Raw genomic sequence first — 56,745 nt, forward strand, 5'->3', positions numbered from 1 at the left:
CGCCCGCCCAGCCCACCGAACTGACACTGGCCGAATGGATGGCCCAGCTGCTGCCCCTGCGCGCCATGCCGCAGGGTGACGCCGATACCCGTCTGCGCACGCAATGGAACATGCTGGCGCCCGAGCAGCGCTTTGTGTACTTTAAGCTCATCACCGGCAACTTCCGCGTGGGGGTGTCGCGCCTGCAGGTGACGCAGGCGCTGGCCACGGTGAGCGCGCTGGACCCCAAGCGCATCGCACACCGGCTGATGGGCTACACGCAGATCGGCCGGCAGCCGCAGGCCAGCGACTACCAGGCGCTGATCGCGCCGGTGGACGACGATGCCAATACGCAGGATGCGGCCGATGCGGGCCAGCCCTACCCTTTCTTTTTGGCCCACCCGTTCAACCAGCCCGTGGCTGAGATGCCCGCACTGCTGGGCACGCCCGGCGACTGGCTGGTGGAGTGGAAGTGGGACGGCATCCGCGCGCAGATCGTGCGGCGTGCGGGCGCCGTGTGGATCTGGTCGCGCGGGGAGGAGCTGGTGACCGACCGCTTCCCCGAACTGGCCGAGGCTGCGATGGCGCAGCTGCCCAATGGCTCGGTGATCGATGGCGAGATCCTGGTGTGGCTGCCGGACGAGCCCCAGCCCCGCCCCTTTGCCGACCTGCAAAAGCGCCTGGGCCGCAAGACGCTGACCCCCAAGCTACTGCGCGAGCTGCCCGTGGTGCTGGTGGCCTACGACCTGCTCGAACACGCCGGGCAGGACCTGCGCCAAAAGGCGCAGCAGGCCCGCCGCGCGCTGCTGGATGCCACGCTGCAGCAACCCGATGACACCGCCATCGCTCCCCCGCCCCACAAGGCCCTGCGCCTGAGCGCACTGCAGCAAGGTACCGACTGGCAAGACCTGGCACGCCAGCGCGAGGCCGCGCGCAGCATGGGCACCGAGGGCTTCATGCTCAAGCACCGCAGCGCGCAGTACGGCGTGGGCCGCACCAAGGATGTGGGCGTGTGGTGGAAGTGGAAGACCGACCCCATGAGCGTGGACGCAGTGCTCATCTACGCCCAGCGCGGCCATGGCCGCCGTGCCAGCCTGTACACCGACTACACCTTTGCCGTGTGGACCGGGCCGCAGGACGACCCGGACCGGCAGCTGGTGCCCTTTGCCAAAGCCTATTCGGGCCTGACGGATGCCGAGATTGCGCAGGTGGACGCCATCATCCGCAAGACCACGCGCGAGAGCTTTGGGCCCGTGCGCAGCGTGGACGCAACGCTGGTGTTTGAGCTGGGCTTCGAAGGCATTGCGAAGAGCCCGCGCCACAAGAGCGGCATTGCCGTGCGCTTTCCGCGCATGCTGCGCTGGCGGCAGGACAAGCCCGTGGCCGAGGCCGATACCCTGCAAACGCTGATGGCACTGCTGCCGGGGCAGGACGCGGCCATATGAGCACGACACGCCGCCCGCGCAAGCCCCTGCCCCCGGTGGCACCGAGTGCCGCAACCGCCTGGATGGCGGCGCGCGGCTGGCAGCCCTTCGGCTTCCAGCAAGACGTGTGGCGCGCGATGGGCGAGGGCCGCTCGGGCCTGCTGCATGCCACCACGGGTGCGGGCAAGACCTATGCGGTGTGGCTGGGTGCGCTGCTGCATCTGGCGTGGGCCGATGCTGCACAAGCGCCCGAAGAAGCCCCCAAAGTCCCCAGCGCCCGCACCGCCCTGCGCACGCGCCGCGCTGCGGCACCACCCCTCACCGTGCTGTGGATCACGCCCATGCGCGCACTCGCTGCCGATTCGCTGCGCGCCCTGCAGACACCGCTGCCCGAACTGGCCCCCACCTGGACCAGCGGCCTGCGCACCGGCGACACCGCCAGCGGCGAACGCGCTGCGCAAGACCGCCGCCTGCCCACGCTGCTGGTGACCACGCCCGAAAGCGTCTCGCTGCTGCTGGCGCGCGCCGATGCGCGTGAGCGCCTGGCCAGCGTGCGCCTGGTGGTGGTGGACGAATGGCACGAACTGGTGGGCAACAAGCGCGGCGTGCAGGTGCAACTGGCGCTGGCGCGCCTGTCGGGCTGGAACCCGGCGCTGCAGGTGTGGGGTATGTCGGCCACGCTGGGCAACCTGGAGGAGGCCCTGCACACCTTGCTGCCGCAGCCCGTGCCGGACACGCCACAGCCACCGCCCGCCGTGCTGGTGCAGGGTCGCATCGACAAGCGGCTGGAGGTGCAGGTGATGCTGCCCGCGCGTGCCGACCGCTTTGCGTGGGCGGGCCACATGGGGCTGAGCCTGTTGCCGCAGGTGGTGCAGTCGATCGAAGCGGCGGCGTCCACCTTGGTGTTCACCAACACCCGGTCGCAAGCAGAGCGCTGGTACCAGGCGCTGCTGGAGGCGCGGCCCGACTGGGCGGGCGCCATTGCGCTGCACCATGGGTCGCTGGGGCATGAGGTGCGCGACTGGGTGGAGCGAGGCCTGAAGGCCGGGCAGCTCAAGGCCGTGGTGTGCACATCGAGCCTGGACCTGGGCGTGGACTTTTTGCCGGTGGAGCAGGTGCTGCAGATCGGCTCGGCCAAGGGCGTGGCGCGGCTGGTGCAGCGTGCAGGCCGCTCGGGCCATGCGCCGGGGCGCAGCTCCAGCATCACGCTGGTGCCCACGCACAGCCTGGAGCTGGTGGAAGCCGCCGCCGCACGCCACGCGCTGGCGCAGGGCCGCATTGAAGACCGGCACACGCCGCGTGCGCCGCTTGACGTACTGGTGCAGCACCTGGTCACCGTGGCGCTGGGCGGCGGCTTTGTGCCCGATGCTCTGCTGGCCGAGGTGCGCCGCGCACCGGCCTATGCCACGCTGACCGATGCCTACTGGCAATGGGCGCTGCAGTTTGTGCGCCAGGGCGGCGCGTCGCTGGCCACCTACCCGGACTTTCACCGTGTGGTGCCAGACGACGAGGGGGTGTGGCGCGTGCCCGATGCGCGCCTGGCGCGCCGCCACCGCAGCAACATCGGCACCATCGTGAGCGACGCCGCCATGCAGGTGCAGTTTGTGAGCGGCGGGCGCCTGGGGTCGGTCGAAGAGAGTTTCATCGCCCGGCTGCGCAAGGGCGATGTGTTCATGTTTGCAGGCCGCCTGCTGGAGCTGGTGCGCACCCAGCAGATGACGGCCTATGTGCGCATCGCCCCGAAGGGCAGCGCCGCCCTGCCGCGCTGGAGCGGCGGGCGCATGCCGCTGTCGAACACGCTGGCCGATGCGATGCTGGAACAGCTGGCGCAGGCCGAGCGCGGCGAATTCACCACGCCCGAGATGCGTTGCGCCCAGCCGCTGCTGGAGCTGCAGCAGGCCTGGTCGGCCCTGCCCACACCCAGCCGCCTGGTGGCCGAGACCCTGCACACGCGTGAGGGCTGGCACCTGTACCTGTACCCGCTGGCGGGGCGCCTGGTGCACCTGGGCCTGGCCGGGCTGCTGGGCTGGCGCGCGTCGCAGCAGGTGCCCAACACCTTCTCCATCGCGGTCAACGACTACGGACTGGAGTTACTGTCGGCCAAGCCCGTGGACTGGGCCACGCTGCTGCCGCGCCTGATTGGCGAAGGCACGCACACCACCATGGGCAGCGGGCTCGAAGACGAAGTGCTGGCCAGCCTGAATGCCACCGAGATGGCGCGCCGGCGCTTTCGCGAGATCGCGCGCATCGCGGGCCTGATCTTTCAGAGCCACCCGGGCGAGCAGCGCAGCAGCCGCCAGCTGCAGGCCTCGTCGTCGCTGTACTACGACGTGTTTGCGCAGTACGACCCCGACAACCTGTTGCTGGCCCAGGCACGCGCCGAGCTGCTGACGAACGAGCTGGACATGGACCGGCTGGCCCGCACGCTGCGCGGCATGCAGGCGCAGACCCTGTCCATCCACGCCCTGGAGCGCCCCACCCCGTTTGCCCTGCCGCTGATGGTGGAACGCTTTCGCGAGCGCCTGAGCACCGAGACCCTGGCCGACCGTCTGGCGCGCATGGTGCAGGCGCTGGAGCAGGCGGCCGACGCGACCACGGGCACCCACCTGGCGCAGCACGCGGTGCAGTCCACAGATATGGCGTGGGACCTGCCCGATAGCTCCGGCGCCCGCACACAACGCGCGCGCCGTGCAGCGGGCGGGGACACCCCCCGCCGCACCCGCAGACGCCACGGATTGTGAGCACCATGACCTCGCTCCCCCTTCACACCGCAGCCCTCGGCACGCCGGCAGTCCCTACGCTCCCCATCGGTGCGCACGCCATTGCCCTGCCCTGCGGCACCGCATTGCAACTGCTGCCCCAGCGCGCCCTGTGGTGGCCCGCCGCGCGCGTGGCGCTGGTGGCGGATGTGCATTTCGGCAAGGCCGCCACCTTCCGCCGCGCGGGCCAGCCGGTGCCCCATGGCACCACGGCGGACAACCTGGCGCGGCTGGATGCGGTGCTCGCTGCCACCGGTGCCGACCACTTGGTGTTCTTGGGGGACTTCCTGCACGCGCGCAGCGGCGCGGCCGATGCGCTGTGGCAGCAGCTGCTGCCCTGGCGCCAGCGCCATGCCCGTGTGGCGATGACCCTGGTGCGCGGCAACCATGACCTGCATGCGGGCGACCCGCCGGCCGCGCTGGCAGTGGCGCTGGTCAACGAGCCCTGGTGGCCCTGTCCCGATGCGCCGGTGCTGGCCTGCCACCACCCTCAGGCTGTGGCAGGCCACACGGTGCTCGCAGGGCATCTGCACCCCACGCTGCGGCTGCGCGGCCCTGCACGCGATGCGCTGCGGGCGCCCTGCTTCGGGTGGGGCGACGGGCAGTTGATCCTGCCCGCCTTCGGGGCTTTCACCGGCACGGCGCCCGACACCCTGCCCGCGCACTGGACGCAGTTTGCCGTCCTGCCTGGCCGCGTGGTGGCTGTTCCTGGGGGGGGTTCCTAGGGTCTGCGGGGGGTGGCGCGCGAGCGCCAACGGGATCAAACTGCAGAAGGCCGCAGGGTGATTACCACCTATTTGGTGAAAAAAAGTGCCCTGGGCTTATGATAATTTTGCATTGTGAGATTCGATTGCAAAAACAGCGGGCAGTGACAGCCCCGAGCAAGGAGAATCAGAGAGCATCCGCGTTTGGCCCCGCTGCGACGCAGCCGGGGGCATCTACCTACTCTGTTTCGTGAGACAAGCCATGACGACCCAGCAACCTTCCATCATCTACACCCTGACCGACGAAGCACCCCGTCTGGCCACGGCTTCCTTCCTGCCCATCATTCGCACGTTTGCGGCACCGGCAGGCATCAACGTGCTGGAGAGCGACATCTCGGTGGCAGCGCGCATCCTGGGTGAGTTCCCCGACTACCTGACCGAAGAACAGCGCGTGCCCAACAACCTGGCCGAGCTGGGCAAGAAGACGCTGCAGCCCGATGCCAACATCATCAAGCTGCCCAACATCTCCGCGTCCGTGTCGCAGCTCAAGGCCGCCATCGCCGAGCTGCAGGCCAAGGGCTACGCCCTGCCCGACTACCCGGACCAGCCCAAGGACGACAGAGAGAAAGAAATCAAGACCCGCTACAGCAAGTGCACCGGCTCCGCCGTGAACCCCGTGCTGCGCGAAGGCAACTCCGACCGCCGTGCGCCCAAGGCCGTGAAGGAATACGCTCGCAAGAACCCGCACAGCATGGCCGAGTGGAGCCAGGCCTCGCGTTCGCATGTGTCGCACATGCACGCCGGCGACTTCTACCACGGCGAAAAGTCCATGACGCTGGACCGCGCCCGTGACGTGAAGATGGAGCTGATCACCAAGAGCGGCAAGGCCATCGTCTTGAAGCCCAAGGTCAGCCTGCTCGACCGCGAAGTGATCGACAGCATGTTCATGAGCAAGAAGGCGCTGCTGGAGTTCTACGAGAAGGAAATCGAAGACGCACGCAAGACCGGCGTGATGTTCTCGCTGCACGTGAAGGCCACGATGATGAAGGTGTCCCACCCCATCGTGTTCGGCCACTGCGTGCGCATCTTCTACAAGGACGCATTCGCCAAGCACGCCAAGACCTTTGAAGAGCTGGGCGTGAACGTGAACAACGGCATGGTGGACCTGTACGCCAAGATCGAGACCCTGCCGCAAAGCCAGCGCGACGAGATCAAGCGCGACCTGCACGCCTGCCACGAGCACCGTCCCGAGCTGGCCATGGTCGACTCGGCCAAGGGCATCACCAACTTCCACTCCCCCAACGACATCATCGTGGACGCCTCCATGCCCGCCATGATCCGCAACGGCGGCAAGATGTGGGACGCCAACGGCCGCCTGAAGGACGTGAAGGCCGTGATGCCTGAATCGACCTTTGCCCGCATCTACCAGGAGATCATCAACTTCTGCAAATGGCACGGCGCGTTCGACCCCAAGACCATGGGCACGGTGCCCAACGTGGGCCTGATGGCCCAGCAGGCCGAGGAATACGGCAGCCACGACAAGACCTTCGAGATCCCCGAAGACGGCGTGGCCAACATCACCGACCTGGCCACCGGCGAAGTGCTGCTGAGCCAGAACGTGGAGCAAGGCGACATCTGGCGCATGTGCCAGGTGAAGGACGCCGCGATCCGCGATTGGGTGAAGCTGGCCGTGAACCGCGCCCGCAACTCCGGCATGCCCGTGGTGTTCTGGCTCGACTCGTACCGTCCGCACGAAGCGCAGCTGATCACCAAGGTCAAGATGTACCTGCACGAGCACAACACCACCGGCCTGGACATCCAGATCATGAGCCAGGTGCGTGCGATGCGCTACACGCTGGAACGCGTGATCCGGGGCCTGGACACCATCAGCGCCACCGGCAACATCCTGCGCGATTACCTGACCGACCTGTTCCCCATCATGGAACTGGGCACCTCGGCCAAGATGCTGTCCATCGTGCCTTTGATGGCCGGCGGCGGCATGTACGAAACCGGCGCGGGCGGCTCGGCCCCCAAGCACGTGCAGCAGCTGGTGGAAGAAAACCACCTGCGCTGGGATTCGCTGGGTGAGTTCCTGGCACTGGCCGTGTCGCTGGAAGACCTGGGCCTGAAGACCGGCAACGGCAAGGCCAAGATCCTGGCCCAGACGCTGGACGCCGCCACAGGCAAGCTGCTGGACAACAACAAGAACCCCTCGCCCAAGACCGGCCAGCTGGACAACCGTGGCAGCCAGTTCTACCTGGCCCTGTACTGGGCGCAAGAGCTGGCCACGCAAACGGCCGATGCCGAACTGGCCCAACTGTTCGCCCCACTGGCCAAGCAACTGGCCGACAACGAGCAGACCATCGTGGCCGAGCTGGCTGCCGTGCAGGGTGCACCCGCCGACATCGGAGGCTACTACCTGCCCGACGTGGCCAAGCTGGACGCCGTGATGCGCCCCAGCAAGACGCTGAACGAAGCCCTCAAGGCCGTGGCGGCCTGAGTCCGGCCCCACCGCTGCTGCGGCCCTGTGCTGCAGCGGCAAATGAAAAAGGCCCCGCATAGCGGGGCCTTTTTCATGGCGCGGCGGGAACCGCAAGAGAAAACAATCTACGGCCGCTCGCGATCGGCCACGCGGGTATTCAGAGCCGCCGGCACATAGCCAGACAGGAAGGCGCAGCCCTTGCCGAACGTGGCCTCCATGCCTGCGCACTGCTGCGCAATGCCCTCGGGCGTGGGCTTGTCGCCCGCTTCCACCCAACGCAGCAGCGCGGTCATGAGCGTGGGGTAGGTGGGGTCGCTCAGGTAGCTGTGGGTGTTGTGCTGGGTGAAGGTCTGCACCAGGCGCGCCGCGCTGCCGCCTTGCGCCATGGTGGCCCGGAAGGCTGCGTCCAGCTCGACAAAGGCCGTGGGGTCGTCCACGCCTTTCACGGTGAGCACGGGCACGGGGATGCGGCCGGTCAGGTCGGTGTCCTGCGCAAAGCGGGCCACGGCGGCAGGGTCTGCACGGTAGCGCAGCACGGCGGCGTTCAGCGCGGCATCGTCGGGCGAACCCCGGTACGACACCCCCCGGTTGCCAAACGGACTGGCGCCGCCCGTGCGGTGCTGCACCACGTCGCGGAAATGGAAGGTGGCCCAGTTCATGTGGCCCTGGATGGAGCTGGCCGGGATGCGGACCACATCCACGATGGTTTTGACTTTGCGCTGCTGCTCGGGCGTGCGCTCGGCCACCGGCTTGTTCAGCGCCAGGCATTCGTTCACGCGTGCGGCCAGGTCGGCCTGGGTCATCGCCGCATCGGCAGGCAGGCCGATGTTCAGCGGGTACTGCACCTCGTTGGGTCGGGGGTGGTTGTTGCACAGGTACTGGTAGACCACGCGAAGGTCGGTGCGGAAGTCGTACGAGCGCGTGCCGCCCGCCAGCACGCCGCTGGTGAGCAGCACGGCGTCGTAGGGGCGCTTGCCATCGGCCGTGGTCTGGAACATCTCGGCCCCCTTGGCCGCCACGCTGGCGCCCCAGGACTGGCCGTGCAGGATGGTGCGCTGCGGCTGGGCCACATGGCGCACGAAGATCTGGCGCAGCCGCTCGGTGTCCTCGGCCGCGGCACGCACCTCCACACCGCCCTGGCGGAAGGTGCTGCCCGCCCAGGCGTACCCCGCGCGGACCATGATGGCCCAGCGCTCCAGGTCCTCCACCGACCGCTCCATCTTCGGCGCGCCCAGGGCCGGGCCGCCGTGGGCGTGCAGCACCAGGTGGCCGTTCCACTGCCGAGGCACCGCCACCAGGTAATACGCACCGGCCGAGTCCTTGCCCGACAGGCAGCGGGCGATGGGCGCCAGGTCCTTGGGGCACGGGGTGGCCGTGGGCGCGGCCTCGGCCGTGGCACTCACCGGCGCCGAAGCTGGTGGTTGTGTGGGCACCGGCGCGCAGGCAGAAAGCAGGCAGGTCACGCCGGCCAGCGCCAAGGCTGGCAGGGTGCGTGGTGTGGCACGGGGGGTAGGCATGGGTCGGGTCTCCGTTGTCTTTTTTGTCCGCGCTGGGCGTCGTTTTAAATACTACAAATTTGATAGCATTTTAGGCATGATTCACTAGCGCTACGGGCCATTTTGACCCATATCTGCATGCTTGACCCCACACGGCAGCACCCGGGGCACCTTGGCGCCCCGGGACAGGGCTCAGGGTCAGAACTTGCCCATATAGTCGCGCTTGCCCAGTTCCACGCCGTTGTGGCGGGCGATGGCGTAGGTCGCGTTCACGTGGAAGAAGAACTGGGGCAGGCCGTAGTGCAGCAGGTAGTGTTCGCCCACAAACTGCTTTTCGCGCGGCGTGCCGGGCTGGATGGTGATCTGGCGAGTGGCAGCCTCGGCAAACGCGGCCTGCGGCAGGCCTTCGATGAACGCCAGCACGGTGCGGATGCGCTCGGCCAGGTCGGCAAAACCGGGGCGCTCGGCGTCGGGCAGCGAAGGCACCTCCACGCCGGCCAGGCGCGCGGCCACGCCCTTGGCAAAGTCGCAGGCGATCAGCACCTGGCGGGCCATGGGAAACATGTCAGGGAACAGGCGGGCCTGCAGCAATGCGTCCGGCTCGATCTTGCGGGCCGTGGCATGGGCCTCGGTCTTGGCCAGGATGTCCTGGAGCGAGCCCAGCATCTGGCGAAAGACGGGGATGCTGGCGTTGTACATGGGGTTCGTCATGGGCGGTGTCCTGGAAGTGCGTTGAAAAGGAAGGGCGCCGTTGCGAACCCTGCCAAACAGGGCCCCCGGCGCCACCGACCGCGATTGCAACACAGGCCCGCGCGGCGTGCTGGGCGCCGTACAGAGCCCCCGCCCCATGGACCCTTCAGGCCGTTGCAGGCACGGGCCGTGCCGCCCGCGCTGCCACGCCCACCCCTACGAGCGCCGCCGACACCACGCTCAGGCCCAGCGTCACGGCCGAGCCGTAGAAGATGCCCGCCGTCATGCCGTGGTCCAGCATGGCGCCAAACACCGGTGCCGCCAGGCAAAAGCCCAGGTCCAGCCCCGAGTACACCGTGCCATACACGCGGCCCGTGGCACCGGGGGGCGCGGCGCGCTTGATCAGCATGTCGCGCGAGGGGCCCGCCAGGCCTGTGCCCAGCCCCGCCACCGAGGCCACCACCAGCGCCGCCATGCCGGGCAGCAGTCCCGAGGCCACCACCACCAGCAGCGCGGCCGAGCCCAGCAGGCACACGGAGATGATCTTCTCCAGCCGCTGCACACGCCCCACCAGAAAGCCGCCCACCAGCATGCCCGCCGCGCCACACAGCATGTAGCCCGTGACCACCATGGCCGTCACGCTCAGCGGCAGGCCATACATGGACTGCAGCGCCGGGCTGGCAAAACTCTGGATGGCGCTGAGTGCGCAGGTGCTCCAGAAGAAGAACGAGAAACACAGCCACACCGACGGCAGCTTGAGGAAGGCCATGGGGTGCTCGGGCTTCGCCGCCGCCGCGCCGCCCTTGGCCTGGTGGGCCCAGGCGCCCTGGCGGTCATCAATGGCATCGCGGTTCCACACCATGATGGCCAGCACCGTGAGGGCCAGCAGCGCGCCGCACAGGCAGGCCGTGCGCCACGAGCCCGTGGCGGTAGCAATGCCCGCCATGAACACCGGCGCCGTCGCCCAGCCCAGGTTGCCGCTGATGCCGTGCACCGAGAAGCCATGCCCCAGGCGCTGGGGCGACACGCGCTTGTTGAGGATGGTGAAGTCCACCGGGTGGAACGGTGCATTGCCCAGCCCCGCTAAAGCCGCCGCGAGCAGCAGGCCCGTGTAGCCCTGCGCCGTGCCCGCCGCCAGGCCTGCGGCGGCAAAGCTCGACAGCGCAAAAAACATCACCGGCCGCGCGCCCACACGGTCCACCAGGAAACCCGACAGCGCCTGGCCCACGCCCGAGATCACGAAGAACACCGACACCAGCAGGCCCAGCTCGGAATAGCTGAAGCCGAACTCCCCGATCAGCCACGGAAACAGCGGCGGCAGCAGCATGTGAAAGAAGTGCGAGCTGCCGTGGGCCAGGCCGATCAGGCCGATGGTGCGGGCGTCCTGCCGCAGGGGGACGGGGTTGGCAGTGGTGGCGGTAGCGCCGGAGGTGGAAGCAGTCATGGGTTGGATCTTAGGCAGCATGCCCTCGGCAGGTTTACGATAGACGGCCAATTTCTATCGCAAACATGCCAAACCCACCCACCAGGCACCACACTCCTACCAAACCGGTGGTGGAACACTTCGCCGCCGAGGTCGTGCCTCGCGCCCAGGCCGGCAAGCCGCGCGGGATGTCGTACGTGGACTCGCTCACGCCCGAGCTTTTTGTGCCCACCGTCGCCCGCCCGGTGCGCGCCAAGCTGCGCTGGCTGGCCGCCGACACGCAGGTGATGCCCCACAGCCACCCCTGGGCGCAGGTGGCGATCTCCACCACGGGCGTGATCCGGCTCACGGTGAACCACGGCACCTACATCGTGCCGCCCTCGCGCGCGCTGTGGATTCCGCCCGGTGTGGAACATGCCGTGACCATGGTGGAAGACGCCGACCTGCGCACGCTGTACTTTCACCAGCCCCGGGGGCGCTGCGGCCCCGGCGTGCCGCGCGACCAGGAAGACGCATGGCGCCAGTGCCGCGTGCTGGAGGTGTCCGACCTGCTGCGCGCCCTGGTGCGCGAGATGCCCACCACGCCCGACGGCGGCGCCGCGATCAGCCCCGCCGACCTGCGACGCGAGCAGCACCTGAGCGCCCTGGTCAGGGGCGAACTGGCCCGTGCCGCCGCCGTGAAGCTGGGCGTGGACCTGCCCCAGGACAAGCGCCTGCGCCACCTGTGCGAGGCCGTGCTGGCCGACCCCACGCGCCACGACACCCTGGCCGACTGGGCGCAGGACACGGGCGCCAGCCCCCGCACCGTGGCACGCCTGTTCCGCTCGGAACTGGGCAGCACCTTCACCCAATGGCGCCAGCAGGTGATCCTGGCCAAGGCCGTGTCGCTGGCCGCCGGCCGCATGCCCATGGGCCAGATCGCCGCCGAGCTGGGCTACAGCGCCAGCGCCTTCAGCGCCATGGTGCGCAAGTCGGTGGGGCAGCCGCCGGGACGGTTTTTGGGGCAGCAGCAGCCGGCAGCCGTGGTCCCGTAGCCCCGTGCGGTGCGTGCAGCCGAAGCTGCCGGGCGTTATGGCATGACTTCGCCGCACGGGGCCTTGGCCAGGGTGTACGGGAGCTCGGTGAGCCCTATCTGCCTGCTATTGCCCCTGTGCGCTAGAACCATATGCCCAGGCAGCTATGAAAAAGTGAGTATTCAGATACCCCGATGACTGCAGCGCGCCGCGTCTGCCGCTAAGGTGTCCGCTTGTTCGCTCCGACCCTGCCGAGCCCCATGACCACTCCACAGCCCCCACGCACCTTCCACAGCTACGAACCCCGCCTGGGCCACGGCCTGCCGCACGACCCGTTCAATGCCATCGTGGGACCCCGCCCCATCGGCTGGATCTCCACGCAAAGCGCCACGGGCGCGACCAACCTCGCGCCCTACAGCTTTTTCAACGCCTTCAACTACGTGCCCCCCATCGTGGGCTTTGCCAGCATTGGCTACAAGGACACAGTACGCAACGTGCAGGCCACGGGCGAGTTTGTGTGGAACCTGGCCACCCGCGATCTGGCCGAGGTGATGAACCAGAGCTGCGCCGCCGTGCCGCCCGAGGTCAGCGAGTTCGACCTGACCGGCCTCACCCCCCTGCCCTCCACCCGCGTGCGCCCGCCGCGTGTGGCCGAAAGCCCGGTCACCTTTGAATGCCGCAGCACGCAGGTCCTGCAGCTGCAAGGGGTGGACGGGGCCCCGGTGGACACCTGGCTGGTGCTGGGCGAGGTGGTGGCTGTGCACATCGATCAGGCGCTGCTGAAGGGCGGCGTGTACGACACCGCGAACGCGGGGCACATCCTGCGCGGCGGCGGGCCGGCGGACTATTTCACTGTGGGGCCGGAGCAGCTGTTCAGGATGTATCGGCCCCGTTGAGTTCCAGGCGCTCAGCGCTGCAGCGGCGCGCACAGCCCGCCCTGGGGGGCGCGTGCCCATTGTTCCAGCCAGGCCCAGACGCGCTGCACGCCATCTGCCGGGTGCTCGCCGTCTGCCACCCGCTGTTGCAGACCATGGTCTGCCCCCGGGAGTCGGCGTACGCACCAACCGGCAGGTGAACGCGGCGCCGCCCGTTTCTCAAACCGTTCGTAGGCCTGCGCAGGCACCAGTGCATCTTCAGCCCCCCACACCTGTAACACCGGCCAGGGGCTGTCGATGAGCGGCTGCGCCACTGGCCAGTGCCACAGGTCGCGCCAATAACCCAGGCTGCGCCCTTGCACCACCACGCTGTCGTGGGGGGCCCCTGCCACGAGCTGCCCCAGCGCGGTCCAGTCGCCCTCTGCACCCATGCGGCGGGCTTGCAGTGCCCCTGCCTCCTGGGGGTCCAGGCCGCTGGCCCCAATGAGCACCAGACCGGCCAGATGGGGCACCTCAGGGGCCAGCGCGGGCAGTAGCTCGGCCCCTTCAGAGATACCCACGAGCAGCTGCGGCACGGCGGGCTGGCCCTGGCGCTGCAGTGCATCTGCAAGCAGCGCCGCGCGCGCCTGGGCGAACCAGGTGGAGTGGCGGTCTTGCAGCACAAATGGGTGGGGGCAGTCGGCGGGCTTTGTCTGTGACTGGGGATCGACCCCGGGCTTGTGCAGCACCAGCACCTGCGCGTGCAGCAGGCCGGCAAAGTAACGGTCCGCGATGGGCCCCATGCCCGCACAGCCCGAGCCGGGGATAACGATCACACGGTAGCGCAGCGGCGCAGTGCGCTCCGCGCGCTGCAGGGTCTGGAGCACGGCACCGCCCACGCCCGGCATGGCCCGCTGAATGAACCCTGCGCCCTGCGCTGGGCCCTGCTCGACGGCGATCCCTTGAAGGTCTGCCTGTGCCGCAGCCGCGCCTTCAGGTGCGCGCGGGGCCGTACAACCCACCAGCGCCATGGCCAGGGCGGCAGACGCAAAAAAGGCCAGCACAGGGCTGGCCTTGGGGAGGACGGACACCGCACTGGCCGGTGCCCGCAAGGGCTGCTGCTGCACGGTGGGACGCACGGTGGCTTACTTGAGGATCAGCACCTGCTCAGGCTGCTGCGGTTGCGGCACGGGCATGGGCTGGCCGCCTTGTTGGTAAACCACCGGTGGACGCACGCCGCGCGCCAGATTCGCGTCGGTGTAGCCCAGTTGCACCGCGAGCTGCTGGTATACGTCCTGCGCCAGCGACAGCGAGGTTTCGCGCATCACCTTGGCCCGGTTGGGGGGCGCAATGTCGCCACGGATCGACAGGATCTTGGTGTCGTTGCCTTCGCCCTGGGCGGAGAACGCGGCCTTGATCTCGTAGGTCTTGGTGTTGATGAGTGAGAAGTCGGCCAGGAGCTGCAGGCCGTACTGGCGCGTGGCGCTGGTGGTGCCCTGCAGGGGCGAGAGCGCGTCGGTGAACTCGATGCTGGACACCACGCCGAACAGCACGTAGTCGGCGCCGTTGAACTCGCCCTTCTTGATGCGGGTGATCACGTCGTTGACCTGGGGCTGTGCCTGGGGCGTGGCCATCTTGCCACCCTGCACCTGGTTGAGCACCTGCTCGGCCTTGCTGGGCTGGGGCTTGCCAGCGTCAAAGCCCTTGCCCTGCACCAGGCGGAAGTACGTGCCCTGCAGGATGGCGCCCTTGATGTCGTTGGTGTAGCCGCCCAGCTCGCGCTGCTCGATGTAGCTGTAGCGCCCGGCCACATAGGTGCCGCTGGCCTGCTCGGACGCCTGCATGGACTGCTGGCCGGAGTACGAGCCCCCGCCGCCGTACATGCCGTGGCTGTGGCTGCCGCCCTGGCTGCCCTGGGCGCTCATCTGGCTGCTGCGCTGGTAGGTGCCGGCCATGAAGTATTCGGACACGCGCTGGGCATAGGCCAGGTCGGTCACGGCGATCTTGGGCGCGGCGCCGGGCTGCTGCGCCTGGGCGCCGGTGCCCCAGGCCAGCGTGGTGGCCGCGATCACGGCCAGGGCCGTGTGGAGGGTGATTCTGCGTTGCATGGTGTGCTCCTTGGGAAAGATCAGCGCTTGCTGGTCTTCCGGATTTCCTTTTCGTCCTGCCACTCGATCGTGCCTTCTTGCACATCAAACAGCTTCAGCGTGAACTTGTAATACACGTCCTTGGTCGTGTTGTTCTGCTTGACGATGCTGGTCAGCTCGCCTTCCATGCTGTACTTGGCGGCGGTCATCTGGCCGACCTTGGCGGTGGTGCCCTGCTTGTACAGGCCGCTCTGGTTCTGGCGCTGCAGCTCGTCCACACCGGCCTGCATCTCGTTGATGGAGCGCACAAAGCGCACCTTGCCCGACTTGACCAGCGCGGTCTGGATGGAGTTCATCACGTTGGTGGTGTCGATGTACTCGCTGGTCTTGTTCTTGACGGTGGAAATGGTCACCGTGGGGCGGCCCTGGAAGATGCCGGTTTCGAGCAAACCGCCGGTCATCTTCTCGGCAATCATCTGCAGGTCGGTGGAACCGAACTCGTTGGTCACCAGCTCGACGGCCTTGGCGTCGCCGTAGTTGACCTGGCGGTCAAAACGCACGGTGGGGGACGACAGGTTCTGGCAGGCCGACAAGGCCAGGGTGCTGGCCGCAAAGGCCAGGATCAGCGCGCTGCGCTGGATGCGGTTCTTGGTGTTCATGTTGGTTTACTCCTCACTCAAACAGGGATTGGTGCGGCGCGATCAGCGCGGCTCCACATTCATTTCCAGGCGCAGATCGACAGCCGCAGAGGTAGGCGCCACGCTCTTGACAGTCTGCTGGCCCAAGCCCAGCACGCTCATCTGCTTCCAGGACTCGCCATCGCCCACCTGGTTGCCCACGTTGTCCAGCCACTTGAAGCGGTAGAACACGGTGCGGTCGGTGCGGCCCATGTTGGCCATGTCGGCCTGCACCACCAGGATGTCGTTCTTGCGCACGATGCGCATCTCGCGCACGGCGATGCTGTTGGCCTCGCCTCGCAGCGCCACCTTGGCCGCCACGGCCAGCGGCGTGGCGGGATCGTGCAACTGGGCGCTGGCGTTGCCAGCCAGGGTCATCAGGGCCGCGCACAGCACTGCAGGGATCGCGGCGGGGACAAAACGGGTTCTCATGCCAGAGGCTCCTTGAATGGGGTCAGAAACAGGGGTTAGTTCTTGGCAGCCGCTGCAGGCTGGGCGGCCGTGGGCTTGACGGTGGACGAGGGCACGGTGCGGGCGCGGTTGTTGTTGGTGGTGCGCACCGGGGCCGCGGGGGCCGCTGCTGCGGCGGGAGCCGGCTGGGGTGCGGCCGCCACCGTGGGCAGCTGGCCCAGCATGGCCACGTCGCCGATCAGCACGCTGTTGTCGTACATGCGCAGGGGCACCAGAGCGTACTGGCCGTCGATCTTGATCGGCTGGGGCAACTGGCGGCCATTGATGGTGACGGTGTGCTCGCCAGGGGGCAGGTAGCCACGGGCCACATACACGCGGCCGGGCAGCATGCGCCACAGGCGGTCGTCGGCCTGCTCGGTGGCCACCGAGGCTGCGGCACCGATGATGCCGCCGATCAGACCGCCACGCTTTTGCAGCTCGTTCTGCAGCACGCCCTTGGCCACGGCGCGGGTGAAGCCACGCAGCACCATGCCAGGCATTTCATCCTTGAGGGCACGGCGGGCCATAACGTTCACGTCCACCACTTTTTCGAGCTTGAGGTCGGTGCCAGCGGCCGACACCACCGTCAGGGGTGCGTCCTTGGAAGGCTCGATCACAGGGTACGAAATGCTGGCGGTGACCAGGCCCCGGCCGGTGGGCACGGGGATGGTGAAGGCCTTGGGCTTGCGCGCGGGGGCGTCGCCGGCTTCGACGATGAAGAGCACGTCGGTCATGCGCTGGCGGCGCTTCCAGGTGAAGCCGGTGCGGTTGTCCAGGCCGCGCAGGCCTTCCTCCAGTACGGGGGTGTCGGGCTTGAGCTCGATGGCCTTGCGGTAGCCGGGCGCGGCCAGGCCGGGCTCGTTGAGCATTTCGTACAGGAAGCCGGCCAGGTAGTGGCTCAGCGCGTTGGAGTAGCCGTTCTTGAGCGCCAGCACCTCGGGGTCGTTGAGGGTCTCGACGGGGTAGCCATTCAGCTCCTTGCCACCCGATGTGGCGCCCTTGGACTTGGCTTCTTCTTCAGCGGCCAGGGTTTCCTTGGCACGGAACTCGGCAATGATGGCTTCGCGCTCGTGGGTGCGCTTGATGTCCACGCGGGCGTTTTCAAAATCACCCACGGCCATGCGGTTGAGCGCCAGGCGCGTGGTCAGCCATACCTTTTCGTAATCCTGGCCTTCATAGACCTTCAGGCGCTCGCTCACCAGGGCGGCGCCCACGGTGCCCATCAGCTTGGAGGGGTTGGTCTTGGCGGTTTCTTCCCATTCCTTGACCTTGTTGTCGGCCAGCAGGAAGGCGTTGGTGCTGTCGGGATAGCGGCGGTCCATGCGCAGCAGTTCGCCGCGCTCCATGTTGAAGAGCAGCGCCGTTTTTTCTTCTTCGGTCTTGGCCGTGCTCTCCAGGCTGGCCAGCGCGGCGGGGATGCCGCCACTGCGCCCGGCGGTCTGCATGTCGGTGGCCAGCTTGTCATGGCTCTGCATGGTGGCGCAGCCGGTGAGGGCCGCGCTCAGTGCCAGGGCCCATAGCAGGCGCGGACGGAAACGGGGTGGGTGGGCGGTCATGGATGCTCCTTGCAGATCGGTCGGTTGCTCACCAGAAACACCCCGCGCTTACCACGCGCAGCCGTGCAACAGCCCCGCCAGAGGGAGGGTGCTGTGAATACGGCGTGCGTGGTGGAAGTCCGGTCAAGGCGGGCGCTGGCAGCCCGTGCGCCCCCTCCCGGCGCGGATACGTGCTGTGTGCGGCCCCCTCTGGCTGTGAGTTTCTTGGTTGTTGTGTATGGGGTTGTAGCCAGCCGCGGAATGTAGCAAAAGCTTGTATCTTTTCTGTAACCGTGTGGGGCCGGTGACACAGACGGACACAGGGGCCGGCACAGTGGGAGCATGGTGTGCATGTCATCCCTCCTGCTGCTGGCGCGGCATGCGGTACAGCCACACCACCCGCCCGCCGGGCGCACGCAGCTGGACGCTGGGTAGCCAGCCGGGCACCGCAAACTCCAGGCTGACCAGCCACGCGCTAGGCGCCAGCTCGGCCTGGGCCTTGGCGGCGGCGCGGGCCATGCTCTCGGGCCGCTGGAACAGGTACACCATCTGGTAGGCGCTCCAGTCGGCCTTCCACATGTCGGCACGCTGCACCCGCGCCCAGGGGCAGCGCAGGGCGCACAGCAGGCGCAGCGGCCAGCTCCACTCCAGCCCGTCGAGCTGGGCGGCCGGGTAGGCATGGCGCAGGGCCTTGAGGCCATCGCCCAGGCCACAGCCTGCGTCGAGCACCCGCGCACCCAAAGGCAGCGGGGCCTGCACGGCCAGAGACTGCAGCGCATGGCGCGGCGTGGGGAACAGGGGCGCATCGCGCCACGCATTGAGCGGATAGACCAGCAGCAACAGCGAGAGCGGCACCAACCACGCCCAGGTGGGCAGGCTGGCCGCCCCCAGCAGCGCCAGCGACAACGGGAACCCTGCGGCAATCAGCCCGCGCCGCCACCAGCTGTCGCCCAGCACACTGGCAGCCGTGCCCAGCAGGCAGGCCACCAGCAAGGCGGCCACCGGGGGAACCGCGCGCTGCAGCGCCACAAAGATTAGCCACGCGCACGCCCACGCCGCCAGTGCGGGCAGGGGCCAGGGCATGCGCAGCGCGAGCATGGTTCTCCGTTCTCAGCGGCCAAAAATGCCGCGCAGCAGATTGACGGGGTTGACCACATTGCCCGCGTCCGTGCCGCCGTCGCCCGCCGGCGGCTGGCCTGCGGGCGCGCCGCCCATGCCGCTGGAATAAGCGCCTGTGCCGCCCGACGGTGCAGCGGGTGCTGCGCCCATGCCACCACGGCGCCCCTGCATCTCCTCGCCCAGCATGGCCATGGTGTGTGACTTCACCCGCACGCGCACCGACCATTCAGGCTCCCACGCAGCCTTGGGGTCGGCCGGGCGGGGTGGGTACACGATGTGGCTCTCGCCACCGTAGGCCATCATGCGCAACATGGGCGTGGCATCGCGCCCACCGCCCGCAAAGATGCCCTGCGGGATGGCGCATTGGGTAGTCTCGGGCTGCAGCAGCACGCGCTCCTTGAGCCAGCGGTCGATGGTGGCGGGCGATAGGTAGTCGAACAGGCCCATGCCAGTGTCCGGCGTCTCGGCGCTGGACCACATGATGAGATCGTCCCCGCTCTGTGACATGGCATGCAGGTAGTAGGCGCGCGCATTGCGCACGGGCTGCCAGCTGGTGCCCATGCTGTCCTGCGGCTTGCCGGTGGTGCGCAGGTCGATGGCGGGCATCAGGTCCTGCGCCGCGCCCAGGGAAAATTTCATGGACGCAGGCACGCCGTCGCCACGCACCTGGTGCTCGCCCACCACCGAGCTGTCCCGCGACAGGCTGACCTGGTTGCGTTCGTTGGGGTACAGCGCATAGGCCGGGCCCACGCGCGGGCCCCGGTCCGGCACGGCACGGCCCGCGAAGGCCTGGGCGTAGTCGGAGGGCTTGGCACGTGCCAGATCGATCACGCGGGGCTGGCCCGCACGCACCGCGCTACCGCAGCCCCAGTACAGCAGGATGCGACCCTTGGGCTGCTGTTGCTGGTACTCACGCGGCACTTCGCCCGGCTCGGTCTGCGTGGGCTGGGCACGCGGAGGGATCAGCGGCAAGGACTCGCCCATGCGCATGCCGGGCGGGATGGACTGGCTGGCCTCGACGCCGGGGCGCAGGCTGTTGTGCAAAGCGATATCGATGACGCGCGGCGGCATGATGGACATGGCGCGGGCGTTGCCATACGACGTGTTGCTGCCGCCCCCCATGCCCGGCGCAGCGCCGCCGCCCATGCCCCCCATGAGGCCGCCGAGCATGCCGCCACCACCGGGCAGACTGTCCATCTCGGGCATACCGGCCATGGTGCCGGTGGACAGGTCCATCCACAGCTGCACCTTGGGAGCCTTGGTGTTTTGGGCCTGGGCGCCCAGGCTGGCAATGCACAGGCCAGCGGCCAGGCAGGCGGGGGTCAGGTAGCGCAAAGGGGTTGTCATCAGGTCTGCTCCAGGAGATACATGGATCACCCGGCAAACCATCATGGGCCGCAAAGCAGCGTCGTCGCCGCCCTGTGAAGAGGCCTTGCGGTCAACCCGGGTGTGTTGAACGCAGCGCAGTGTAGGCCCCGCAAGGACGCATTTTGCCCCTGCAAGTTACTTGTGGAAACCGTTTGTGTGCGCTATTTCACGCCATCTTGCGCGGCAACAACCCCGCGCCCCGGAGCGATGAGAGGGTCAGCCGCGCAGGCGGTCGATCAGACCGTTCAAAGCCTCCAGCGACCCGAACTGGATCGCCAGCTCGCCCATGTCCTCCACCCGGCCGTTGCGCTTGACGCGTTTCTTGACGCGCACTTCGACCTCGGCCATGAGCAGGTCCGACAGTTCTTCTTCCACGCGCTTGAGGTCGCGCGACTTTTCCTTCTGGGGCTTTTGCGGCACCAGGCTGAACTCGGCACCAATCTTTTTGACCAGGGCCTCAGCTTCGCGCACCGACAGCTTCTTGGCCGCGATCTGGTTGCCGGCCGTGATCTGCGCGGCGCGGTCCAGCGACAGCAGTGCACGCGCATGGCCCATGTCGATGTCGCCCGCCATCAGCATGGTCTGCACAGGCTCGGCCAGATTCAACAGGCGCAGCAGGTTGCTGGCGGCGCTGCGCGAGCGGCCCACGGCCTGGGCAGCCAGCTCGTGCGTCAGGCCAAACTCCTTGACCAGGCGCTGCAGGCCCTGGGCTTCTTCCAGCGGGTTGAGGTCTTCCCGCTGGATGTTTTCGATGAGCGCCATGGCGGCGGCCGACTCGTCCGGCACATCGCGCACCAGCACCGGCACCTCGGCCAGGCCCGCCAGGCGGGAGGCCCGAAAACGCCGCTCGCCCGCAATGATTTCGTACTTACCTGCGTGTTCACCCCCCGCGAGGCGCCGCACCAGGATAGGCTGCATGACGCCCTGGACCTTGATGGACTCGGCCAGCTCGTACAGCGCGCCCTCGTCCATGCGCGTGCGCGGCTGGTACACACCCGGCACCAGCTCGGAGAGCGGCAGGCTGCTGGGCAGGCCCGCTTCGGCGGCCTGGGCCTGCTCCACTTTGTCTTCGACCTTGGGGCCCAGCAGGGCTTCCAGGCCTCGGCCGAGGCCCTTGGGTTTTTTGGTGACCATGAAATGCGTCTCGCGAAAGGAAAAAGGGAAAGGGGGGAAGAATCAGCGGTCGATGATGACCAGCGTGCCGTGGCTGCCGGGCGCCACGGCGTGGGGCACGCCAGCGGGCACGATGAACACCTCGCCCGCGTTCACCTCGGTGACCTGCCCTTGCAGGGCGAGGCGCATGCAGCCGTCCAGCACCAACAGGGCTTCATCAAAGTCGTGCGATTCATCGGGATAGGCCGCGTCGTCCATGCGCAGCACCTTGACGTTGGCGCCCGCAGCCTGGCCCACCACCGTGGAGTTCCAGGCGCGGGGCAGTTGGTCGGCAATGGCGGGCAGGCTGATCTTGGTCATGGGTCGGCAACAAGGGTTCAAAACATCAACGCGCAGAGCGGCTCGCCACGCGGCGCCGCTTGCGACTGCGCCACAGGCGCAGCCACACACCGAACCCGATGGCCAGCAGCACCAGGGCCAGCATGAACTGCCCCAGCGCGCCCACCACCACCGCGCTGCTGGGCAGCAGCCAGGCCAGCACCACTTGCAGCGCATCGAGCGGCCAGTAGAGCGCCACAGGACGCCGCGCCATCGTGGGTAATTGGCTCTGTGCAACACCCGCCGTATCCGGGCGCTTGCGCCAAAAAGCCCACCGGCTCATGCCGGGGTGGCGAGCTGCATCAGCCAGCCGCGCCCCTCGTCCCAGTCACCCAGCCCGGATTCGGCATTGATATGCCCGCGCTCGCCATAGTCCACACACCGCGCACCCCAGGCCTGGGCCAGACCTTCGGCGCGCTCGAAGCTGCAGTACGGGTCGTTGCGGCTGCCCACCAGCACGGCCGGAAACGGCAGCGGCTGGCGCGCAATGGGCGCCCAGCCGTGGATCTGCGCAGCCAGGTCGGGCCGCTCCACATCGCCCGGCGCCACCAGCAGCGCGCCGCGCACCTTGACCGCGTGGCGGGTGTGCGCCGCCCACCAGGCGGTGAGGATGCAACCGAGGCTGTGCGCCGCCAGCACCACGGGGCCATCCGCATCGGCCACGGTTTCTTCCAGGCGCGCAGACCAGTCGCCGCGCAGCGGGTGCATCCAGTCGTGCTGCTCCACGCGCTGGTAGCCGTGCGCGGCCTCCCAGCGGCTTTGCCAGTGATCGGGGCCAGAGTTCTGCCAGCCAGGCAGCAGCAGGATGTTGGAGGCCTTCATTACTATCAAATTAATAGCTGCTACCGCATACTCTTCAAGCGCCTGCGGCCATTTTGGCCATGGAAGAGGCTGCAGGAGGCATGGTTTGCACACGCTCGACCATCTCCTGCGCAAACTCCACAAAGGCTTGGCTGCCCTTGGCGGCCGGGTCAAACACCACACCGGGCAGGCCATAGCTGGGCGCCTCGGCCAGGCGCACGTTGCGCGGAATCACACTGTTGAACACCTTGTCGCCAAAGTGGCCCTTGAGCTGGTCGCTCACCTGCTGCTGCAGCGTGATGCGCGGGTCGAACATCACGCGCAGCAGGCCGATGATCTGCAGGTCGGCATTGAGGTTGGCGTGCACCTGCTTGATGGTGTTGACCAGGTCGGTCAGGCCTTCCAGCGCGAAGTATTCGCACTGCATGGGCACGATCACGCCGTGGGCGCTGCACAGGCCGTTGAGGGTGAGCATCGACAGCGACGGAGGGCAGTCGATCAGCACGAAGTCATAGTCACCATCGGCCTCGGCCAGCGCAGATTTGAGGCGCTTTTCGCGGTGCTCAAGCGCCACCAGTTCCACCTCGGCCCCGGCCAGTTCGCGGTTGGCGCCCAGCACCCAGTAGCCACATTTGTCCGACAGCACGGCCGCCTCTTTGACCGAGGCGGACTCGAGCAGCACGTCGTACACCGTGAGGTCGAGGCCGCGCTTGTCCACCCCCGAGCCCATGGTGGCGTTGCCCTGCGGGTCCAGGTCCACCATCAGCACGCGCTGGCCGATCTTGGCCAGGCCAGCGGCGAGGTTGACGGTGGTGGTGGTCTTGCCCACCCCACCCTTTTGATTGGCAACGCAAAAGATCTTGGCCATGTGGGTGCTGCAGTTCGTGTGGTGTTATTTGGAGATGGCCAGCTTGATGCCAAAGCCGATCAGGAAGACGCCTGCCACTTTCTCTAGCACGCGGCCGATGCGCGGGTTGGCGCGCATGCGCTCGGCCAGGTGGTGCGTGAGCAGCACGGCGACCAAGCCATAGAGAAACGTCAACGCAGCCACCGTGGCCGCCATCACGCCAAAGGTCAGCATGCCCTGGTGGCGCGCAGGATCGACGAACAGCGGAAAGAACGCCATGTAGAAAACGATGGCCTTGGGGTTGAGCAAGGTGATGAGCCCGGCCTGCTTGAAATAGTGGCGTGGCTCGATGTTCAGGATGGGCTGGGCGCCCGGCTTGGCCGTGACCATCTTGAAACCCAGCCACGCCAGATAGGCGGCCCCCAGCCACTGCACCGCGTGGAAGGCGGTGGGGTAGGTGGCGAGCAACGCAGCCACACCGGCCACTGCCGCCCACATCAGCACCTGGTCGCCCGCAATCACGCCCATGGTGGCCGCCATGCCGCCGCGAATACCGCCCTTGCTGGTGGAGGTGATGAGCGCCAGATTGCCAGGGCCCGGAATGAGCAGGAACAACACGATGGCGGCGACAAAGGCGCCGTAGTCTGCGATGCCGAACATGGTTTCTCCTGGTGCGCGGGAAGGGTGCGACCGAAAGATGCACCCGGGTGAGGAGCCGAGTTTACGCGAGCCCCCTGCCCCACCCGTCGAAAAGTCGGCGCACTGAGGACAGAGCCATCAGGCGGGCTTCATCCAAATGATGCAGCGCTCCGCGTCCAGACCCGGCACCATGAGCTGTTCCACGTGAAACACTGCCACATCCCCAGGCAGCGCAGCGATTTCCTCATTTGGATGCTTGCCCTTCATGGCCAGCCACGCGCCATGGGGTGAGGCCAGTGCGCTGCGCGACCAGGTCACAAAGTCTGGCAACGAGGCAAACGCACGGCAGCTGATGACATCGAACGGCGTGCTCAACGTCTCGACCCGTGCATGCACGCCGTGCAGGTTGCGCAGCTTGAGCGCCACTGCTGCCTGCTGGATGAAGGCCGCCTTCTTGCCCACGGTGTCCACGCAACTCACATCCACATCCGGGCAGCAGATGGCAAACACCACGCCAGGCAAGCCGCCACCCGACCCGACATCCAGCAACTTCACCGCTGCCACCCCACCCTGCTGCAGGCCCGCCACATGCCGCCGCAGCGGCGCCACGGCGGCCAGGCTGTCCAGCAGGTGGTGCGTCATCATCTCCTGCGGGTCACGCACGGCGGTCAGGTTGTAGACCTTGTTCCACTTTTGCAGCAGCGCCAGGAAATCCATCAACAGGGAAACCTGCGCATCGCTCAGGCCCAGCGCCAGAGTGTCGACCCCGGCTTGTAATTGTTGGCGCAGGCTGTCGTGGTTGTTGTTCACCGCCATCGTCATGCCGCCACTTCGCCTTCTGCCTTGGATGGCATGGCGGGTGCCACGGCGAATTCCTTGAACCCACCCTTCTTCAGATGCACCATCAGCAGCGAGATCGACGCAGGCGTAATGCCCGTGATGCGCGAGGCATGGCCCAGGGTCTCGGGCCGGTGACGGGTCAGCACTTGGCGCGCCTCGATGCTCAGCGCGGTGACCTGCATGTAGTCCAGGTCGGGCGGCAGGCGCAGCTTCTCAAAGTGCGCAGCGCGCTCCACCTCGCCCTTCTGGCGGTCGATGTAGCCTGCGTACTTGGCGGCAATCTCCACCTGCTCCAGCACAGGGTCGCTCAAGTCGCCCAGGGTTTCACGTGAAACATCGGCCGATGCGTACTTGCCGCCATCCATGGACATCAGGTTGGCGTAGCCCACATCGGGGCGGCGCAGCAGCTCGAACAGGTTGTACTCGTGCTCGATGCTCTTGCCCAGCACCCGCTCAGATTCGGCGGCAGGCAGATTGCGTGGGTTCACCCAGGTGGCCTTCAAGCGCTCTGTTTCACGTGAAACCGCATCGCGCTTGCGGCTGAAGGCATCCCAGCGCGCATCGTCCACCAGGCCCATCTGGCGCCCCACTTCCGTCAGGCGCATGTCCGCATTGTCCTCGCGCAGCTGCAGGCGAAACTCGGCCCGGCTGGTGAACATGCGGTAGGGCTCGGTCACGCCCTTGGTAATCAGGTCGTCCACCAGCACACCCAGGTAAGCCTCGTCGCGGCCGGGCAGCCAGGGCGCATCGCCCCGGCACTGCAACGCGGCGTTGACGCCGGCAAACAGGCCCTGGGCCGCCGCCTCTTCGTACCCGGTGGTGCCATTGATCTGCCCGGCGAAGAACAGGCCCTGGATCTGGCGGGTTTCAAAGCTGCTCTTGAGCGAGCGGGGGTCGAAGTAGTCGTATTCGATGGCGTAGCCGGGGCGCAGGATGTGCGCGTTCTCCAGCCCCGGCATGCTGCGCACCAGGTCGTACTGGATGTCGAACGGCAGGCTGGTGCTGATGCCGTTGGGGTAGAACTCGTGCGTGGTCAGGCCCTCGGGCTCCAGGAAGATCTGGTGGCTGTCCTTGTCCGCAAAGCGGTTGATCTTGTCTTCCACGCTCGGGCAGTATCGCGGGCCCACGCCCTCAATCTTGCCGGTGAACATGGGGCTGCGGTCGAAGCCGCTGCGGATGATCTCGTGCGTGCGCTCGTTGGTGTGGGTGATCCAGCAGGGCACCTGCTGGGGGTGCATTTGTGCATTGCCCATGAAGCTGAACACAGGCACCGTGCCCTCGTTCACGCCGCCGGGCATGCCGTCTCCGGGCTGTTCGGTGCACTTCGAGAAGTCGATGCTGCGCCCATCGATACGGGGCGGCGTGCCGGTCTTGAGGCGCCCTTGCGGCAGCTTCAGCTCCTTGAGGCGCGCCGACAGCGATACCGCCGGTGGGTCCCCTGCCCGGCCGGCTGCGTAGTTGTTCAGCCCCACATGGATCTTGCCGTCCAGGAAGGTGCCCGCCGTGAGCACCACGGTGCGGCTGCGGAAGCGGATGCCCACCTGCGTCACGGCGCCCACCACGCGGTCGCCTTCCACCATCAGGTCGTCCACCGCCTGCTGGAACAGCCACAGGTTGGGCTGGTTCTCCAGCATGCGGCGGATGGCGGCCTTGTACAGAATGCGGTCGGCCTGGGCGCGCGTGGCCCGCACGGCCGGGCCCTTGGAGCTGTTGAGGATGCGGAACTGGATGCCGCCCTCGTCCGTCGCCAGCGCCATGGCCCCGCCCAGCGCATCCACCTCTTTCACCAGGTGGCCCTTGCCGATGCCCCCAATGCTCGGGTTGCAGCTCATCTGCCCCAGGGTCTCGATGTTGTGGGTCAGCAGCAGCGTTTTGCTGCCCATACGGGCAGCGGCCAGCGCGGCCTCGGTGCCTGCATGGCCACCGCCGACAACGATCACATCAAATTCCTGGGGATACAACATGGGGACACTCCGGGGCCCGGCGGGCCCGATAATCAAAACACCCGGTGCACGCGGGCACCCTACAGAGGGCGCCGCACACCGGCCCTGCTGGTGGCGGGCGCACCCGGTGCCCCAGCAGGCAACCCGCGATTTTCCCACTTTGCGCAGGCCGTGTCTGTTTCCAGCCCCCTCACCCTCTTCCTGACCGAGTTGCTGGGCGCTCCGCCTCCGGCCGTGGAGACCTGGTGGGTACGCGCCGAACGGCGCTTGCTGGAGCGCGGCCAGCCCCTGCTGCGAGCCGGCGAACACTGGCGACACCTGTGGTGGGTGGAGCGCGGCGCGCTGCGGCTGTACTACCTGGACCGCGACGGGGCCGAGTCCAACAAGAACTTCTTTCTGGACGGCGCCCTGTGTTGGCCCATCACCCCCACATTGCGCCAGCAGCCGGTGATGTTTCACGTGGAACCATTGGAAGACAGCGTGGTGTGGGCGCTGCCCCTCCATCCCAGCGACCCACTGCCCGGCGCAGGCTGGGCACCGTGGACCGCCCTGGAGCACCGGGTACTCTGCGCGCTGCTCGACGGCAAGATGCAGCGCGAGCAGGAATTTCTGCAACTCAGCGCCCGCCAGCGCTACACCCGCTTGCTGGAGCAACACCCGCAATGGGCCGAGCGGATCGCCCTCAAGCACCTGGCGTCGTACCTCGGCGTGACCGACGTCTCGCTGTCGCGCCTGCGCAGCGAGATGGGGCTTATCAAAGGATAAGGCGGGGGGCGCGGGCCTTCGGCAGAGTGCGGGCATCGCTCCCCCCAGTCCCGGCCATGACCCTCCACCCACACGCCCACAACACACCGCCCCTGCACCTCTCCCTCTTGCCCCACACCCTTGCCGTGTTGTGGCTGGGCCTCATGGCCGGGTTCTTCGGCACCTACAGCGCCAACGTCAACCTGGCCCTGCTGCAGATGGATGGCGCCACCTATGCCACGGTGCAGTCCGCCTTCAACCGCAACGTGCGGCACGCCCTGTTCTTCGTGCTGTTCTTTGGCCCACCCTTGTGGTGTGCGCTGACGATAGCCATGGCCTGGCGTGAACACCGCACGCTGTGGTGGCGCCTGCTGGCCCTGGTCGGCGCGGCCTACCTGCTGGGCATCGTGTTCTTCACCCAGCAGGTCAACCTGCCGCTCAACCACACCACCGAAGCCTGGAACCCCCAGGCCCTGCCCGCCGACTGGGCCAAAGTGCGTGACCAGTGGAATGCCGCCAACCTGTGGCGGGCCTGGCTCAGCCTGGGGTGTTTTGCGGCGGCGCTGGGCACGCTGGTGGGGCGCCTGGCCGGTCGCCGCATGCCGGGCTGACGTGGTGAGCGGTGGCCACCGTCATCCCACGCACAGCACCGAGCCAAAAAACCGCAACGCGCTCCCCGCTTGCAGGATTCCTGCCGCCCGCCTGTGATTCAATCGCAGGCACCATGCCCAACACCACCCCCTCCCTCCTCGTCTTTGCCGGCAGCACACGCCAGCAATCGTTCAACCGCAAACTGGCCCACGCCACCGCCGCCATCGCGCGCGATGCGGGTGCCAGCGTCACGCTGCTGGAGCTGTCCGAGTTCGACATCCCGCTGTACAACGCCGACCTCGAAGCCCAGGGCACGCCCGCCGATGTGATCCGTCTGAAGGAAATCCTGTGGCAGCACCCCGCCTGGGTGATCTGCTCGCCCGAATACAACGGCAGCTACACCGCCCTGCTCAAGAACACCATCGACTGGGCCTCCAGCCCCGTCAAGGGCAACCCCGACTGGCAGGACGGTGGCAAGAGTTTTCGCGGCAAGGTCGTGGGCATGCTGAGTGCCTCGCCCGGCGCCCTGGGCGGCCTGCGCTCGCAAAGCCACCTGGCACCCCTGCTGATCAATGCCGAATGCTGGCTGGCGCCCAAGGCGTTTGCCCTGGGCTCGGCAGGCAGCGCGTTTGACGACAGCGGCGCCCTCGTCCAGCCAGCACACCGCGACCGCGTGCGTGCAGTGGTGGACCAGGTGCTGTGGGGCGCCAGCCGCCTGCAGCCCGCTGACGGTCAATAAGGCGGCCCGCTCGTGGACTGCCGCCCCGGTTGCGGCGCCTGCTGCACCGCCCCCTCCATCAGCTCGCCCATCCCCGGCATGCCCCAGGGCAAGCCGGCCGGGGTGCGCTGCATTCAGTTGGGGGACGATGCGCGCTGCCGCATCTTTGGCCAACCCGACCGCCCGGCGGTGTGCGCGGGGCTGATGCCCTCTGCCGAGATGTGCGGCAGCAGCCAGGCACACGCCCTGCACTACCTGTCCCGGCTGGAATCGCTCACGCAGCCGGCCGCACGCCCGTAGCCTGTCTCGCGGGGCCTCGGAGGGACACTGCAGGCGTTTCAAGCCCCAAAGTGAACTCAAGCGCTAGTGCCACATGCACTAGCAGCTATAAAAACGATAGTTCCAAGCCAGGCTGTCACAAACCGCAGGTGTGCGCCGTCTGTGCTTCACTGAAAGCACTCCACCGCCGCCATTGCCATGACCACCTCTACCGACCCCTTCACCACCCTGCGCCCTCGCCTCTTCGGCATTGCCTACCGCATGCTGGGCGTGCGGGCCGATGCCGAGGATGTGCTGCAGGATGCCTGGCTGCGCTGGAGCCGCACCGACGCCAGCACCCTGCAGTCGGCCGAGGCCTGGCTGGTGACCATCGTCACGCGGCTGTCCATCGACCGGCTGCGGGCGGCCAAGGCCGAGCGCGAGGCCTATGTGGGCTGGTGGCTGCCCGAGCCGCTGGTGGAGCTGGACGCCCACACGCCCGAATCGGCGGCCGAGCTGGCGGGCGAGCTGTCGGTGGCGTTCATGTATGTGCTGGAGCGGCTGGGGCCGGAGGAGCGCGCGGCCTTTTTGCTGCGCCAGGTGTTCGACTACGACTACCCCGAGATCGCCGCCCAGCTGGGCAAGACCGAGGCCAGCTGCCGCCAGATGGTGCACCGCGCCAGCGAGCGCGTGCAGCAGGCGCGCACCCGCTTTGAGGTGCCGCAGGCGGTGCACCACCAGTTGCTGCAGCGCTTCATGAAAGCCGCCCAGAGTGGCGACCGCCATGCCATCCAGGCACTGTTGAGCGAAGACGCCCAGCTCATCGGCGATGGCGGTGGCATCGTGCCCTCGTTTCCCAAGCCGCTGGTGGGGCCGTTTCGCATCACCAACCTGTACTGGGCGGTGTTCCGGCGCCTGGGCGCGCAGGTGGTGTACCGCATGGCGCTCATCAACGGCGAGCCGGGCCTGCTGCGCTATGTGGACGGGCGCATAGAGTCGGCCCAGGCGTTTGTGACCGATGGCGAGCGCATCGTGGCCATCTACGCCGTGCGCAACCCGGACAAGCTGGCAGGCATCCCGGCCATGCTGCCGCTGTAAAGACACGGGCATGGCGCTGCTCGCGCGAACCGCTGCGCAGGCGGCCCCCGGCAAGCGCGCCTGGGGAGAAAAAACACACGCCTCCTGTCACAACCCGGCACGGCGCAGCGTCTTGATGGGTATGGAAGACGGCAATGCAGCCACATGGCGACATCGCCACAAGGCCCCGCACCAGCGCCGTCTTTCACCACCGTCATCAACAACCCTTTGCCATCACCCAGGAGATTTCCATGTCGCAACACAGCGCCCGCCTGCCCTACCACCAACTGTCGTCCAAGGCCTTCATGGGCCTGGTCAACGTCTCTGAAACCATCAAGAAAGGCCCGCTGGGCACCCGGCTGGCCGAGCTGGTGTTCCTGCGCATCTCGCAGATCAACGGCTGCGCCTACTGCATGGACATGCACTGGAGCGCGCTCGTCAAGGACGGCGCCGATCCGCGCCACCTCAACGCCGTGGCCGGCTGGCGCGAGGCACCGTTCTTCAGCGAACGCGAACGCGCCGCCTTCCGCTGGGCAGAGATCATCACCGCCACACCCCACAGCGACGCGAGCGATGACGAGTACGCCAAGCTGAAGGCCCTGTTCTCCGACGCCGAGATTTCCGACCTGGGCTTTGCCATCGCCATCATCAACGCCTGGAACCTGCTGAACGCGGGCATGCGCGCACCGATTCCACAGGTCGGCTGATCGCTGGCCGATGAGGGTTACGGGCCGGTGAAGGGGACATCGGCCCGTGGGGCCCGCTGCGGGCGCCGTGCACCAGAAATTCGGGTCGAAATGGCCGATAGCGCTAGTGAGTCATGCCTCTTTTGCTATCAATAATGAAGCACAAGGCACCCGACACATGGCCACGGGTGTAGCCTGCCTGACAGACCCAGCCACCGCCCCGCCCTACAGTGGTGTCTTCCCACCCACAACACCGGAGACACCCACCCATGCTCAACATCCCCTCGCTGCAAGGCAGCGTCAGCCCTGAAGAATGGCAGCTGCGCTGCGACCTGGCCGCGTGCTACCGGCTCGTCGCGCTGTACGGCTGGAGCGACCTGGTCTTCACCCACATCAGCGCCAAACTGCCCGAGTCGGTGTCAGGCCCGGGCGAGCACCATTTCCTCATCAACCCCTACGGCCTCATGTTCGACGAGATCACGGCGTCGAGCCTGATCAAGGTGGACATGCTGTGCAACAAGCTGCACGACTCGCCCTTCCCCGTGAACCCTGCCGGCTTCGTGATCCACAGCGCCGTGCACGAGGCCCGGCCCGAGGCGGGCTGCGTGCTGCACACCCACACGCGCGCCGGCGTGGCCGTCAGCGCGCAAAAGGGCGGCGTGCTGCCCATCAGCCAGCAAAGCACCTTTGTACTGGGCTCGCTGGCGTACCATGAGTACGAAGGCGTGGCCTTCCGCGACGAGGAAAAGCCGCGCCTGCAGGCCGACCTGGGCGAAGCCAACTTCCTCATGCTGCGCAACCACGGGCTGCTGACGGTGGGCAAGACGATTGCCGACGCCTTCCTGTCCATGTACACCTTCGAGAACACCTGCCGCATCCAGATCGACGCGCAGGCCGGCGGCGAACTGACGCAGGTGAACCCGCAGATCGTGAGCGGCGTGGCCCAGGCCATGCGCGTGCAGACCGGCGGTCTGGGCGGCGCTTTTGCCTGGCCCGCGCTGCTGCGCAAGGTGCAGCGCGACCTGCCCGGATACGACAGCTGACACGCCCCCTCCCCGCTGCACCACGCAGCGGGCGCTGGGGTTGCGCCCCGGCGCCTGCAAGAATCCGGCGCAGCGCATAGGATCGGCGGTTTCCGACCGTTTTCAAGGACCGATCCATGAAGCTCTACTACTCCCCCGGCGCCTGCTCCCTGTCCCCCCACATCGCCTTGCAAGAGGCCGGCTTGGCCTACACCCCCGTGCTGGCCAGCACCAAGAGCCACAAGCTGCAGGACGGCACCGACTACTACACCATCAATGCGCTGGGCTACGTGCCCGTGCTGGAGCTGGACAACGGCGAGCGCCTGCGCGAAGGCCCGGCCATCGTGCAATACATTGCTGACCAAGTGCCCGACAAGCAGCTCGCCCCCGCCAACGGCACCCTGGCGCGCTACCGCCTGCAAGAGTGGCTGACCTTCATCGGCACCGAGCTGCACAAGGGCTTCAGCCCCCTGTTCAACCCCGCCACCCCCGAGGAGTACAAGCCCATGGTGCGCGAGCGCCTGCTGCAACGCCTGCAGTGGGTGGATGGCCAGCTCGCCGGCAAGCAGTACCTCATGGGCGACCATTTCACCGTGGCCGACGGCTACCTGTTCACCGTGACCAACTGGACCCAGCCCACCAAGCTCGACATCTCCGGCCTGGCCAACCTGGCGGCCTACCGTGAACGCGTGGGTGCCCGCCCCGCGGTGCAAGCCGCGATGAAGGCCGAAGGCCTGCTGAAGTAAGGCCAGGGCTACAAGGGGCGCTGCCGCCACGCCACCAGCGCCCCCACCCACAACGCGCAGGCCGAGAACACCAGCCCGCGCGCCAGGCCTCCAGGCCCGTCGGCGATCCAGCCCACCACCGTGGGCCCCACGATCTGCCCGGCCGCAAACACGATGGTGAACGCGCTGATGCCGCTGGCCCACAGCGCCTGCGGCAGGTTGTGCCGCACCAGCGCCGTGGTCGATGCCACCACCGACAAAAACACCCCGCCAAACAGCAGCCCCGAGGCCAACACCACCGGCCACGCGCCCGTGACGGCGGGCAGGAGGGTGGCCACGCCCAGCAGCGCATTCAGGCGCGCCAGGGCCTCTCCGCCCCGGCTGCGGTCCAGCAGCCCGGCCCAGATGCGTGAGGACAGCACTACGGCCAGCCCCAGCAAGGCGTAGAACAACGTCACCTCGCCCGCACCCCGGCCCTGCTCGCGCAGCAGCGCCACCACAAAGGTCATGTAGCCGATATAGCCCACGCCAAACAGGCCGTAGCCGAGCAGCGCAGGGGCCAGCGCCCGCCAGCGCACGCGGTCGGGCACTGCAGCCGCCGGTGTGGTCCCGGATGCAGCCGCCACAGGTGCAGCCAGCCCGCTCAACACCCGCGCCGGCCACAGCAGCGCCAGCGTGGCTGCCACGCAGGCCAACGCCAGCGCCCACCAGGCCCAGGTCCAACTGTGCAGTGCTGGGGCCGCTGCGAGCACCGCAGGCACCAGCAGCGCAGAAAGGGTGATGCCCCAGCCCGTGCCGCCGTAGTACAGGCCCAGCAGCAAGCCGCTGCGCCCCGGCACCTGGGCACCCAGCCGGGCCGCCAGCAGCCCCCCGGCAATGAACACCAGCGCACTGGCCCCGCCGGCCAGCAGGCGCTGCACCAGCAAGGGCGCTGCCTGTGTGAAAAATCCGCTCAGGCCCATGAACACCGTGGCCATCACGGCGCCCACCACCAGCACTGCGCCCGGGGCCGCGCGCCGCAACAGCCAGGGTGTGGCCAGAGCACCCAGCAGATAGCCCAGCGCGTTCGCCGTGTTCATGCCCCCTGCCAGCGTGTACGACCAGCCCAGGTCTTCGCGCATGGGCGGCAGCAACAGGGCATAGGCAAACCGCGTGATGCCCAGCGAGATGGCGGCGCCCATCGACAGGGCCACGGCGAGCCACAGGCTGCGCAACGGGGAGACAGGGAACGGTGCGGGGGGCGGTGGCAAGGGCATGGCCTTTCATTCTCATGCAACGGCCACGGTGCTGCAGACGTGACGGGCTTGAGCGACTCGGTTAACACAAAACCGGTGCCCTTGTTGACGCCAGTGCGCTGCACGTTTTGCGCTGCAGCATTAAGCTGCAAGGCTGCTTTGTTTGCACGTACCTCTACAGGACACCTTCAACATGACCTCTTTGTTTGAACCCACCCGCGCGGGCGACCTCCAGCTGGCCAACCGCATTGCCATGGCGCCGCTCACGCGCAACCGCTCGCCCGAGGCCATCCCCACCGACCTGGTCGCCACCTACTACGCGCAGCGCGCCAGTGCCGGTCTCATCATTTCCGAAGCCACGGCCATCAGCCCGCAAGCCCAGGGCTATGCCGATGTGCCGGGCCTCTATGGCACCGAACAGCTGGACGGCTGGAAGAAGGTGACCCGCGCCGTGCACGACGCCGGCGGCAAGATCGTGGTGCAGCTGTGGCATGTGGGCCGTGTCTCGCACACCGACCTGCAGCCGGGCAACGCCGCCCCCGTGGCGCCCTCGGCCGTGCAGGCCAACACCAAGACCGTGCTCATCAAGGACGGCGTGCCCACATTCACCCCCACCTCCATGCCCCGCGCACTCGATGCCGAAGAGATCCCCGGCATCGTGCAGGACTACCGCCACGCCGCGCGCAACGCCATTGCGTCGGGTTTTGACGGTGTGGAAATCCACGCAGCCAACGGCTACCTGATCGACCAGTTCCTCAAGACCGGCGCCAACCAGCGCACCGACGACTATGGCGGCAGCATCGCCAACCGCGCGCGCCTGCTGCTGGAAGTGACCCGCGCCATCGTCGAGGAAATCGGCGGTGGCCGCACCGGCATCCGCCTGTCACCCGTCACGCCCGCCAACGACATCGTGGACGCCGATCCACAGCCGCTGTTCGACCACGTGGTGCGCCACCTGGGCCCGCTGGGCCTGGCCTACATCCACGTGATCGAAGGCGCCACCGGCGGCCCGCGCGAGGTGGAAGGCCGCCCCTTCGACTACGCCGCGCTCAAGGCCGCCTACCGTGCAGCGGGCGGCAAGGGTGCGTGGATGGTCAACAACGCCTACACCCGCGAGCTGGCCGATGCCGCCCTGGCCAAGGGCGCCGACATCGTGGCCTTTGGCCGCCCCTTCATCGCCAACCCCGACCTGGTGGCGCGCCTGAAAACCAACGCACCGCTCAACGAGGTGAACCGCGCCACGCTGTACGGCGGCGGGGCCGAGGGGTACACGGACTACCCGGCGCTCAGCGCCTGAATCTGCACCGCGCCGGAACGGCCCCATGGGGCCGCACCGGTTGCAGCTGCCGCTGCGCGAGCCAGCGGTCGCCTGCCGCAGTCAGCACCAAGCGGCGCAGTCGCTCAGGAGGGTGAGCCGAGCCCGATCGGACTGGGCGCCCGCATGACGATGCGGGTGAACAGCCGGTCATACGCCGCATCGCGCGGCTTGCCGGGGGCCAGCGGGTTGGTGTTGCTGGCAAAGGCCGCGTCGATGGCGGTCCAGTCGCCCGGCTGCAGGGCCTCCTGCGCGGCGGGCAGCACCACGGTTTCTTCCAGGCGCATGTGCTCCAGGTAAAAGCGGATGTAGCGCTCCAGCGCCAGCGCAAACGCCTCGCGGCGCGCATCGCCCATCAGCTCCCAGCCCAGCAGCAGGTGCTGCAGTTCGCGCACGGCGGCCTCGCCGCCGGCATGGTCTCGCTCCAGCTGGACGATGGCCTCGGCCGCCTGGGGTGAGCGCTCGGCCACCTTGGGGAACAGCCACTGCGACTCCTTGGGGTGGTGCTGGCGCTCGGGAAACTCGTCGATGTAGAACAGCATGGCCCGCATCACGTCAAAGAACGCAGCGGGCTCGTCGCCCGGGCCCTGGTCCAGCATCAGGCGCAGCGAGTGCAGCACCGCCGCGAGCGACGCATGCTCTTCGCGAATGGTTCGCAGACTGATCGACGGCATGGCGCACTCCCCAGTTTCAACAAGGCCCCAAGGGTGCCACGCGCTCCCCGGCACGCCCATGACGCAGGTCAATAAACCGCCGGGCAGCACCGCCCACAAAAAAGCCCCGCAGACCAGGCCTGCGGGGCTCGTGGGAAGAAAAGGCCTGGCGCGGTCAGTGCGTCAGGCGTGCCTGCGCAGGGCCTGCGGCCAGCGCTTGGGGAGCCTGGTCTGCATAGGGGGCAGCCACTGCACTGCCGTGGCCATAGCCAACGGCCGATTCGGCCAGGCGGAACTGCTGCACCACGTGCGACAGGCGCGCGGCCTGCTCGCGCAGCGACTCGGCAGCGGCGGCGGATTCTTCCACCAGCGCCGCGTTCTGCTGCGTCATGCGGTCGATCTCGCCCACCGAACTGTTCACCTGGCCGATGCCAGCCGACTGCTCGGACGCAGCCGCCGTGATCTCGCCAATGATGTCGCCCACGCGCTGCACGCTGCTCACGATGTCCTTCATGGCCGTGCCGGCTTCTTCCACATGGCGCACGCCGCCGTCCACGGCCGTCACGCTGCTCTGGATCAGGCCCTTGATGTCGCTGGCCGCCGCCGCGCTGCGCTGTGCCAAGCTGCGCACCTCGCTGGCCACCACTGCAAAGCCCCGGCCCTGCTCGCCGGCACGGGCCGCTTCCACGGCCGCATTCAGCGCCAGGATGTTGGTCTGGAAGGCAATGGAGTCGATCAGGCCGATGATGTCGCCGATCTTGCGGCTCGATGTCGAGATCTCGTGCATGCTGGCCACAGCCTGCTGCACCACGCCGCCACCGTGCGTGGCCATCTGCGAGGCCGACGCAGCGAGCTGGTTCGCCATCTGCGACGACGATGCCGTCTGCTGCACCGTGGACGTGAGCTGCGACAGCGAGGACACGGCCTCCTGCGCGTTGCTGGCCGTCTGCTCGGTGCGCTGCGACAGGTCCTGGTTGCCCGTGGCGATCTCCTGGCTGGCCGTGGCGATGTTGCCGCTGGCATCGCGCACCTGCGCCACCAGCGCACTCAGGCCCTGCTGCATGTCGCGCAGCGCGCGCTGCAAATCGGCCACTTCGTCCTTGCCTTCGGCAGCAATTTGCTGCGACAGGTCGCCGCCCGCAATCGCCTGGGCCATCTTGCGTGCGTCTTCCAGCGGCTTGCAAATGGAGTTCATGTTCATGAGCGTGGTGGGCACCACCACCACCACGGTGATCAGCACCGCCAGCACAAACAGCCACTTGGTCTGGTTGGACACTTCGCTTTGCTGCGCCACTGACTTGGCCACCTCCGCGCGCAGTACCGAGTCCAGCTCGGCCATCAGCTTGTCGGCCTCGGCAAACTCCGCCACGGCCTTGCCGCTCATGCGGTTGGCAATGGTGGCGGTGTCATAGCCACCCGCCTCCAGCTGGCGCGCCACGTGCGCAAACAGCTCGCGGTAGCTGTCCAGGCGCTTGACGATGTTGCGCACCACCGGGTTGTCAGAGTCCTCCTCGCCTTCCAGGAACTTGTTGGCAATCTTCTTGGCCTTGTCCTGGCTCTCCACCCACTTGGCATGCGCGGCCTTCACGGCTTCGGGCTTCTCGTAGCCAATGATCATGTCCTTCTCGAACTGGCGGATGGCACCCATTTCGCCCCGCAGCTCGGCCATGTAACCCACCTCGGCGAACGAGTGGTCCATGAAGTCCTGGCTCATGTTGTGGATGCGGAACATGCCCAGCATGCCCGCGCCCCCCAGCAGCCCCAGCAGGCCCAGCACCACGCCAATGGCACCCAGCATGCGCAAACGTATGGTGAACTGCCGCATGAGCGAGAAGAGATTCATGATCTGTCGTCCTTGATATAGCTATGCCAATGCGGTCGCCGCACCTCCCCCGAGGCGACGGATTCGCAACAAATCGTTGCAGTTTGCCAGACATCGATGACCGTGCTGTACGTATTTATCACATGCGCCACCGCTTGAGTAAGAGGGCATTCGCCATCACGCTGACCGAACTCAGCGCCATGGCCGCGCCCGCCACCACCGGGTTCAGGTAACCCAGCGCCGCCAGCGGAATGCCCGCCACGTTGTATGCAAACGCCCAAAACAGGTTCTGGCGGATCTTCATCACCGTGCGGTGCGAAATATCCAGCGCCGCCGCCACCAGCATCGGGTCGCCGCGCATCAGCGTGATGCCCGCTGCGTGCATGGCCACATCAGTCCCGTTGCCCATGGCCATGCCCACATCGGCCGCCGCCAGCGCGGGGGCATCGTTAACGCCGTCGCCCACCATCGCCACATGATGGTGCTTGCCATCGGTGCCCTGTTGCAACGCAGCCACCTTGGCCGCCTTGTCGCCCGGCAACACCTCGGCCATTACCTCGCCCGCGGCCGGGTCCAGCCCCAGGCGCCGGGCCATGGCCTCGGCCGCGCCCCGGTTGTCGCCCGACACCATCACGGTGCGAATGCCGCGCGCCTTGAGCGCCGCCAAAGCTTCGCGCGCGCCCGGCTTGGGCTCGTCGCCAAAGGCCATCAATGCCCGCAGCGCCAACCCTTCCGTGACCCGCTGGGCCACGGCAGACACCGTGGCGCCTTCGCGCTGCAACGCCTCCGCGCGGTCTGACAACGGGCCAAGTGCCACCCCCAGCTCCTGCATCCAGCGCAGGCTGCCCACCAGGTAGCTCTGGCCGTCCACCTCGCCCTCGGTGCCGCGCCCGGGCACCGCGCGCACATCCTGCGCGGTGGCCACGTTGATCTGCCGCTCGCCCGCAGCCGCCACTACCGCGCGCGCCAGGGGGTGTTCGCTACCGCTTTGCACTGCGGCCACGGCCGCCATCACCGCCGTATCGTCCAGACCCGGCACCACCTCAAACGCCGTGAGCCGGGGCTGACCCACGGTCAGCGTGCCGGTCTTGTCAAAGGCCACCGTGTCCACCTTGTGCGCCAGCTCCAGCGCCTGCACGTCCTTGATCAGGATGCCGTGTTTGGCCGCCACGCCCGTACCCGCCATGATGGCCGCGGGCGTGGCCAGCCCCAGCGCACAGGGGCAGGCAATCACCATCACGGCCACGGCGTGGATCAGCGCCGCCTCCAGCCCCGCACCCATGGCCAGCCAGCCCGCCAGGGTGACCAGCGCCACCACCAGCACCACCGGCACAAAAATGGCCGACACCTGGTCCACCAGCCGCTGGATGGGCGCCTTGGCGGCCTGGGCGTCTTCCACCAGCCGGATGATCTGGGCCAGCACCGTCTCGGCGCCCACAGCCGTCACCGCCATCACGATGCGTCCATCGCCATTGATCGATCCACCCGTGAGCGCCGCGCCCACATCGCGCGCCACCGGCAAGGGCTCGCCGGTCAACATGGATTCGTCCACCTGCGTGTGGCCCTCGTGCACGGCGCCATCCACGGGGATGCGCTCGCCAGGCCGCACGACCAATTGGTCGCCCACCAGCACCTCAGACACCGGCACATCCACCTCGCCCTGCTTAGTGAGCAAATGCACCACATCGGGCCGCAGCGCATGCAGCGCACGGATGGCCGCCGTGGTCTGGCGCTTGGCGCGCGCCTCCAGCCACTTGCCCAGCAGCACCAGCGTGACCACCACGGCCGACGCCTCGAAGTACAGGTGCGGCACATGCCCCGGGTGGTCCGTGGGCGCCGTGAGCCACAGCCACATCGACAGGCCCCAACCCGCGCTGGTGCCCAGCGCCACCAGCAAGTCCATGTTGCCGCTCAGCGCCTTGGCCGCATGCCAGCCCGCCTTGTAAAACCGCGCCCCCAGGATGAACTGCACCGGCGTGGCCAGCACAAACTGCACCCAGGCGGGCAACATCCAGTGCTGACCGAACAGGTCACCGATCATGGGCAGCACCAGCGGCGCCGACAGCAGCAGGCCAATGCCCACGGGTAAAAAGCCGGCCCAGGGCGACAAGTCCTCCGGAGCATCCTCCTGCCCCGCCGCACGCGGCTCGTAGCCCGCATTGCGCACCGCGCGCCGCAGCACCGCCTCCATGGCGGCGGCATCAGCGCCCACCTGCGTGACAAAGGCAATGCGCGCAGACTCGGTCGCCAGATTGACCGAGGCCTCCTGCACGCCCGGCACCTTGCGCAGCGCGCGCTCCACACGGCCCACGCAGCTTGCGCAGGTCATGCCAGAAATGCCCAGGTCCAGCGAGTGCACAGACCCGGGCGCGGTGTTGGGGGGGGTGGTGATGGTGTTCATGGCCGGGATGCTGATCCTTGACGTGATGGCAAGGTCAAGCATTGATATTGATCAACCCTCACATCATGAGTGTCTTGAGCGGTGTTTGACTCTGCCACGATGTCAAGCTTCAACATTCACTTCGGTCGCTTTAACGGCCCTCTTGAAAACCAACCCGAGGACACCCCATGACAACCACCACTACTTTCCAAGTTCAAGGCATGACCTGTGGCCACTGCGAACGCGCCGTCACCCAGGCCGTGCAGCAGGTAGACCCCGACGCCCAGGTGCGCATCGACCGCGCCAGCGGCAAGGTGGACGTGGACAGCACAGCCCCCCGCGAAGCCCTGGCTGCCGCCATTGCCGAAGAAGGCTACACCGTCGCGGCCTGAGCGCCGCGCTACCAAACACCCAGCGAGGGCCACAGCATGACCACGCCCCAGTCCGTCAACACCGCGCCGACCGCGCGCACCAAGGCCACAGTGCCCCGCCCCATCGCCTGGCCTGTGCCCATCGGCGTCGCTGCCAAGCGCGCAGGCATCTCGGCGCGCATGGTGCGGCACTACGAATCGCTGGGCCTCATCAACGGCGTGGCGCGCACCGACAGCGGCTACCGCCAGTACACCGAGGCCGACGTGCACGCCCTGCACTTCATCCGCCGCAGCCGCGACCTGGGCTTTTCGATGGAAGAAATCGCCGAGCTACTTGGCCTGTGGCACGACCGCAGCCGCGCCAGCAGCCAGGTCAAGCGCATCGCCCAACAACACATCGACGACCTGAGCGAACGCATCGCCCAGATGCAGGCCATGCAGCGCAGCCTGCAAACGCTGGTGTCCTGCTGCCAGGGCAACGACCGGCCGGACTGCCCCATCCTGGACGATCTGGCAGCGGGGCAGGCAGAACACCACACGCCCAGGGTTTCGCGCAAAACGCTACCAAATCAATAGCTACTAGCGCATGTTCGACTAGCGCTTGGAGCGGTTTTTCTTTGAAATCTGTATGGGAAGGTTCGTCAGGCACCACCCAAACGCGCTGGAGCCTTGAACTTGCCAACTGCCGTTTTGCGGCGGGGTGCGGACGCTGGCGCGGCACCCGCGTCCGCGGCTGAAACCGGGGCCTGTGCAGGCCGCCGCAGCACCCCATCACACAGCGTCGCAATGCACTGCTGCGCCACCTGCTCGGGCGTGTATTCGCCATCGGGCTGGTACCAGCGGCCGATCCAGCTCAGGGCGCCAGCAATCACAAAGGCTGTCATCTTCGGGTCGCAAGGCTGTAGCGATCCTTCAGCCACACCCTCGGCCACGAGGCGGCGGAATTCCTGGTCGATGGCGGACTTGAGGCGGCGCAGCTCCTTGCGGCTTTCGGGGGGCAGCTGCTCGTCGCCCACGCGGATCAGGCACATGCCGAAGTCCATGGTGACGATGCGCGCGTACACCTGCATGCAGGTCATGAGCTGGTCAATGGCCTTGCCGCCCGCAGCGCGCGAGGCGTCAATCCCCTCCAGCATCATCGTGAGCCCCTTGCTCACGCACTGCAGCAGGATCTCGTCCTTGTTTTTCACGTAGTAGTACAGCGTGGGCTTGGTCACGTTCAGGCGCGCGGCGATGTCGTCGAGCGAGGTGGCGTGAAAGCCGCGTTCGTTGAACAGCTGGGCCGCTGCCTGCAGCACGGCATTGCGTTTGGCCTCGCGCTGGCGCTCGCGGTGCGACACCGGGGGCCAGGGAGAAGCCGCTGCGGCCTGGGCGGGCGTGTCCTTGGCCTGCTTGGCCGCTTTGACCGGCGTGGCTCGCTTGGCTGTGGGTGGCGAAGACGGGGCTGCGGCGGTGGCGGTGGCGCTGCGGCGGCGGGGTGCCACTTTGGCGTGGGGCATGGATGGCAGTTCCTCGGGAAAGTACGGATGCTGATGAGGGTCGCGGCTTCCAGAATCTACTTGCGAGTAAACAGTTTACGCACAAGTAGGAAATTTCTGCTGGGTTCCATCGAAATTTCTGTCAAAAGCTGCAGTCAACCCGTATTAGAAAGCCAATGGAGACAACCCCTTCCGGCCCCGCTGCTGCCACGCCCCTGCTGCAGGTGCAGGGCGTGACCCTGGCGTTCGGTGGCGTGAAGGCGCTGACCGGCGTAGGCTTTGACGTGCAGCCCGGCTCCATCACCGCCGTCATCGGCCCCAACGGTGCGGGCAAGACCTCGCTGTTCAACACCATTTCGGGCTTTTACCGGCCCAGCCAGGGCTCGATCCGCTTTCAGGGGCAGGACATCACCCGCGTGCCCGCGCCGCAGCGCGCCAAGCTGGGCCTGGGCCGCAGCTTTCAGAACATCGCGCTGTTTCGCGGCATGACGGTGCTCGACAACATCAAGCTGGGCCGCCACGCGCACCTCAAAACCAACGTGCTCGACGCGCTGCTGTACTTCGGCCGCGCCCGACGCGAAGAGGCCGAACTGCGCCGCGACATCGAGGAGCGCATCATCGACTTCCTCGAAATCGACCACATCCGCCACGCACCCGTCTCGGCCCTGCCCTACGGCCTGCAAAAGCGCGTGGAGATGGCCCGGGCCCTCGCCATGCAGCCGCAGATCCTGATGCTGGACGAGCCCGTGGCCGGCATGAACCGTGAAGAGACCGAAGACATGGCGCGCTTCATCCTCGACGTGCGCGAGGAGTGGGGCGTGACGGTGCTGATGGTGGAGCACGACATGGGCATGGTGATGGACCTGTCGGACCACGTGGTGGTGCTCAACTTCGGCCAGGTCATCGCGCAGGGCACGCCCGCGCAGGTGCAGGCGGACCCCGAGGTCATCCGCGCCTACCTGGGCGCGGGCGACGTGGGCGACCTGCGTGCCAAGCTGCAGGGAGTGACCACCGCATGACCGGCAACTTCGACTGGGCCTACCTGTTTGAGATCAGCCTCACCGGCATCGCCGGTGGCGGTCTCTACGCACTGGCCGCACTGGCTTTCGTCATGGTCTACAAGGCCACCCGCGTGGTCAACATTGCCATTGGCGAGCTGCTGATGGTGGGTGCGTACCTGTTCTTCACCTTTGCATCGATGTTTGCGCTGCCGCTGTGGCTGGCCATCCCCGCCGCCGTGCTGGGCACGGGCCTGCTGGGCGCGGTGATCGAGCGCACCATGATCCGCCCGCTGCTGGGCGAGCCGCCGATCTCCGTCTTCATGGTCACCGTGGGCCTGGCCTCGGTGCTGGTGGGCCTGGTCGAGATGATCTGGACGGCAGACCAGCGCCGCCTGCCCGACTTCATGCCCACGCAGCCCATCATGGTGGGGGACGCATTCCTGGCACCCAAGGTGTTCTGGGGCGCCGTGATTGCCATCGTGTTCATCGCGGCCGTGCTGGTGGTGTTCCGCTTCTGGCGCGGCGGGGTGGCCCTGCGTGCCACGGCCAGCGACCAGGCGGCTGCGTATTCGGTGGGCATCAACGTGCCGCGCGTGTTTTCGCTGGCCTGGGTGGCCTCGGCCATGCTGGCTGCCATCTCCGGGATCATCGTTGGCTCGATTGGCGGCATCTCGTCCAGCATGGGCGTGTTCGGGCTGTCGGTGCTGGTGGTCGTCATCGTGGGCGGGCTCGACAGCGTGCTGGGCGCGCTCGTCGGCGGCATCCTCATCGGCCTGATCGAGGCGCTGGCCGGGGCCTACCTGGGCGGCGAATACAAGCTGCTGGCCACGTTCATCGTGCTGGTGGCCGTGCTGCTGGTGCGGCCTTACGGCCTGTTCGGCACCCACGAAATCGAGAGACTGTAAAAACATGAACCCCCACGTTCATCACCTCGTGTATTCACTGCCCCCCAAGGGGGCGCAGGCCTCCCTTGGGGCGGCCCGGCGGCAGGCCTGACCCATGCGCATCGGAACCCTCAAGGAAACCTACATCGCCGACGCGGCGCTGTTCGACTCGCGCACGCAAAAAGTGTGGCTGGCCGTGGGCGCTGCGCTGCTGGTGTTGTTCCCCTTCATGGCCAGCGACTACTGGCTCTACCTGGCCTGCCTGGTCAGCATCAATGTGGCCAGTGCCACGGGGCTCAACATCCTCACAGGCTACACGGGGCTGGTCAGCCTGGGGCAGGCGGCCTTCATGGGCCTGGGGGCTTACACGGTGGCCGTGCTGGAAACCAAGGTGGGCACGCCCTTTGTGCTCAACCTGCTGGCAGGTGGCTTTGTCGCCATGCTGGGCGGCATCGTGGTGGGCATTCCTTCGCTGCGCGTGAAAGGGCTGTACCTGGCCATTGCCACCATTGCCGCATCGTTCATCGCGCACTTCATCTTTGCCAACTGGAAGTTCACCGGCGGCACCGGTGGCCTGAGCGTGCCGCCCGCCAAGCTGTTCGGCATGGCGCTCGACACCTCGTTCAGGCTGTACTGGCTCATCGTGCCGGTCACCATCCTCATGCTCCTGGGCGCGGCCAACCTGTTTCGCACGCGCGTGGGCCGTGCCTTCATCGCGATTCGCGACCGCGACATCTCGGCCGAGGTGCTGGGCATACCGCTGCTGCGCTACAAGCTGCTGTCGTTTGGCCTGTCATCGTTCTATGCGGGTGTGGCAGGCGGGCTGTGGGCGTACTTCTTTCGCGTGGTCACGCCCGAGAGCTTTCCGCTGCTGATGTCCATCTTTTTCCTCGCGGCCATCATCGTCGGCGGCATGGGCTCCATCCTGGGCGGCATCCTGGGCGCGGTGTTCATGACCATGGTGCCCGAGCTGCTCAAGCTCGTGGTGGACCTGATGCCCGGCGGCAGCGAACTCACCGTGTTCCTCTCGCCCGTGCGCACGGTCATCTTTGGCCTGCTCATCATCGGTTTTCTCGTCTTCGAGCCCCATGGCCTGGCCGAAGTGTGGCGGCGCGTCCGTCGTTTCTTCCATCTCTGGCCTTTCCGCAACTAAATCCACAGGAGACAACCATGGACACACAACGCACTTACTTCCAGCGCCGCCAACTCTTGCTCGGAGCCGCTGGTGCCGCCGCCCTCACCAGCCCGCTGTCGGTGCTGGCCCAAGGCGCCGAAGAGATCGTGATCGGCGGCTCCATCCCGCTCACCGGCGTGTTCGCGTTTGCGGGCGTGGGCATCAACGCGGGCATGGGCGACTACGTGAAGATGCTCAACGACGCGGGTGGCATCAAGGGCCGCAAGGTCAAGTACGTGCCTGAAGACACGGGCTACAAGGTCGATGTGTCGGTGGCTGCGTTCAAGAAGATCACCAGCCAGAACAAGGTCAACCTGTACTACGGCGACTCCACGGGCTTCTCCAAAACCATCAACCCCGAGCTGGACCGCAACGGCAACATCCTGATGGCCGGCGCGTCGTTTGCCACCGAACTCAACGACCCCAAGAAGTACCCCAACCAGTTCCTTGTGGGCCCCGACTACACCGAGATGTTCGGCATCCTGCTCAAGCACATCGCCAAGGAAAAGCCTGGTGCCAAGGTGGCCTTCGTGTACTCCGATTCGGAATTCGGTCGCGACCCCATCGAGTCCAGCGAAGCCATGGCCAAGCAGCTGGGCCTGTCGGTGCCCATCAAGATCATGACGCCCGCCGGCAGCGTGGACGTGTCCACCGAGGTCATCAAGCTGCGCCGCGCGGCGCCCGACTACACCATCTTTCACGGCTACATCCTCGCGCCCATCCCTGAGTTCATCACCCAGGGCAAGCAGCAGGGCATGACCAGCAAGTGGATGGGCACCTTCTGGACCATGGACAGCTCCACCGTGATGAAGATGGGCGAAGCCGCCGACGGCTTCATGGGTGTGATGCCGTATCGCTACTACTACGACACTGAAAAGGCGCCGATGCTGGAGAAGATCCGCGCCCTGCGGCCCGAGTACCAGAGCACGGCCTACATCCAGGGCTTCCTGGCCGCGATGCTGTTCACCGAGGCAGCCAAGCGCACGCTGGACGCTGGCAAGCCCCTCACCGGCCCCAACCTGAAGGCCGCACTCAATTCCATCAAGGACTTCGACACGGGCGGGCTGATCGGCGTGCCGATCACCATCAGCGGGAATTCGATCCCCGTGGGCCGCGTGTACCGCGCCGACATGAAGGCGCAAAAAATGGTCGCGGCATCGGACTGGATCAAACTCTGACACTGCCTGCGCCATGACCCAGCCAACCCCGGCCCACGTCCTCGAAGTCAACAACATAGAGGTCATCTACAACAAGGTGGTGCAGGCCCTGCGTGGCCTGTCGCTGGCTGTGCCGCGCGGGCAGATCGTGGCGCTGCTGGGCAGCAATGGGGCGGGCAAAAGCACCACGCTCAAGGCCATCTCGGGCCTGCTGGCGCTGGAGGATGGTGTGGTCGAAAGCGGCAGCATCCACTTCAATGGCCAGCCCACGGCCGCCGTGGCCCCGCAGCAGCTGGTGCGCAACGGCCTGAGCCATGTGATGGAAGGCCGCCGCGTGTTTGAAGACCTCACGGTCGAAGAGAACCTAGTGGCCGCCACCTATGCGCTCACGGGGCGCAGCGGTGCAACGCCAGATTTCGACCTGGTCTACAGCTACTTCCCGCGCCTGCATGAACGGCGCAAGGGTCTCGCCGGGTACCTGTCAGGCGGCGAGCAGCAGATGCTGGCCATTGGCCGCGCGCTCATCGCGCAGCCCCAGCTCATCCTGCTCGACGAGCCCTCGCTGGGCCTGTCGCCCAAACTGGTCGAAGACATCTTCACCATCATCGCGCGCATCAACACCGAGCGCGGCACCAGCATGCTGCTGGTGGAGCAGAACGCCACCGTGGCGCTGGCCGTGGCGCACCGGGGCTACATCATGGAGAACGGCAAGATCGTGATCGACGGCACGGCAGAGCGCCTGGCCAATGACCCGGACGTGCGCGAGTTCTACCTCGGCATGGGTGGCGGTGGCGAGGCGAAAAGCTTCAAGGACATCAAGCACTACAAGCGTCGCAAACGCTGGCTGTCATGAGCACACTCCCCGACCTCACTCTGCCCCAGATGCTGCGCGAGCGCGCACGCACCGACGCGCAGCGCATCGCCATCCGGCAAAAGGACTTCGGCATCTGGAAGCCTTTTACCTGGGCGCAATACCACCAGCGCGCCAGCCACTTCGGCCTGGGCCTCAAGGCGCTGGGCCTGCCTGCGGGCGGACATGTGGGCGTGATCGCCGAGAACCGCATTGAATGGGTGCTGGCCCAGATGGGCGCAGGCCTGGTGGGCGCCGTGACGGTGGGCGTGTACCCCACCAGTCCCACCAACGAAGTGGCCTATGTGGTGGGCCATGCCGACATCGAGATCATGGTCTGCGAAGACCAGGAGCAAACCGACAAGCTGCTGGCCGCACTGCCCGAGCTTCCGCGCCTGAAAAAGATCGTGGTCATGGAGACCAAGGGCCTGCGCAGCTTTGCGCCCGAGGTGCGGCAGTTCATCACCACGTTTGACGAGGTGGAACAGCTGGGCGCAGCGTCGGGCCAACAAGCCATCATCGACGAAGCCCTCGCACGCCAGCGGCTCGACGATGTGGGCCTGATGATCTACACCTCGGGCTCCACCGGCAAGCCCAAGGGCGCGATGATTTCGTACCGCAACATCCGGGGCGTGGTGCCGGGCATCGTGGACCGGCTGGAGCTGTCGCGCGAGACCACGCACCTGTCGTATCTGCCGCTGTGCCATGTGGCCGAGCAGATGCTGACCAGCTTTGTGCCGGTGTACATCGGCTCGCAGGTGAACTTTGGCGAGTCCATCCGCACGGTGCAGGAAGACCTGCGCGAGGTCGCACCCACCATGTTCCTGGGCGTGCCGCGCATCTGGGAAAAGCTGCACGCCGCCATCCACATCAAGCTGCAAGAGACCGGTGGCCTGCGCCGCGCGCTGTTCCACAAGGCCTACAACGCCTGCAAACCGCTGGCCGAGAAGCCGCACAGCAACTGGAGCGCTGGCGACAAGCTCACTTATGCCGCGAGCTACTGGCTGGTGTTCCGCGCGCTGCAGAACTTCATCGGCCTGCGCAATGCCCATGTGGCGCTCACCGGCGCCGCGCCCATTCCGCCCGATGTGGTGCGCTTCTTCCGCGTGCTGGGCGTGCCGCTCATCGAGGTGTATGGCCTGACCGAATCCACCGGCATGGTCACAGGCCACCGGCTCGGTCACGTGGTGGTGGGCACCGTCGGCGTGCCCACGCTGGGCGTGGAGCACCGCATTGCGGACAACGGCGAGCTGCAATTGCGAGGCGACATGGTGTTTGCGGGCTACTACAAGAACCCCGAGGCCACGGCCAGCAGCATCGTGGATGGCTGGCTGCACACGGGCGACGTGGTACGTGAATCGCAAGGCCAGATCCAGATCGTGGACCGACTCAAGGACATCATGATCACGGCCGGTGGCAAGAACCTCACCCCGTCCGAGATCGAGAACACGATGAAGGGCAGCCCCTTCATCAAGGAATGCATCATCGTGGCCGAGGCGCGCAAGTTTGTCGGCGCACTGGTGATGATCGACTACGAGACCGTGGGCAAGTGGGCCGAGGCGCGGCGCATTCCGTTCACGCACTTTCGCTCGCTGGTGGAGCACCCCGAGGTGCGTGGCCTCATCGATGCCGAAATCAACCAGGGCAACCAGCGGCTGGCGCAGGTCTCGCAGATCCGCAAGTTCCACCTGCTGACCAAGGAGCTGGACCACGACGACGGCGAGGTGACCGCGACGATGAAGGTGCGCCGCGCAAGCATCTACAAAACCTATGCGGCCGAGATCGAGGCGCTGTACCAATAGCCCAGGGCTCGGCGCATTGGAATCCACTTACTATCAAAACAGGAGCTGATAGCGCAATATCCACTAGCGCTTGAAGCGGATTTGACATGAAAAATACCGCCACAGACCCTGCAGCAGCCGCTACCGCACCGTCCGCGCCCGTCCCACAGCCGCCCCTGCTGCTGGAGCGCCACGGCGCCGTCGCCACGCTGCGCTTCAACCGGCCCGAGGCACTCAACGCCATCGACGTGCCCATGGCCAATGCCTTCCTCGCCGCCGTGCAGTCCATCGCTGCCGACCCCGGTGTGCGGGCCGTGGTGCTGCGTGGCAACGGCCGGGGCTTCATGGCCGGGGGCGACCTGGCCACGCTGCGCGCGGACCCGGTGCAGGGCGCCATCGACATCCTCACGCCGCTCAATGCCGCCCTTCAGTTGCTGGCGCAGATGAACGCGCCGGTCATCGCGCAGGTGCACGGCGCGGCCGCCGGTGCGGGCTTGAGCCTGGTGCTGATGGCCGACTACGTGATCGCTGCCGAAGGCACACGCTTCAACCTGGCCTACATCAACCTCGGCACCAGCTGCGACGTGGGTGCATCGTGGGCGCTGCCGCGCATCGTGGGCGTGCGCCAAGCGCTGGAGATTGCGTTACTGGGCGAGGCCTTCACCGCGGACAATGCGCTGCGCCTGGGCCTCGTCAACCGCGTGGTGCCCGGCGCCGAGCTGGACAGTGCCACCACCGCCCTCGCCCAGCGCCTGGCCAGCGGCCCCACACTGGCCTACGGCGCCATGAAGCGCCTGATGCGCGCGTCGATGGACCACACGCTGCCAGAGCAACTGGCCGCTGAAAAGGGCGCCTTTGTGCACTGCGCGGGCACCGAAGACTTCCGCGCGGGGGTGGAGGCGTTTCACCAGCGCCAGAGCCCGCAGTTTGTGGGGCGGTAACGCAAGCGCAACTGCATCGCCGGCAGCCTCTTTCTTATCTTCAAGCAGAGCCCTTACACTCCCGCCAAAACGGAGGGAGAGAGGGTATGAAGCCATCACGCCAACAAGGCAAGCTGCTGTTCAAAATCGCGGGCGTCCTCGCCGGCGTCGTGTTCGTTGCTTTTGGAATGCAGGAGCGGTCCGAGCTTTCCAGAACGCTCAAGCTCGGCAAACACGCCGTGGTCGAGCCCATCACGCAGTACACGGAGTTCAAGAAAAGCGGTTCTTCCACCTACACCGCCGAGTTCCACTACAAGACCGACAGCGGCCAGCAGATGGTGGTGAAGCACAGTTTCCCGGAAGAGATCCTGACCGAATTCAAGGCCCATCGCCCGGTCGAAATCGCCTACATGCCCAACGACCCCAGCAGCTTTGTGTTTGTGAAGCAGCAATCCTCATGGACGCTGGTGGCGGTCGGCACCGCTTTGATGCTGGCAGCCCTGCTGCTGGCCTGATCGACGGTTCGACCTTCCGCACCGTGCGCCCTTGTGCCAGGCGCGGGGCTGGGTGAACGCCTGAACCCAGAGCATTGGACTGAATCGCGGAACAGTGAGTTGAGCCGCCAGCCATTGATGGCGAACCCATCGGCCCTTAGAGTGAGGCCATGGCGACGACAACCTACGCGGCTCCACGCACTCTCTTGCCCCTGTGGTGCAACATCGGGCCGGATACCCCCGCAACAAAGCCATGATCACCGTCCGCCCCTCCTCCGAACGGGGCCGGTCCTCCACCGGCTGGCTACACAGCGCCCACAGCTTTTCGTTTGGCGACTACTTCGACCTGCGCCACCAGGGCCATGGCAATCTGCTGGTGCTCAACGACGACACGGTGGCGCCCGGCAAAGGCTTTGGCACGCATGGGCACCGCGACATGGAGATCGTGAGCTATGTCCTCGACGGCGCCCTGGCCCACCAGGACAACCTGCACGAACGCACCGGCCAACAACCTGGCGGCCCAGCGGCCTCGGGAGCGCCAGGGGCTGATTCGGCGGAGGCTCCCACCGGCATCCTGCACCCGGGCGACGTACAGCGCATGAGCGCAGGCTGGGGCGTGCGCCACAGCGAATTCAATGCGCTGCCCGACCAGCCCACCCATTTCCTGCAGATCTGGATCAAGCCCCTGTTCACAGGTATCCGCCCCAGGTACGCACAAAAACACTTCCCGTCCGCAGACCGCCGGGGCCGCCTGGTGCGCATTGCCTCGCGCCGGGGAGAGGACGGCTCGGTGACCATGAACGCCGACGCCTCCATCTGGGCAGGCTTGCTGGATGGCAGCGAAACCGCCACCCAAGTGCTGAACCCCGAACGCCTGGCCTACGTGCACGTGGCGCGAGGGGCGGTGCAGGTCAACGGCATCGCGCTGTCTGGTGGCGATGGCGCCTTGCTGGACGGCGAAAACACACTGACCCTGCACGAGGGCCACCACGCCGAGGTGCTGGTGTTTGACCTGGCGCGGCGTTAAGACACCTGACGCCCAACACCAGCGCGCGGAACTGCCACCATGACCCCCGACAAAGCCTTCCTTCACCTGCCCGAGCTGCAAGGCCGGCTGACCCCTGCCCATGCCTCGGGCCTGCGCCTCACCGACGAGGTGCTGGCCGAGTGGGACGCCCAGGCGCGCTGCCAGGGCCTGCCCGCCCACTGGCGCCTGCCGGACCACGAGGTCGAGCAATCCCGCCGCGAGGTGCTTTCCACCATCACCGCCGAGCAGCAGGATCTGTGGGTGTTTGCCTATGGCTCGCTGATGTGGAACCCAGGCTTTCACTTTGGCGAAGTGCGCCGCGCCTGCCTGCCCGGCTTCGCACGCCGCTTTGCCCTGAGCACCACCATCGGCCGGGGCACCCCCGATTGCCCGGGCCTGGTGCTGACCTTGCAGCGCACGGGCGACGAAGACCTACAGGGCTGCGAAGGCCTGGCATTCCGCATCCCGGCGCCGCTGGTGGAGGACGAGTCCCGCATGCTGTGGCGGCGCGAGATGATCACCGGCGCCTACTGCCCACAACTGCTGCCCCTGCCAACGCCCCAGGGCGAGGTGCAGGCGCTGGTGCTGGTCGCCAACACAGCCCATACCCATTACCGGGCCAATCTGTCGCTGCAGGCCACGGCCGCGACCATTGCCACCGCCTGCGGGCGTATCGGCAGCAACCGGGACTACCTGGAGCAGCTGGTGCGGCAGTGCGAGGTACTGGACATTGAAGACGCCTATGTATGTGAGCTGGCGGCGTTGGTGGATGCCGCCTGCGGCCACAGCCGCTGAAGCCACAATGGACCGGCGGGCCACGGTGTCAGAACGGCGCCGATTCCGGGTCGGTATCGACGGGCACTTCGCGCGGACCAGTCACCACCCCACCCCCAGCCACCTTACGCGCCGGGGCAGAGGGTGCTGCTGCAGGCATCGGTGGCCGTGATGGCACAGCAGCTTCAGCCCTGTCGCTGGCCACCGCCTGCGCCGCACCCGCCACCCCACTCTCGGTCTCCCCTCCCAGCGCCTCGATCAGGTCCGGAATCAGCTTGACCAGCTCGCCCGTGGCAATCGCCACGTCAGTGTCAAAGCCGCCATCGTCTGCCTTGGTGCCTTCAAACACCGTGTCCAGAAACGACACTTTCTTGATCTGCAGGCCTTCGGTGAGCATGAAGCTCACGCGATCGTCCCAGGTGAGGGCGAGCTTGGTCGGCAGCTTGCCGGCGTCGATGTGGGCCTGCACCTCCTCGATGTCTAGTGGGTGGCGGGCGTAGCGCACCACGGCTTTTTCCTCGTTGGCGCTTTTCAGTTCGCACTCGCGGTCCACCGTGAAGCCCACGGGTGGCTCCTGCTCCTTGAGCCAGTGGGCCATGGCGGCCTGAGGGCTGGTCTGGGTGTCGAGCAGCGACACCGACAGACCCGGCAGCGATTCGACCAACAAGGTCACCACTTCATCGGCACGGCCCTGGCTGGATGTGTCCAGCACCAGCAGGCGCGAGGCCGTGTCGATCCAGATCCACATCGAGCCCTGCTTGGTGAAGGCCATGGGCAGCAGGTCGAGCTTGGCCTCGTCTTTGAGCTCCTTGCTCTCCTTCTTGCCGGGCTTGCGGCCGGTTTCCTTTTCGATGCGTTCGGCCTTTTCCTTGACCTTGCGCGCCAGCACGCTGCCGGGCAACACCTTGGTTTCGACCATGAAACGCAGGATCCACTGCCCGCCCACCGATTCGACCAAGGGGCCATGTAGTTCACCCCGGGGGGGCACCCAGCCCAGCGACTTCTCTTGCGTGGCGCCACATTCCTGGAACGGGGCCTTGGCCAGGGCATCCTCTACTTGCGTCAGCTCGACCTGCCATTGCGGAGCAATGCGGTACACGATCATGTTCTTGAACACGGAAAACCTTTGGTTGGGGTCGCTGCGGACAACGACACGGACACGGAACCCGCCATTGTCGGCGGTCGCCACCCAGGCGCCGGGCCGCTGGGGCACAGGCAGCCCTTGAGGGACTGAGAACGCTACACAATCAATAGCAAACGAGGCATATGCCACTATCGCATCGCCGACTATTAGCCCAAAATTATTTCGGGGGCCACTTTGCAAGCGTTCGCTGCAACTTTACACAGCCTCACCCAACGCGCACGGTGGCGATACGTGGGCGGCAGACACTGGACTCCAATCGCTGAAACGGTCGTTGCAGCGAGCTCACCACCGCGAAAGGACCTCCAGCATGGCATCCCGTTTCTCCCACCCCATCTCTCACCGCATTGCCGCCACCGCCCTGCTCGCCGCCATGGCGTTGCCTGTGCTGGCCCAGCAGCCCCCAGCTGCGCCTGCGGCATCCCCCACAGCCCCCGCCAAGGCCGCCGAGGGCCGCCATGAACGCCACCATGGCGACATGGCCCAGCGCCATGCCAAGCGGCTGGCAGACCTCAAGGGCCAGCTCAAGCTGACGCCTGCCCAGGAATCCGCCTGGACCACCTTCACCACTGCCATGCAGCCCGGCGAACGCCCCGCCCGCCTGGACCGCCAGGACATGGACAAGCTGACCACGCCGGAACGCATCGACCGCATGCGGGCCCTGCGCGCTCAGCACGCTGCCGAAGCCGACCGCCGTGGCGAGGCCACCAAGGCCTTCTATGCCACGCTGACGCCCGAGCAGCAAAAGACTTTTGACGCCCAGGCCCACCGGGGCCACCCCATGGGTGGCATGCGGGGTGGCGAGGGCCGCCACGGGCACGGCGACCACCACGGCGGCATGCGCGGGGGCGAAGGCCGTCCGGCCCCCGCTCCGGCCAAATAAGGCCCCCCGGCCAGGCTGACAGGCGCTAAGGCTCGCACCCGCCAACCCGGCGTTCTTCACTGAACGCCGGGTTTTTTGTTGTGGCGGCCAGCCCATGGGAGCAGCGAACGGCCATATGCGACGCAGCTGTGGATAACTCTGGGCACAGTTCTGGCACAACCGGGCAGTTATCCACACAAAAATCCGCCACCCGAAAGTTGTTGTCGGTGAGCCCCGCACTTTGTGCGAGCTGTCCCACACACTTTGCAGCGACGCAAGTACGCGCGAGCATTGAAGAAAAGACGCTTGTCCACACAAACAGGCGTTCTCTACTACTACTGCTATTTATATATAAAGCTATTAAAGAATAACCAGAACACCAACTCCGGGGCACCCATCACACGCCTGCGACGTGCGGTTCTGCTTGTGGGGGCCTGTCTGCACGGACATCACCACCAGGCCGTGGTGGCTACAGCTCGGCCTGCCCTGCGGCTCACTCAAGTCCTCTTGGGCACCCACAGGCGGTCGTTAACCGCACGAAACGGCTTTACGGCCTGGTACGAGGGATGTGCTGTGCCAAGGCCCTGTGCGCTGCATCGACCATCGTCTGGGCAGGTTCTAACCGCCTCACTGGAGCCCCCAAGCCCCTGCAGTACCGGAAGCGGAGCGTCACATCTGTCTCAGCGCTATTAATTAGAGAGCAAAAAAGGTATACGGCCGTAGCGCTACGGGTCGTTTTGATTGAAATTCCTGCTGCCCACGCGCTCGGTGCGTAAAACTGGGGATAGTTTTGGCACAACCGGGGGCTTATCCACAGAAAAGGGCGACGCGCCGCTTTTGTCCCCGCTCGGGCGACAACGGGAGCTGGGCTGAGTGCACAGGGTTGGCAGCGGGCTAAGTGCTTGCCAGCGCTGGCAAAAATGCAGTTGTCCACACGCAAAGCCGCTCTCTACTACTACGACTATGTATTTATAAAAGACATAAGAAGAAGACAGAGGACAACTGGGGCCACGCACACGGCGGGGGTGAATGGAGGAGGCACCCACTTACCGGGTGTACCCGCCCCGACCGGGATGAACGAGGGGATCTGGAGACGTCCAGAAGGCCGTGGAGGGCCTTGGGCGCAAAAGCAGGCCCAGGGGGGCCGAAACGGACACACAGGTCCCTCACGGAGCTTCTGGGGCCCTCAGGAGGGAGTTAGGGGTTAAGGGCGCCTTGGATGTTCACAAGAGCCAGGAACACCTGGCGGGCGCCGCTTATGCCTGCGAGGTGCGCAGGAAGCTGTCCAGAACGTCCACCGACAGCGCCTTGCTGAACAGGTAGCCCTGGTAGAGCTGGCAGCCCGCGCGGGCCAGCAGAGCGCATTGCTCGGGGGTCTCCACGCCTTCGGCGATCACTTCCAGCCCCAGGCTGCGCGACAGGCCGATGATGGTGTCCACGATCGCAGCGTCGTTGGGGTCGGTCAGCAGGTCGCGCACAAAGCTCTGGTCGATCTTGAGCTGATCGAGTGGCATGCGCTTCAAGTAGCTCAGGCTGGAGTAGCCCGTGCCAAAGTCGTCCAGCGAGAAGCCCACCCCGTACGACCGCAGCGCGGTCATGGTGGCGATGGTGGTCTCCATGTCTTCCACCAGCAGGCTTTCGGTCAGCTCCAGCTTGAGCTGGGCCGAGGGCGCGCCGGTGATGGCGAGCACGCGGGCCACGTCGTCCACAAAGCTGGCATGGCGGAACTGGCGCGAACTCACGTTGACGGCCATGGTCAGGTGCGAAAGGGCCGGGTCGCTCTGCCAACTGGCCAGCAGCTTGCACGCGGTATGTAACACCCAGCGGCCCAGCGGCAGGATGAGACCCGTCTCTTCAGCGAGCGGGATGAACTGCGCGGGCGACACCATGCCGCGCTGCGGGTGGGCCCAGCGCACCAGCGCCTCCACCCCCACACAGCGGCCCGACTGGTGGATTTGCGGCTGAAAGTGCAGCAGGAACTCTTCCTGCATCAGCGCCGAGCGCAGGTCGGTTTCCAGCCCCGCGCGCGCCGTGACCACGGCCTGCATGTCGGGGTCAAAAAAGCGCAAAGTGTTGCGGCCGGCCGTCTTGGCCTGGTACATGGCCAGGTCGGCCTGTTTGAGCAGCTCGCCCACTGTGGTGTGTTCGCCGGTGAACGGCGCAATGCCGATGCTGGGCGTGCTGCGGTACTGGTAGCCCTGCAGCGCATAGGGCACGGCCAGCATGGCCAGGATCTTTTCACCCACGCCCCGGGCGTGCAGCGCCAGCTCATGCGGCTTGGGGCTGAGTTCTTCCAGCATGACCACAAATTCGTCACCCCCCAGCCGGGCCACCGTGTCCACGCTGCGCACGCAGGTGTTCAGGCGCTGCGCCACCTGTTGCAGCAGCAGGTCGCCCTGGTCGTGGCCCAGGGTGTCGTTCAGGGTCTTGAAGTTGTCGAGGTCGATGAACAGCAGCGCCCCGCCCTGCTGGCGCCGCTGCGCGGTGGCCAGGGCCTGGTGCATGCGGTCCATGAGCAGCATGCGGTTGGGCAGGCCGGTGAGCGCATCGTAGAACGCCAGGCGCTGGATCTCGCGCTCGCTGGCCTTGCGCTGGCGGATATCGGTGTTGATGGCCAGGATGGACTGTGGCTGGCCGTCATCGCCACGCACCAGCGTCCAGCGGCCTTCCACCTCGATGGTGCTGCCATCGCGGTGGCACTGCACGATCTCGCCGGTCCACTCGCCCTGCTCCAGCACCGTCTGCGTGGCGTGCCGGAAGTGCGTGGGGTCTTCGTAGAGCAGCGTCTCGATGGACTGCCCCAGTGCCTGCAGCTGCGACCAGCCGTACAGGCGCTCTGCGCTCTTGTTCCAGAAGATGATGCGGTGGTCCAGGTCCCGCACCAGGATGGCGTCCTGGGCCTTGTCCAGCAGCGAGGCCTGGTGGCGGATGCGGATATCGGCCAGCTGCCGCTCGATCTCGGCCGACGCACGCGAGGCAAAGAT

General features: G+C 66.9%; 53 protein-coding genes (1 of these 53 only partly in view). 28 read left to right on the forward strand and 25 right to left on the reverse strand.

Going from position 1 to position 56,745, the window contains the following annotated elements; translation table 11 throughout:
- The 4 genes from AC07X4_RS10755 to AC07X4_RS10770 all read left to right on the forward strand — a co-directional run.
- On the forward strand, positions 1-1,424 hold a 1,424-nt coding region (locus tag AC07X4_RS10755; RefSeq protein ID WP_494740049.1), incomplete at its 5' end, for an ATP-dependent DNA ligase.
- Positions 1,421-4,144, forward strand: coding sequence for a ligase-associated DNA damage response DEXH box helicase (locus tag AC07X4_RS10760; RefSeq protein ID WP_494740050.1), 2,724 nt, complete (start codon positions 1,421-1,423; stop codon positions 4,142-4,144). The genes AC07X4_RS10755 and AC07X4_RS10760, both read left to right, overlap by 4 nt.
- A 5-nt stretch (positions 4,145-4,149) precedes the next feature.
- A complete protein-coding gene (pdeM, locus tag AC07X4_RS10765) occupies positions 4,150-4,887 on the forward strand; it encodes a ligase-associated DNA damage response endonuclease PdeM (RefSeq protein ID WP_494740051.1) in 738 nt (245 codons plus the stop codon).
- A 241-nt stretch (positions 4,888-5,128) separates the two neighbouring features.
- On the forward strand, positions 5,129-7,366 hold the full coding sequence (locus tag AC07X4_RS10770) for an NADP-dependent isocitrate dehydrogenase (RefSeq protein WP_494740052.1): 2,238 nt from the start codon (positions 5,129-5,131) through the stop codon (positions 7,364-7,366).
- 107 nt (positions 7,367-7,473) lie between these two features.
- Here AC07X4_RS10770 and AC07X4_RS10775 read toward each other — a convergent pair whose 3' ends face one another.
- The 3 genes from AC07X4_RS10775 to AC07X4_RS10785 form a co-directional block, all read right to left on the reverse strand.
- Positions 7,474-8,865, reverse strand: coding sequence for a hypothetical protein (locus AC07X4_RS10775; RefSeq protein ID WP_494740053.1), 1,392 nt, complete (start codon positions 8,863-8,865; stop codon positions 7,474-7,476).
- A 177-nt stretch (positions 8,866-9,042) separates the two neighbouring features.
- On the reverse strand, positions 9,043-9,555 hold the full coding sequence (locus AC07X4_RS10780; protein ID WP_436074206.1) for a DUF1993 domain-containing protein: 513 nt from the start codon (positions 9,553-9,555) through the stop codon (positions 9,043-9,045).
- 145 nt (positions 9,556-9,700) lie between these two features.
- The gene (locus AC07X4_RS10785) at positions 9,701-10,978 is read right to left on the reverse strand and encodes an MFS transporter (RefSeq protein ID WP_494740054.1); all 1,278 of its coding nucleotides are present in this window, start codon (positions 10,976-10,978) and stop codon (positions 9,701-9,703) included.
- A gap of 65 nt (positions 10,979-11,043) precedes the next feature.
- Between AC07X4_RS10785 and AC07X4_RS10790 the strand changes: the two genes are divergently transcribed.
- Together AC07X4_RS10790 and AC07X4_RS10795 are read left to right on the forward strand one after the other, a co-directional pair.
- Positions 11,044-11,991: an AraC family transcriptional regulator gene (locus AC07X4_RS10790; RefSeq protein ID WP_494740055.1), complete on the forward strand. Its 948-nt coding sequence runs from the start codon at positions 11,044-11,046 to the stop codon at positions 11,989-11,991.
- A 239-nt stretch (positions 11,992-12,230) separates the two neighbouring features.
- The gene (locus AC07X4_RS10795) at positions 12,231-12,866 is read left to right on the forward strand and encodes a flavin reductase family protein (RefSeq protein ID WP_494740056.1); all 636 of its coding nucleotides are present in this window, start codon (positions 12,231-12,233) and stop codon (positions 12,864-12,866) included.
- An 11-nt stretch (positions 12,867-12,877) separates the two neighbouring features.
- On the opposite strand, the gene AC07X4_RS10800 is transcribed toward AC07X4_RS10795, so the two are convergent.
- The 15 genes from AC07X4_RS10800 to mnmG form a co-directional block, all read right to left on the reverse strand.
- Positions 12,878-13,963: an alpha/beta fold hydrolase gene (locus AC07X4_RS10800; RefSeq protein WP_494740057.1), complete on the reverse strand. Its 1,086-nt coding sequence runs from the start codon at positions 13,961-13,963 to the stop codon at positions 12,878-12,880.
- A 6-nt stretch (positions 13,964-13,969) separates the two neighbouring features.
- On the reverse strand, positions 13,970-14,932 hold the full coding sequence (locus AC07X4_RS10805; protein ID WP_056056992.1) for a hypothetical protein: 963 nt from the start codon (positions 14,930-14,932) through the stop codon (positions 13,970-13,972).
- Between the two features lie 20 nt (positions 14,933-14,952).
- Positions 14,953-15,570, reverse strand: coding sequence for a penicillin-binding protein activator LpoB (gene lpoB, locus AC07X4_RS10810; protein WP_056056990.1), 618 nt, complete (start codon positions 15,568-15,570; stop codon positions 14,953-14,955).
- A gap of 42 nt (positions 15,571-15,612) precedes the next feature.
- Positions 15,613-16,020 (reverse strand): YcfL family putative periplasmic lipoprotein, encoded by a 408-nt coding sequence (locus AC07X4_RS10815; protein WP_056056988.1) that lies wholly within the window; start codon positions 16,018-16,020, stop codon positions 15,613-15,615.
- 35 nt (positions 16,021-16,055) lie between these two features.
- Positions 16,056-17,594 carry a COG3014 family protein gene (locus AC07X4_RS10820; RefSeq protein ID WP_192419428.1) on the reverse strand — a complete coding sequence of 513 codons (1,539 nt, stop codon included), beginning with the start codon at positions 17,592-17,594 and terminating at the stop codon, positions 16,056-16,058.
- Between the two features lie 333 nt (positions 17,595-17,927).
- Entirely contained in the window at positions 17,928-18,671 is a 744-nt protein-coding gene (locus tag AC07X4_RS10825) for a class I SAM-dependent methyltransferase (protein WP_494740058.1), read from the reverse strand.
- A gap of 12 nt (positions 18,672-18,683) precedes the next feature.
- The gene (locus tag AC07X4_RS10830; protein ID WP_494740059.1) at positions 18,684-20,039 is read right to left on the reverse strand and encodes a hypothetical protein; all 1,356 of its coding nucleotides are present in this window, start codon (positions 20,037-20,039) and stop codon (positions 18,684-18,686) included.
- A 237-nt stretch (positions 20,040-20,276) separates the two neighbouring features.
- Positions 20,277-21,194, reverse strand: a complete 918-nt coding sequence (locus tag AC07X4_RS10835) for a ParB/RepB/Spo0J family partition protein (protein WP_099731631.1) — start codon at positions 21,192-21,194, stop codon at positions 20,277-20,279.
- A 42-nt stretch (positions 21,195-21,236) separates the two neighbouring features.
- On the reverse strand, positions 21,237-21,533 hold the full coding sequence (locus AC07X4_RS10840; RefSeq protein ID WP_056056978.1) for a cupin domain-containing protein: 297 nt from the start codon (positions 21,531-21,533) through the stop codon (positions 21,237-21,239).
- Positions 21,534-21,558: 25 nt separating this feature from the next.
- Positions 21,559-21,765 (reverse strand): hypothetical protein, encoded by a 207-nt coding sequence (locus AC07X4_RS10845; RefSeq protein ID WP_288851755.1) that lies wholly within the window; start codon positions 21,763-21,765, stop codon positions 21,559-21,561.
- Positions 21,766-21,830: 65 nt separating this feature from the next.
- Positions 21,831-22,373, reverse strand: a complete 543-nt coding sequence (locus tag AC07X4_RS10850; protein ID WP_494740060.1) for an RBBP9/YdeN family alpha/beta hydrolase — start codon at positions 22,371-22,373, stop codon at positions 21,831-21,833.
- Between the two features lie 34 nt (positions 22,374-22,407).
- Complete coding sequence (locus AC07X4_RS10855; protein WP_494740061.1) at positions 22,408-23,220, reverse strand: ParA family protein; 813 nt, start codon at positions 23,218-23,220, stop codon at positions 22,408-22,410.
- Between the two features lie 24 nt (positions 23,221-23,244).
- Positions 23,245-23,859 carry a LysE family transporter gene (locus AC07X4_RS10860; RefSeq protein ID WP_288851757.1) on the reverse strand — a complete coding sequence of 205 codons (615 nt, stop codon included), beginning with the start codon at positions 23,857-23,859 and terminating at the stop codon, positions 23,245-23,247.
- Between the two features lie 117 nt (positions 23,860-23,976).
- Positions 23,977-24,654, reverse strand: a complete 678-nt coding sequence (rsmG, locus tag AC07X4_RS10865; protein WP_494740082.1) for a 16S rRNA (guanine(527)-N(7))-methyltransferase RsmG — start codon at positions 24,652-24,654, stop codon at positions 23,977-23,979.
- A 2-nt stretch (positions 24,655-24,656) separates the two neighbouring features.
- On the reverse strand, positions 24,657-26,642 hold the full coding sequence (gene mnmG / locus AC07X4_RS10870) for a tRNA uridine-5-carboxymethylaminomethyl(34) synthesis enzyme MnmG (protein WP_494740062.1): 1,986 nt from the start codon (positions 26,640-26,642) through the stop codon (positions 24,657-24,659).
- Positions 26,643-26,792: 150 nt separating this feature from the next.
- Between mnmG and AC07X4_RS10875 the strand changes: the two genes are divergently transcribed.
- The 8 genes from AC07X4_RS10875 (at position 26,793) to gstA (ending at position 32,463) form a co-directional block, all read left to right on the forward strand.
- Positions 26,793-27,386, forward strand: coding sequence for a Crp/Fnr family transcriptional regulator (locus AC07X4_RS10875; protein WP_233250812.1), 594 nt, complete (start codon positions 26,793-26,795; stop codon positions 27,384-27,386).
- Between the two features lie 56 nt (positions 27,387-27,442).
- A complete protein-coding gene (locus AC07X4_RS10880; RefSeq protein ID WP_494740063.1) occupies positions 27,443-27,976 on the forward strand; it encodes an anthrone oxygenase family protein in 534 nt (177 codons plus the stop codon).
- Positions 27,977-28,089: 113 nt separating this feature from the next.
- Positions 28,090-28,695, forward strand: a complete 606-nt coding sequence (locus AC07X4_RS10885; RefSeq protein WP_494740064.1) for an NADPH-dependent FMN reductase — start codon at positions 28,090-28,092, stop codon at positions 28,693-28,695.
- Between the two features lie 12 nt (positions 28,696-28,707).
- Positions 28,708-28,974 carry a YkgJ family cysteine cluster protein gene (locus tag AC07X4_RS10890; protein ID WP_494740065.1) on the forward strand — a complete coding sequence of 89 codons (267 nt, stop codon included), beginning with the start codon at positions 28,708-28,710 and terminating at the stop codon, positions 28,972-28,974.
- Positions 28,975-29,151: 177 nt separating this feature from the next.
- Positions 29,152-30,030, forward strand: coding sequence for an RNA polymerase sigma-70 factor (locus AC07X4_RS10895; RefSeq protein ID WP_494740066.1), 879 nt, complete (start codon positions 29,152-29,154; stop codon positions 30,028-30,030).
- Between the two features lie 230 nt (positions 30,031-30,260).
- Entirely contained in the window at positions 30,261-30,716 is a 456-nt protein-coding gene (locus AC07X4_RS10900) for a carboxymuconolactone decarboxylase family protein (RefSeq protein WP_494740067.1), read from the forward strand.
- Between the two features lie 248 nt (positions 30,717-30,964).
- Positions 30,965-31,738, forward strand: a complete 774-nt coding sequence (locus tag AC07X4_RS10905) for a class II aldolase/adducin family protein (RefSeq protein WP_056742476.1) — start codon at positions 30,965-30,967, stop codon at positions 31,736-31,738.
- A gap of 116 nt (positions 31,739-31,854) precedes the next feature.
- On the forward strand, positions 31,855-32,463 hold the full coding sequence (gstA, locus tag AC07X4_RS10910) for a glutathione transferase GstA (protein WP_440596380.1): 609 nt from the start codon (positions 31,855-31,857) through the stop codon (positions 32,461-32,463).
- An 8-nt stretch (positions 32,464-32,471) separates the two neighbouring features.
- Here the strand turns inward: gstA and AC07X4_RS10915 are convergent, their stop codons facing one another.
- Entirely contained in the window at positions 32,472-33,698 is a 1,227-nt protein-coding gene (locus AC07X4_RS10915) for a YbfB/YjiJ family MFS transporter (RefSeq protein WP_494740068.1), read from the reverse strand.
- Positions 33,699-33,870: 172 nt separating this feature from the next.
- Between AC07X4_RS10915 and AC07X4_RS10920 the strand changes: the two genes are divergently transcribed.
- A complete protein-coding gene (locus AC07X4_RS10920; RefSeq protein ID WP_476496947.1) occupies positions 33,871-34,974 on the forward strand; it encodes an alkene reductase in 1,104 nt (367 codons plus the stop codon).
- 104 nt (positions 34,975-35,078) lie between these two features.
- Here the strand turns inward: AC07X4_RS10920 and AC07X4_RS10925 are convergent, their stop codons facing one another.
- The 3 genes from AC07X4_RS10925 to AC07X4_RS10935 all read right to left on the reverse strand — a co-directional run bounded on the left by AC07X4_RS10925 (position 35,079) and on the right by AC07X4_RS10935 (position 39,868).
- On the reverse strand, positions 35,079-35,666 hold the full coding sequence (locus AC07X4_RS10925; RefSeq protein ID WP_494740069.1) for a hemerythrin domain-containing protein: 588 nt from the start codon (positions 35,664-35,666) through the stop codon (positions 35,079-35,081).
- A 154-nt stretch (positions 35,667-35,820) separates the two neighbouring features.
- Positions 35,821-37,488, reverse strand: coding sequence for a methyl-accepting chemotaxis protein (locus AC07X4_RS10930; protein WP_494740070.1), 1,668 nt, complete (start codon positions 37,486-37,488; stop codon positions 35,821-35,823).
- Positions 37,489-37,606: 118 nt separating this feature from the next.
- Entirely contained in the window at positions 37,607-39,868 is a 2,262-nt protein-coding gene (locus AC07X4_RS10935) for a heavy metal translocating P-type ATPase (protein WP_494740071.1), read from the reverse strand.
- A gap of 167 nt (positions 39,869-40,035) precedes the next feature.
- Between AC07X4_RS10935 and AC07X4_RS10940 the strand changes: the two genes are divergently transcribed.
- Positions 40,036-40,239 carry a heavy-metal-associated domain-containing protein gene (locus AC07X4_RS10940; RefSeq protein ID WP_260665758.1) on the forward strand — a complete coding sequence of 68 codons (204 nt, stop codon included), beginning with the start codon at positions 40,036-40,038 and terminating at the stop codon, positions 40,237-40,239.
- A 36-nt stretch (positions 40,240-40,275) separates the two neighbouring features.
- Positions 40,276-40,794 carry a Cu(I)-responsive transcriptional regulator gene (gene cueR / locus AC07X4_RS10945; protein WP_494740072.1) on the forward strand — a complete coding sequence of 173 codons (519 nt, stop codon included), beginning with the start codon at positions 40,276-40,278 and terminating at the stop codon, positions 40,792-40,794.
- A gap of 65 nt (positions 40,795-40,859) precedes the next feature.
- Here the strand turns inward: cueR and AC07X4_RS10950 are convergent, their stop codons facing one another.
- A complete protein-coding gene (locus AC07X4_RS10950) occupies positions 40,860-41,717 on the reverse strand; it encodes a TetR/AcrR family transcriptional regulator (RefSeq protein WP_494740073.1) in 858 nt (285 codons plus the stop codon).
- Between the two features lie 155 nt (positions 41,718-41,872).
- Between AC07X4_RS10950 and AC07X4_RS10955 the strand changes: the two genes are divergently transcribed.
- From AC07X4_RS10955 to AC07X4_RS11000, 10 genes are all read left to right on the forward strand, one after another.
- Positions 41,873-42,715 (forward strand): ABC transporter ATP-binding protein, encoded by an 843-nt coding sequence (locus tag AC07X4_RS10955; protein WP_108500294.1) that lies wholly within the window; start codon positions 41,873-41,875, stop codon positions 42,713-42,715.
- Positions 42,712-43,602, forward strand: coding sequence for a branched-chain amino acid ABC transporter permease (locus tag AC07X4_RS10960; RefSeq protein ID WP_056056932.1), 891 nt, complete (start codon positions 42,712-42,714; stop codon positions 43,600-43,602). The genes AC07X4_RS10955 and AC07X4_RS10960 overlap by 4 nt, the downstream gene beginning before the upstream one ends.
- A 94-nt stretch (positions 43,603-43,696) precedes the next feature.
- Positions 43,697-44,734 carry a branched-chain amino acid ABC transporter permease gene (locus AC07X4_RS10965; RefSeq protein WP_056056930.1) on the forward strand — a complete coding sequence of 346 codons (1,038 nt, stop codon included), beginning with the start codon at positions 43,697-43,699 and terminating at the stop codon, positions 44,732-44,734.
- A 17-nt stretch (positions 44,735-44,751) separates the two neighbouring features.
- A complete protein-coding gene (locus AC07X4_RS10970) occupies positions 44,752-45,933 on the forward strand; it encodes an ABC transporter substrate-binding protein (RefSeq protein ID WP_056056928.1) in 1,182 nt (393 codons plus the stop codon).
- 13 nt (positions 45,934-45,946) lie between these two features.
- A complete protein-coding gene (locus tag AC07X4_RS10975; RefSeq protein WP_494740074.1) occupies positions 45,947-46,765 on the forward strand; it encodes an ABC transporter ATP-binding protein in 819 nt (272 codons plus the stop codon).
- The gene (locus AC07X4_RS10980) at positions 46,762-48,564 is read left to right on the forward strand and encodes an AMP-dependent synthetase/ligase (RefSeq protein WP_494740075.1); all 1,803 of its coding nucleotides are present in this window, start codon (positions 46,762-46,764) and stop codon (positions 48,562-48,564) included. The genes AC07X4_RS10975 and AC07X4_RS10980 overlap by 4 nt, the downstream gene beginning before the upstream one ends.
- An 86-nt stretch (positions 48,565-48,650) precedes the next feature.
- Positions 48,651-49,484: an enoyl-CoA hydratase/isomerase family protein gene (locus tag AC07X4_RS10985; protein WP_494740076.1), complete on the forward strand. Its 834-nt coding sequence runs from the start codon at positions 48,651-48,653 to the stop codon at positions 49,482-49,484.
- An 86-nt stretch (positions 49,485-49,570) separates the two neighbouring features.
- Positions 49,571-49,978 carry a hypothetical protein gene (locus AC07X4_RS10990; RefSeq protein ID WP_395457320.1) on the forward strand — a complete coding sequence of 136 codons (408 nt, stop codon included), beginning with the start codon at positions 49,571-49,573 and terminating at the stop codon, positions 49,976-49,978.
- A gap of 232 nt (positions 49,979-50,210) precedes the next feature.
- On the forward strand, positions 50,211-50,984 hold the full coding sequence (locus AC07X4_RS10995) for a pirin family protein (RefSeq protein WP_494740077.1): 774 nt from the start codon (positions 50,211-50,213) through the stop codon (positions 50,982-50,984).
- A 39-nt stretch (positions 50,985-51,023) separates the two neighbouring features.
- Positions 51,024-51,779: a gamma-glutamylcyclotransferase gene (locus AC07X4_RS11000; RefSeq protein ID WP_494740078.1), complete on the forward strand. Its 756-nt coding sequence runs from the start codon at positions 51,024-51,026 to the stop codon at positions 51,777-51,779.
- Between the two features lie 28 nt (positions 51,780-51,807).
- Here AC07X4_RS11000 and AC07X4_RS11005 read toward each other — a convergent pair whose 3' ends face one another.
- Entirely contained in the window at positions 51,808-52,875 is a 1,068-nt protein-coding gene (locus AC07X4_RS11005; RefSeq protein ID WP_494740079.1) for a recombination-associated protein RdgC, read from the reverse strand.
- Between the two features lie 334 nt (positions 52,876-53,209).
- Here AC07X4_RS11005 and AC07X4_RS11010 point away from each other — a divergent pair, with 334 nt between their 5' ends.
- Positions 53,210-53,782, forward strand: coding sequence for a Spy/CpxP family protein refolding chaperone (locus tag AC07X4_RS11010; RefSeq protein ID WP_494740080.1), 573 nt, complete (start codon positions 53,210-53,212; stop codon positions 53,780-53,782).
- 1,235 nt (positions 53,783-55,017) lie between these two features.
- Here AC07X4_RS11010 and AC07X4_RS11015 read toward each other — a convergent pair.
- On the reverse strand, positions 55,018-56,745 hold the 3' portion of the coding sequence (locus AC07X4_RS11015; protein ID WP_494740081.1) for an EAL domain-containing protein. The gene runs 3,165 nt beyond the window's last position; the window shows 1,728 of its 4,893 coding nt (coding positions 3,166-4,893); the start codon falls outside the window, past its right edge; it ends in the stop codon at positions 55,018-55,020.

This window comes from Acidovorax sp. GW460-11-11-14-LB4, from assembly GCF_059423685.1.

Bases quoted from the DNA above. Each gene is read 5' to 3' on its own strand.
- AC07X4_RS10930 (WP_494740070.1), bottom strand. From the start codon at position 37,488: ATGAATCTCTTCTCGCTCATGCGGCAGTTCACCATACGTTTGCGCATG.
- AC07X4_RS11000 (WP_494740078.1), top strand. From the start codon at position 51,024: ATGACCCCCGACAAAGCCTTCCTTCACCTGCCCGAGCTGCAAGGCCGG.
- rsmG (WP_494740082.1), bottom strand. From the start codon at position 24,654: ATGGCGGTGAACAACAACCACGACAGCCTGCGCCAACAATTACAAGCC.
- AC07X4_RS10980 (WP_494740075.1), top strand. From the start codon at position 46,762: ATGAGCACACTCCCCGACCTCACTCTGCCCCAGATGCTGCGCGAGCGC.
- AC07X4_RS10920 (WP_476496947.1), top strand. From the start codon at position 33,871: ATGACCTCTTTGTTTGAACCCACCCGCGCGGGCGACCTCCAGCTGGCC.
- AC07X4_RS10955 (WP_108500294.1), top strand. From the start codon at position 41,873: ATGGAGACAACCCCTTCCGGCCCCGCTGCTGCCACGCCCCTGCTGCAG.
- AC07X4_RS10780 (WP_436074206.1), bottom strand. From the start codon at position 9,555: ATGACGAACCCCATGTACAACGCCAGCATCCCCGTCTTTCGCCAGATG.
- AC07X4_RS10880 (WP_494740063.1), top strand. From the start codon at position 27,443: ATGACCCTCCACCCACACGCCCACAACACACCGCCCCTGCACCTCTCC.
- AC07X4_RS10760 (WP_494740050.1), top strand. From the start codon at position 1,421: ATGAGCACGACACGCCGCCCGCGCAAGCCCCTGCCCCCGGTGGCACCG.
- AC07X4_RS10970 (WP_056056928.1), top strand. From the start codon at position 44,752: ATGGACACACAACGCACTTACTTCCAGCGCCGCCAACTCTTGCTCGGA.
- AC07X4_RS10775 (WP_494740053.1), bottom strand. From the start codon at position 8,865: ATGCCTACCCCCCGTGCCACACCACGCACCCTGCCAGCCTTGGCGCTG.
- lpoB (WP_056056990.1), bottom strand. From the start codon at position 15,570: ATGAACACCAAGAACCGCATCCAGCGCAGCGCGCTGATCCTGGCCTTT.
- AC07X4_RS10845 (WP_288851755.1), bottom strand. From the start codon at position 21,765: ATGGCGCGGCGTCCTGTGGCGCTCTACTGGCCGCTCGATGCGCTGCAA.
- AC07X4_RS10895 (WP_494740066.1), top strand. From the start codon at position 29,152: ATGACCACCTCTACCGACCCCTTCACCACCCTGCGCCCTCGCCTCTTC.
- AC07X4_RS10885 (WP_494740064.1), top strand. From the start codon at position 28,090: ATGCCCAACACCACCCCCTCCCTCCTCGTCTTTGCCGGCAGCACACGC.
- AC07X4_RS10940 (WP_260665758.1), top strand. From the start codon at position 40,036: ATGACAACCACCACTACTTTCCAAGTTCAAGGCATGACCTGTGGCCAC.
- AC07X4_RS10820 (WP_192419428.1), bottom strand. From the start codon at position 17,594: ATGACCGCCCACCCACCCCGTTTCCGTCCGCGCCTGCTATGGGCCCTG.
- AC07X4_RS10850 (WP_494740060.1), bottom strand. From the start codon at position 22,373: ATGAAGGCCTCCAACATCCTGCTGCTGCCTGGCTGGCAGAACTCTGGC.
- mnmG (WP_494740062.1), bottom strand. From the start codon at position 26,642: ATGTTGTATCCCCAGGAATTTGATGTGATCGTTGTCGGCGGTGGCCAT.
- AC07X4_RS10855 (WP_494740061.1), bottom strand. From the start codon at position 23,220: ATGGCCAAGATCTTTTGCGTTGCCAATCAAAAGGGTGGGGTGGGCAAG.
- cueR (WP_494740072.1), top strand. From the start codon at position 40,276: ATGACCACGCCCCAGTCCGTCAACACCGCGCCGACCGCGCGCACCAAG.
- AC07X4_RS10860 (WP_288851757.1), bottom strand. From the start codon at position 23,859: ATGTTCGGCATCGCAGACTACGGCGCCTTTGTCGCCGCCATCGTGTTG.
- AC07X4_RS10935 (WP_494740071.1), bottom strand. From the start codon at position 39,868: ATGAACACCATCACCACCCCCCCCAACACCGCGCCCGGGTCTGTGCAC.
- AC07X4_RS10995 (WP_494740077.1), top strand. From the start codon at position 50,211: ATGATCACCGTCCGCCCCTCCTCCGAACGGGGCCGGTCCTCCACCGGC.
- AC07X4_RS10790 (WP_494740055.1), top strand. From the start codon at position 11,044: ATGCCAAACCCACCCACCAGGCACCACACTCCTACCAAACCGGTGGTG.
- AC07X4_RS10770 (WP_494740052.1), top strand. From the start codon at position 5,129: ATGACGACCCAGCAACCTTCCATCATCTACACCCTGACCGACGAAGCA.
- AC07X4_RS10915 (WP_494740068.1), bottom strand. From the start codon at position 33,698: ATGCCCTTGCCACCGCCCCCCGCACCGTTCCCTGTCTCCCCGTTGCGC.
- AC07X4_RS10785 (WP_494740054.1), bottom strand. From the start codon at position 10,978: ATGACTGCTTCCACCTCCGGCGCTACCGCCACCACTGCCAACCCCGTC.
- AC07X4_RS10835 (WP_099731631.1), bottom strand. From the start codon at position 21,194: ATGGTCACCAAAAAACCCAAGGGCCTCGGCCGAGGCCTGGAAGCCCTG.
- AC07X4_RS10925 (WP_494740069.1), bottom strand. From the start codon at position 35,666: ATGCCGTCGATCAGTCTGCGAACCATTCGCGAAGAGCATGCGTCGCTC.
- AC07X4_RS10795 (WP_494740056.1), top strand. From the start codon at position 12,231: ATGACCACTCCACAGCCCCCACGCACCTTCCACAGCTACGAACCCCGC.
- AC07X4_RS10905 (WP_056742476.1), top strand. From the start codon at position 30,965: ATGCTCAACATCCCCTCGCTGCAAGGCAGCGTCAGCCCTGAAGAATGG.
- AC07X4_RS10985 (WP_494740076.1), top strand. From the start codon at position 48,651: ATGAAAAATACCGCCACAGACCCTGCAGCAGCCGCTACCGCACCGTCC.
- AC07X4_RS10900 (WP_494740067.1), top strand. From the start codon at position 30,261: ATGTCGCAACACAGCGCCCGCCTGCCCTACCACCAACTGTCGTCCAAG.
- AC07X4_RS10840 (WP_056056978.1), bottom strand. From the start codon at position 21,533: ATGACCAAGATCAGCCTGCCCGCCATTGCCGACCAACTGCCCCGCGCC.
- AC07X4_RS10805 (WP_056056992.1), bottom strand. From the start codon at position 14,932: ATGCAACGCAGAATCACCCTCCACACGGCCCTGGCCGTGATCGCGGCC.
- AC07X4_RS10950 (WP_494740073.1), bottom strand. From the start codon at position 41,717: ATGCCCCACGCCAAAGTGGCACCCCGCCGCCGCAGCGCCACCGCCACC.
- gstA (WP_440596380.1), top strand. From the start codon at position 31,855: ATGAAGCTCTACTACTCCCCCGGCGCCTGCTCCCTGTCCCCCCACATC.
- pdeM (WP_494740051.1), top strand. From the start codon at position 4,150: ATGACCTCGCTCCCCCTTCACACCGCAGCCCTCGGCACGCCGGCAGTC.
- AC07X4_RS10960 (WP_056056932.1), top strand. From the start codon at position 42,712: ATGACCGGCAACTTCGACTGGGCCTACCTGTTTGAGATCAGCCTCACC.
- AC07X4_RS10975 (WP_494740074.1), top strand. From the start codon at position 45,947: ATGACCCAGCCAACCCCGGCCCACGTCCTCGAAGTCAACAACATAGAG.
- AC07X4_RS10965 (WP_056056930.1), top strand. From the start codon at position 43,697: ATGCGCATCGGAACCCTCAAGGAAACCTACATCGCCGACGCGGCGCTG.
- AC07X4_RS10815 (WP_056056988.1), bottom strand. From the start codon at position 16,020: ATGAGAACCCGTTTTGTCCCCGCCGCGATCCCTGCAGTGCTGTGCGCG.
- AC07X4_RS11010 (WP_494740080.1), top strand. From the start codon at position 53,210: ATGGCATCCCGTTTCTCCCACCCCATCTCTCACCGCATTGCCGCCACC.
- AC07X4_RS10825 (WP_494740058.1), bottom strand. From the start codon at position 18,671: ATGCTCGCGCTGCGCATGCCCTGGCCCCTGCCCGCACTGGCGGCGTGG.
- AC07X4_RS10830 (WP_494740059.1), bottom strand. From the start codon at position 20,039: ATGACAACCCCTTTGCGCTACCTGACCCCCGCCTGCCTGGCCGCTGGC.
- AC07X4_RS10990 (WP_395457320.1), top strand. From the start codon at position 49,571: ATGAAGCCATCACGCCAACAAGGCAAGCTGCTGTTCAAAATCGCGGGC.